This window comes from Pseudoalteromonas sp. P1-8, from assembly GCF_001399985.1.
Taxonomy (GTDB): Bacteria; Pseudomonadota; Gammaproteobacteria; order Enterobacterales; family Alteromonadaceae; genus Pseudoalteromonas.
This window is the reverse complement of record NZ_LJSO01000002.1, coordinates 30267-87937: the sequence shown is the minus strand read 5'-3', so window position 1 is coordinate 87937 and position 57671 is coordinate 30267. Positions and strand designations below refer to the sequence as shown.

Here is a 57671-nt window from a genome sequence, read left to right as displayed (position 1 = left end):
TGTAATTAACTTCTCAAGTAACGCTAACTCGTTTTGAACATCATGCATGTTTGAAGTGATATTTTCGCTTGCTTTGCTCGCTTCTTCAGCAAGCTGACTTTGCGATTCAATTGCATCGGATACCGTATTTGTTTGGCTACTCACATCAGCAATATTCGCTGTTAACGTATCTATATTCGATAACGCTTGTTCACTATTATCACTGACCATTTGCGTTGAGTCAGAGGTATTTTCCATATACACCTGCAACTGCTGAACCTGCTGTTTTATATCATCAAGTACTGAAGATATTTCAGATGTAGAGTCTTGGCTACGTGTAGCTAAACCACGAACCTCATCGGCTACAACAGCAAAGCCACGGCCTTGCTCCCCTGCCCGAGCAGCTTCTATTGCCGCATTCAATGCAAGTAAATTAGTTTGCTCTGCAATGCTCGAAATCGTATCGAGTACAGATTGAATACTGCTTGTTTTAGCACTTAGGGCATCTGATTGTTCATGGGCTTGCTGTATTAACTCTGACAACGAGCTAATACTTGCTTTATTCCTACCAATAATTTGTTTAGTACTTGCAGATAGATCATTCGCCTTTATGGTGTTTTTTGAGCTTTCTTCTGCAGATACTGCTATTTGCTCTATCTGGCTATATAGCCTAGTGAAGTTGTCATGCAATGTTGCGGTCGTTGAATTAATATTTTCAACACGCTCAGATAGCTCTTTAGCAAATGTGATTAATGACCGAACACTGGATTCACTGGTGTTATTAGCTTGCTGAACTTGCCTAATTAAATCGGTAAGCGCATCGACGAGCTCATCAACGCTTCTGGAGATTGCACCAATTTCATCACTCGAATTATCGTTAATTCTCACCGCTAAATCATGGCTGGTAGCGATAGTGCTAATCACATTTCTAACCCTAGTTACTTTTCTCGCCAGCGACTTAATAACGAATAACCCAAAAGCAAAGAACAAACCTATAAGAATAATGGCAAAGCCACTCGTGACATAAACAGTAGTATTTGCACTACTACGACTTTGCTCAATCAGCGACTCTAAAGCTTGCTGCTTATTTAGAATATGCTTACGGACCTTACCTATTAACTCAGTGGACTGAGCAAACCAATCTGCTGGTGTTGGATAGCTTAAAGATAGCTCACCACTTTCTTGATTAAGCTTTTCAACAATGCTTTTTACATCTTGATAAGTTTGTGAGTTGGTCAATTCTGCTAGCCATTTTTTATCAGCATCACCTGTAAGTGTTAAAGAAAGCAAAAACAAGGTCTCTTCAATATTGTGAAAATAGCTACTGACTAAGACTTGATTACTCTCAGAAATCGATTTTGAAGATAAGACACCATTCACTTTACCTCGCACTTGCCCAAGCCTTTCCTTCAATAAAGACATTTCGACTATTGCAAGACCAGAAGCGATTGCCTCACTTTGCTTGACCTGTGAGACTCGCCTGTTGGCAACATCGAGCATAAACTTGTTTGAATCAGAATAGACCACAAACGCTTGTTTACCTTGCTTCTTGTCGACACTTTCTCTCAGCTCAGTGATTTTCTTATGTTTTGCTAATACCGCATTGAATAGTGTTGATGAAACCTTATGCTGCTGAGTGTAACGGGCAAATTTATCAAATGCTTTGTCGACCACTACACGCTGCTGTGCAACACGCTCTTTATTTTGACTATAGCCAGAGCCAATTAGGCCCGCAGTTAAGCCTCGTTCAACAGCCGTTTCGTGAGCTATCTCATCAATCATTAAAGCTTCACGTATATATACGGCATCTTTCTCAACTGTGCTTTTTCTAACAAGCGACTCATTGATCACAGTATAAGACGCTGCAAACATCACAACCAAAGCAAAAGCGATAACCGCTGCAAGCGCCTGTTGAAAACTTATCTTCCTTAAAAGTTGCATAGTTAATAATAAAGTTGTGGAATTAAGGTTCTATAAACTTAGACCAGGTTTTGAATATAGCCAATTCGGCTAACCAACTTGCTTTTAGATTAAGCATTAACTTTCGCACATAAAAAAGCCCCGCTAATGCAGGGCTTCTTAAAAACTAATTACACAGTTTTGTCTTTGTCTAGAACGGTTATCTAAGACAAAATACACAAATTCAGGGTCAGTACAGTAACAAAACTCTTTATTAGCGATGGATTTATCCAAGTGACCCATTATGCTTTTAAACATTAACAATCAATAATGTAGATTAACTTCGCCATTTTCTACCAATTACGGTTAAATTTAAACATTTTTCAACATTTCTGCCTGCAGGATTGTAACTCCCCCAAAAAATGAAACAGTTCATAAGTAGAATTTTCCATTAGCAACGATAGGAAAATTTACGATGAGAAAAAGCAAGTTCACCGAAACCCAAATTGTCAGCATGATTAAAGAGGCAGAGTCTGGCGTTCCCGTCCCTGAAATTTGCCGTAAACATGCTATAGGCCAAAGTACATTTTATAAATGGCGCTCCAAGTATGGTGGTATGGAAGCGTCTGATGTAAAGCGCCTTAAAGAACTTGAAGAAGAAAATCGTAGGCTAAAAGATATGTTTGCAACGCTTAACCTAAAGCACTCAATGCTTGAGGATATCATCGCAAAAAAGCTGTAAAAACAAGTAGGCGCAGAGCTTGGGTTGAGCATTTAAGGGCTCAATTTAACGTCAGCGTCGCATTTGCTTGTGAAGTGGCAGGGCTAAGCCGCTCAGTTTTTTATTACAAACATAAACGGCCATCCGATGATGAAGTTATCGATGCATTGCTGGCGCTAGTTGAGCGGCATCAAAGATGGGGACTACCCAAGCTATTTAAAAGACTTCGCAATAAAGGCAAGTCATGGAATAAGAAGCGTGTTGAGCGAGTTTACAACATGCTAAAGCTTAACTTGAGACGTAAAGGAAAGCGCCGTGTACCAACGAGAACGCCGGAACCATTTAGTGCTCCAAAACAGCATAACGTGTCATGGTCAATGGACTTTATGAGTGATGCATTAAGCTATGGACATCGGTTTAGAACATTGAATGTCCTCGATGACTTAAATCGACAAGCATTAGCCATTGAAGTTGATACCAGTTTAACGACTGAGAGAGTGATTAGGACACTAAGACATATTATTGCTTGGCGCGGTAAACCAAAACAAATTAGAGTAGATAACGGCCCTGAATTTACCTCAACAGCACTTGAAACTTGGGCTATGGAAAACAACATCAGGCTTAAGTTTATAAAGCCTGGCAGCCCTTATCAAAATGGCTTTGTGGAAATATTTAACCGAAGTTACCGTGAAGAAGTGCTCGACTTATACTTGTTTGAATCACTTTAAGAAGTACGTGAAATCACAGATGAATGGCTAGATATTTATAATTATGAGCGGCCTCATGATTCACTTGGCGATATGACACCAATTGGTTATCTAGAGGCAGCATAAATTCTACGAAAGAGTGTACTAAATTGGGTGGAGTTACACAGTAGCTCATAACTATAGCAAGCTTGGATATAGCTTTTCCAGATATCTCCAGCGTTAATTTTGATTGATTTACAAGTTGCGATTCAAATGAACCTGTAATATGTTTTTAATTTAAAACTTCTCTACGGAGGAACCTACGGCCAACTTACTGAACTGTTCTAACTAGTTGTTAATGCTCCAAACTTAACAATTTAATCTTTACTAGCAGATTAAAGTTCAACTAATGCTTTGTAAAAGTCTAAAAATTGAATCATGTGTCATCCATATTTTCTTAATTATATATAAATGACACTGTTTCCTGAAAGTTATGTATAAACAGAATTAATCTTTATTTAAAACACCTCTAACGAGTCTAACATAGCCTGTATAACCTTTGAGTGGCTTCCCTATATCTCCTCCTGCAAGAAAAAGTACATAAGCAGATTCAGAACTCTTTGTTTCAGACGAAGATAAGAATTTACCTCTGTTTGGCGTGTTAACAAAAACACTCGCAATACTATCCTTATAACTAGAGCAACTTCTTCCAGTTTCATTAAAAAAATCAGGCTTACCTGAATGGCAGTAAATCAAAGTACGAAGCTCTTCGATAGTAGGAACCCTCCAATCATCATATTCATTAAAATTACTATTAATATTAATTAAGCCGTCCCAAGTAAAACTTTTAGCTTTCCCATGGCAGCCTCCATTCCGATATTCCTGCCCTAAAGAGCACCTCATCCACTGTAAGCCTGAGACTCTATCACTAACTATAGCCCCTGAAGCTAAAAGCTCATACCTTGCCTCGACTAACTCCACACCTTTTGCTAATAATTCTTGCTCAGCAATTAACCTCAATTTTTCAGCTTTTTCTCTTTGTTGAGCTTTCAATTTTTTTTCAAGTATTTCCTGCTCAGCTTTTTCTTTTTCACGTCTTTTTCGATTTATCTCAGCCCTAGCATAGATTTCATCTTCCAATGCTTTCTTCTCTAGCGCCTTCTGTTTTTCTACCTCTTCTTTTATCCTTAGTCGCTTACCTATAGCTGTTTCTATCTTTTCCATCTCTAATGACACAGTTTGAATTGTACCTTCTTTTATAAAAACTGTTTTTTCTTTAGAGTATGTATAAATATTATTTAATGGTTTTGTAACCTTTATTGTGTAGGTGCCTTCATCTAACTTTATCGCAAATGTTTGGCCAATATTTGATGGTGAATTTCCGACTAACTCACCATCAATAAATATCTTTGCATCTCTCGGTGATGTATTTATTTTGATTATTCCAGAGCCACCACCACAGGCAGTCAATAGGGTTAAAATTAAAATGAAGAAAGTTAGATGCTTTGTCATTACGGTAACCTATATATAAAATTTTAATTGTTTTTGTAGCACTATTAGTTAGTGCTAGTGACCATAGATATATCCGCGTTTTAGATAAATAATAAACCTTTTCCGGTTACTAAATGATGCAGAATTACTTTGAGCTGCTTTGAAAACCTTATAGTTTTGGGATAATCCAGAAGAGTCTCCATCTTTTAAATACTTATAAATTCCAAAATTTCCAGCAAGCCCATCAATGCTATCGGAACTACATAATTGGTATAAAGCATAGTCATTTGATAGACCAGAGCAATCCCCAGTAGAACAGTAGCGATACAAAGCGTGATCTTCGCTAACAGACGCACAATTTAAGCTCCCCCCCATGTTGCCGGATGCATCAAACTGTTTCTGTTTTCTATCTCTGTTTGATTGCTCTATTCTTTGTTGTTCGAGTCGAGCCAACCTTTCTTTCTCCTTCTCCTCACGTAGCCTTTTTTCTAGATTGTATTTTTCTTGGTCGGATTCTATTTTCATTTTAAGATCAGCAATCAGTTCGGGAGCGTACATTTTCGTCTCGGCTTCTGCTAATAGCTTATGTGCTTTCGAAAAATTCCATTTTGACGACTCTATCTCTGCTTGTTTTATTAACTCCTCCTGCTCACTGGCCTCAAGTAAGGCAACCTCAGCTTCGGTGAAACTTGAGTTATCTGTACACGATGCAATAAATACCAATAAGGCAGGTAAAACGTAGAAGCTTAATTTTTTGAATTTATTTTTTGATGACAAACTCATTTAGTGTCTCTATGTAAAATTATGAAAAAGTAAATTTAATCATATAGTTAATTACCAACTCACGCTTTTCATCTTAGCTAAAGCTAATTTACGTATATCAACTGCGCCCTTTTTTCTAAGGCAATAACGAAACAAACGACATCAGATGAATAGAGCTGCGCATCTATTAATAAATGTATAATAGGCCCTCAGAAAACTTTTTCTCAATGGCAGGAAGATTACCGACTCGAGCTGTTACCAAGCAATCCACTTCCATTCTGTCATTGAATCGTTTTCCTATACAGTAGTCAAAGTTAAACTCCTTACGCTCTCCAGGCTCTATCAGCACTTCCCCCTCTGTGAGCATTTCTTTCTCAATTTTTTCTAAATTTTGCTTGTTAGCGCCATAACCACCATCAACAAATTTCTCCTGACCAACGAATTTAACCCTTTCTAGTATAATTCGTTTATGACCTAAATTAGTAATAGGTACCCTTACATTAAAAAAAGAATTATCATCAAGCCTCTCAAAATTGTTTCTTGGTAGCTTACCAGATTTTCTCGCTGGGGTTATTTTTGAATAGGCAGTAAACATAGCAGCATTTGCTTCTTCCCAGCTCTCACGTTCTCGGGCGTTTTTTTCCTCCAACTCTTTAGTTTGAGCAAGTAGTTTTTTGCACTCTAAATTGACTTTACGAATTTTAGACATAGTAAGTAATTTCTCTAGCACAAAACCAATTAGAAATCCGATTATTGTGAATATTCCATTTTCAGAGGTTAGCTGTGTTATTATATCCATTAACATTTCCTTGTATGATGTTTATTAATTTAAAAGTAAGGTTAGAACAAGCCTAAAAGAATACTAGCAGATTTTTATGAAGCTTAAGCTAAACTTATTTATGTACTTTCTGAACTATAGAGCAAGACGTAATAAATATTCACAAAAGAGGAGCTAAGTCCCAACATTGTTAAACATTTTGAAGACTTTTTCGTTTTTCACGACATCACTTGATCAAAATAATTACGCGAACAATTTCTGATGCACTTAGAAACCATAGCAACTTGAACTGACGCTTACCTATTGGGCTTTAGATAGTAGTGTAGCCAAACGGTCAATATAATGTGCAGATAGTCAAAACTCATGCCAAGACCAAATACAGGTATTCTATTTAAAGAACTTAATATAAGAATCACCAACAACCAACACTTGGTTTAATATTACTGAAACTAATTTGGTTTAATTGCCCTTTGCCATTGCTGATTATTAAGTTTCACCTCTAATCAAAGCACTTCTCTATCTCAGACGATCAATGTAACAGTTTTAATTTTTTGCTTGATTTTCATCCCAAACAGATCGAAAAATAGCTAACTATTAGCATTTCAAAGGCTGTAATTAGTCCAATTTTCGTTCATATTTTTCAATTTAAAGAAATGCAGAGCTTATTTTATTCTAAACCTATCTTCTCTTTCATTTCTTGTATTAAAGGTATTGCATTTAAATTATTGAAAACAAAACCACTTCCTTCAAGGCGAGTCATCTCTGTAACAAAAGAAGCAAATGAATCACCATCCCACTCTTCAAAATTAATTTTTTGTTTATCAAACCATGTTGCAACATCCTGATTAGATACAATATTCTCAAATAGAATCAAGATTTCTTGACTTTCCATTGAGTGTTCCAGCTCAACATAATCATCACAGTTTACAATTATACACTTTGCCTCTTGAACAGATGTTTTTGGCAAACCAATGAACTTATTTAGCGCTCTTGATAATTTACGGCAGGAAGGTTTTGGGAGCATTGAAATTAAGCTACCGATCCAAGCTTTATTAGAATAACTGTCCTTATTACTGTCTGATAAATCAGTAAAAAAGCGATTGAGAGCATCACTTAATGACCCACACTTGGTAAATAGCTTATTATTTTTCACATACCATTCTACGATTAACTTAGTTGAACTATCTGGTTTTTCTATTTGTTCTACCCACCAGTCAATATCTGCATCACCACCATTATCAACCAATTCAAGGATCCTACTTCGCCATATATTAGGATTGTCAGTATCCAGTACATCTGACAAGAAAGATTCATCCATGCTCTTCAGTTCGTTTAAGCTAAAATCATAGTGTCCGATCCAACCACCTAAGAAGCTTAATAACTTACCTTTATCAATATTCAATGCCTTTAAATTGCTATACTTTCTGATAACTGCATCTATGCTCAGCCTCATAACTCGATTATTAACAATTAGTATATGCATCGACTCATTAACATACTTACTTAACATTTGGTTTTCTAGGGCAGACAAAACTTTGCCAAAACTACAAGAAACAGCTAAACAGTTTGCCAACTCGTTATGAAATTCATCCGATAGCTCAATATGAGATTCATAAAAATTAATATTTTGAGGTGTATTATGGTAAATAATATTAGCGACCGCTTGAGCCAACCACTTTGTTTTGCTCTCATCTTCTATTAAAGCAAGCCCTTGTTGATAGTAACTTTGTAAACTTGAATGATACCAATCTTCACAATATATGTTTGACTCAAGAATCAATGATCCTTCATTTATTTTTTCAACGGAAGACAAATCTCTAAATACTTCAAGAACCCCTTCCTCTTCATTTAACCATCCAACTTTAAAACAGCTTGAAATCTCTTCAAGTAACTCTTTATGAATATGACTGCCTTTACCAATGACTGAAAATATTTCCTTAATATCACCTTCTGCTAACTTACTAACTTCAATCTGCCAATTCGGAAACGTACTTCGTTTAGGCCACAAATAATATACAAACACCCTAGCATTAAATAATTTTATTATATCCGGGACTTGGTTTGATAAAAGTTGCGAACACCCATACAATACATTGAGAACTTTTTCACCATCATCCAATTCAATGAATTGCTTTGGTTTGTTGTTTATGGATTCATAGTAACTTTTAATTCTGGCTCTATTTATATCAACACCAAAGTTTACCAACTGCTGTATTGATGAAATTAAAATATCGATATCTTTGATATCTAAAGAGTCCTTTTCTATAGCTGAATTTATAAATGGGGACCACTTATCAACCCAAATTGTATATGTTGAATCTTCAGACTTTTTCATTTTCAGCATCAATGAAATAAATTTATCAGTTCCTTCCTCATCTATTAAATCTAATAAAATTTTATCATAAGCGTAAATATTCTGTTTAACTACAAATGGCTCTATATCTCCGCTATTTAATGCTCGGCTCAATGGGGTTTTAAGTATCTCACTTTCAGCAATATTATAACTCGATAAATAATGTATTGAGACGAACTCTTTCGACCAAACTTCAAAGTTAACAGTACGCTCAATAATTGCTTTACTTTCTTTTAATTTATCTTTGACATCACTATTTTTGGATTCTGAAGACAATACTTCAATCGAAGATAAGCTATAGTTTTGAACTGATAACTGATAATAAAATGCGGTTATAGTATGAATAGGCTCGTTATGTGTTGATAGAAGGCTCACAATTGAATTGATCAGCTTTTTCATAAAACGAGGAGTTACTGGGGTATTGTTAAAATATGTCCATAAATCGATTAATGATAAAATACCTTTTAATTCTTCGCCTACAACAGAGATTCCTGTTTCTGCAATCATTTTGGAACAACTCATTTTCCAATCCGCGGAAAGTATTGGAGCAACCCTAAATGATATTGGAATTCTTTTTGAAATAAACTCCATTCCTTCTGCTTCATCAGAGGATAATGAAGATGCAACATGTTTAATTGAATAAGGAATTAGTAGTTGAATTTTAGTTTGCGCTATAGAAGTAAATACTTCGATGTCACTCCACACTTCCCTTAACTTTTCTTTTGTTACACGATCCAAATTATCTAGCACTAAAATAAATCTTTTATGTTCAGGAATCTCAAAAACGAAAGACTCTAAAGCTTCCTGCAATTCATAAGCACCGACCTCTTTATTGATTTCAATAGTTTCTGAAATTGTGTCTTTACTATTTCGTTTGAAAATATCGCCTGTTGTAGGTGGGGTACCAAAGAAATAAAGTATCTTTCTTCTTTTTTGTGCACACCTAACAATATGATAAGGGAACCAAGCTAGAAAAATTGAAATTATAGATAAGCCGCTAACATCAAAATTATTACTAGCAACATCAAATCCATCTGTAGCACATTGACAGACATAAAGGATAAAATTACCTATACCAGATAAAGCATCAGGTAAAAGTCTCACCCCAGCCAGCAAAGCGATCGTAAACCAAATTATCCAGATATTGACATTACTTTTAATATTAGATGTATACTCAAAGTGATTACCTAATGCTACATTTTTAGCTTTTTCAATCTTTGCTTTACCATCAGTTGATGTAACAGAACTTTCTATTGCAGAATAAAGCCTTTCAATTAAAGCTTTTTTTGTAGCGCCATGCTGAAATCTCTCAACATCAAATTCAACAAACTCATATAGCTCTTCTTCGCTCTGGCATTTGATTAGCTCTAAAACAGTGCTTTTTCCAGAGCCAAGATTACCTTCCACACCCACAACATTGATATCATTATCATTTTTTAATGATTTAAAAACTGCATCGGCTGTACGGCTGTGACTTCCACTATCAAATAAATCTTCTTTGGAAGGCTTTTCTACTAAAAAAGTATACTTGTTATTATCATTATCCATATGAGAAGTAACCTAAACCTTGTTTTGTCAATCAGCTTCAAGATAGAAAATTATAAAATCAAGCTAACACAAGAATAACCATCTGTCATTTTACTTGATTGTAAAATAAACAATAGATAGTTTATCAGTTAAGTATTCTATGGGAGCTTAAACTAATGATATGAATCCCTTTATCCACTCTTTTCAGATTCCCAGTAAAAATCCGTATTACAATTCAAACCTGCTCAACTTACCGAATTTTTCAACATCTCAGCTAAAGCTGTTTTACGAGTATCAACTGCCCCTAGTCTATTAACACCATAACGAAAAGCAGCTTCAGTGCCAATAATATGTACTTTATCTTCCGCCCTTGTCACAGCAGTATACAGCCAGCTACGGTCAAGTAATCTTCCTAGCTCAAGCAATACAATCACATTCGGAGCTTGTGAACCCTGCAATTTATGTAAGGTTAAGCAGTACGCAAGGTCGATATATTCAAATAATTGCCAATCCACTTTCAGCACACGTTTGTTACCTTTTTCATCAAGATCTTCAAGCTCAACTACACAAGCATATTCATCTGTAGATTCAGCACACTTTAAGACCCCAAGCGTACCATTCTGAACATCGTGTTTATAACTGGTTAGGGTAATAACAATCGGGTCACCTTCCCTGAAGTCATAACTTCCTTTGAGAATTGGCATATCCGTAAGATCAAGAATCTTGCCATTTGGGTTCGCAACACCTTGCAGCATGATGTTTGCTTTTCTTACCGTATCATTTGTAGGAGCGACTATCATGGCGTTGTCATACTCAGAGTAGGCAGTTACAGCATCTTGCAAAATGTCGCCTGTTGATTCTTGGAACGTAATATCTGCGGTAGTTAATGACTCTGGAGTTATGCCTTGCCGTATAGCATTGGAGTATCTAGGCACACTACTGTCTATTCCCTGTCGTTTTACAACATCAAGTTCCACATGTTTTATTACACCACTTTTAATGACATCATTTAAAATAAATCCCGCATTAATTGGGGGAAGCTGATAAGGGTCACCAACTAACAAAATCCGAGTCTTATCAGAAAACAAAGTAACCAAACGCCACATTGTATATGCATCCAACATGGAAGCTTCATCTACTAGCAATACTGCCTTATTTTCATCAAGGTCTGATTCGCGCAAAAGTTTTGCAATAGTCTTCGTTTCAAAACCGATTGATTGTTGTAGCCTACGAGCTGCCTTTCCTGATAACGCTACAGGGTATATCGTATAGCCTAGCTTTTTATAAGCATCGACAATAAGCTTTGTGGTAAATGTCTTACCTGTTCCAGCACCACCAGTGAGTGCAAATACATTGCTGAGTAAAGCAGTCCTTACTGCACGTTCTTGAGCTTTTTCTAACGTCCATCCATCAGGTATTGAAGACGCATAAGCCTCTTCTAAACTACTTTGCCACGTCTGCTGTATATTAGAAAGTTTACCGAGCCGTTTAGAAATGGTTTTCTCAAATATATAATTGCCAGAAACGAAATATTGGTTGTTTTGTTTAACAAAGCCTACGATATCACCATCTAGTTCACATGCCTTTGCAACTAGCAGCTTGTCATTATCCAACAACCTAGAGACACATGATTTAATATCTTGCCAATCTGCGACGGCATTACCCTGATCACTCCATAATCTCAATGCTTGTTCAACGATGGCTACCAGTCTGATTTCATCATCCCGTGTAATTCCGAAATGCTTTTGGGCAATAGCGTCTACCTTGTGAAATCGCATTCCCAGTGAAAACAATCGGTATGGATTCTGTGTAATAAAATTGATTGCATCCTGATCGGCGAATCTAAAAAGTTGGCGCTGTATAGGTGCTTCTATTTCCCACTTAACGAACTGTGCTGAGTGCTTTAAATTTGAATACTCTTTATAGCCCTCCCATAGCCCATGCACGGCTTTGTCGCTCAGCAGAACTTCCCTGACTACTTGAAAGTTGGTTTTTGATTGGTCTTTTTCGTATGGCAAATATTTATCGCACTCTAGAATGTCGAATATATCGCTTCGAAACTCTAACCAAAGTAGTTGAGCGCTAACCTTACCGATACCTTCAAATGCTTTTTCAGAACTTAAAAAGGCTACGAAGCCAGCACCGTTATCTGGCATCACACATTTCAGTGTAGGCTCCATAAATCGCCAAACATCGACATAACTATCCGTGCTTACTTGCTGCTGTCTAATACTGAAGTTTCGTTCTTTGAGGATTTTCCATTGTTGACCGACTTTTGGATTAATATTCAACTTATTTTGCGTGGTCAGAATCTCAACACGATGCGCACCTGCTTTGTGATTAACAAAAACAGCTCCTAATCGCACATTATCTGGGTGGTACTGGTATATTCTGGTGATCCTTACCAGGTAAGCACTACTCTTCATTTCCACAAGCCCATTTCAATCAATACATCTCTAAACTCTGATAGCTTGGCAACTTCAGCTACTAGTTTTGCATTTTCATTTTGTAGTCTTCGGTTTGCTCTTTTTAAGTCTCTGACTTTAGCTCTATCTTTTATGTCTTCTTCAGTTTCTTTTGATACATCTATGATCTCTTTATCGAGAGATAGACTGGTCTTTCGTTGTTGGTAGACACCTGAAATAGCTAGTTCTATTTTCAAGTCTTGCAACATATTGAATAGCTTTTCATTTCTAGCTTTCTTAAATGCTGAAGGATTAAAGCCAAGCTCATCAGCAATTTTTTTGGGACTTAACGTATCACCATGCCAATAATCCAACCAATTAGGCGACTCTTTCGACTTCATTTCTGCAACCCAATCGAGAAATAAATCTCTGTTACGTTGGCCTCTTTCTTTACTCATCTTAACCTCACTCCATGAAGCCTCTTATCCTAGTTCTACGAACCTTTATGAACTCTAGGAATAAACAGCTAAATCTCCAAAATTTCAACCCCTTATTTTATAATAAACCAGCCAAACTTGGAGTGCTTGTGATGTAATTTGTATCAAAGTAAAATATACGATGTTTATTGATCCTGCTTCAAGAACAGCCGGAAACAGAACTAAACTTTATTAATTCATTAGATAGCTAAGCTGTAGATGTTCTATCGAACGAAAGTTAATTCGATACGTTTGCTCTGCCAATACCTCAGAATTACACTACACCATTCTCTAAAGAGGTTAATACATTATTTAGTGCTTTGACTTTACCCAATAACCTTGCAGAATTATTCTTCGCCCCATCTAATGCTGAGTAAATCAATCGATGATGTTCAGGAAATCGCTCCTGTAAAGCTTTATATTCATCTACTTCTATTAATGAAATTGCAAGTTCAGCCTCAACAATTTTTTTTTCTGTTGACAAAGCTTCAAAGAATGGTGAAGTTTGATTATCTATAGAGCTAGAATTTGCATTCTCTAGCTTAATTTCATCCGATTTCGCCACTACCGTAGTAGTATTAAACAACTCCGTTTTAAAATATTTCTTTGCCCTACCACTTCCCTTTGCTTTTAAGAGCTCTCTCTGCTCAAGGTTAGTCACCTGTCTGTAAACAAACTTACGTGCCTTATATTTATCTTGAAATGAGTTCGTTAAAGCTAATAGCTCTTCTCTAAGTTCAATTATTGTAAATCCATCGCAACTTCTTTCGATCAAAAGACAATAAATGAGTTTGTTTAGTTTGATAATTTGGGACATTTTTTACCCTACAAAAGTCAAAAACTTAGGGTTGCTAAGTATATAGAATAATGCAAAACTTAGAAATACTAAGTTTATTGTTAATAAATCACACCGGAAATAATCAATCAAAACATAACTTAGGACTCCTAAGTGTACAAACCATTATAAAACTTAGACAATCTAAGTAATTAGAGACTAAATAATGATACTTCAGTGTTCCAGAACCCAATCCCAATTAGACTCAAACAAGCCCGTACTAAATCAGGTATTTCTCAAAAACAGCTTGGGATACTTATTGGTATTGATGAAAGCTCTGCGAGTGGTCGCATGAACCACTATGAAAAAGGTCGTCATATTCCTGACTTAACAACCCTTAAAAAGGTTGCTGATGAACTAAATGTTCCATTAAGCTATTTTTTATGTGAAGACGAGACAACAGCAGAGCTAATTATTGAAATATCAAAACTAGATACAGATAAAAAGCTTGAACTAATCAAAGAGCTTAAACGGTTATCTAAATAATTTAAATTGGAGCAATATTTACATACAAGAAAGTTTGAGTGATATTTAAAGAAAACGGGCCAAAGACCCTAAATGAACCTCTGGTAAAATAGGGCTTTGGCGGCGGCAGTTTTGACTGGCTACCCATTCATAGGCAATGATGTATCTAAATTTCAACAGATACACAAAGGCTGTTTGCCATTATTGCTCTATTGAGGTGAGTTAGTGCACCTTCACTCGTCAGGTTTGAGCGACTAGAATTTCTCTAATCAAATAGTCGTATGTGCGCTCTGGAGAGTTATAGAAATTATTACACTCGAAGATTGGTTTATACTGAAACTTCCACAAGAGGAAGGTAAACACGTACATAGAGTATTTTATTTGAGTATCGTGACGTATGATTATTCATTGTAATCACCTTCATCATTGAACATTGAGTCTATTTCTTTGTTTAGCATAGTAAAATCTGTGGTGATTTGAGCTAATCTTGGTCTAGCGATAGTCTCTGTTGCAGGTTTTCCACTTGCTTTGCTATTTGAAGCAAATGGATCATATAGCGAGTCACTTTCTTCAAAGTTAGTAGGCCAAGTCCCGTCAATGTTATTCCATCCGCTTTTACCTTGCGTGATGCTTAGTTCCAAATTTAAAAGTGATAAATATTTAAGAAGGTACTTAATTCCACCATCAAAGATGCCATTTTCCATTTGTGATATTTGTCTACGGCCAATATTAAGAACTCCTGACACTTCGTCTTGAGTAAGTCCTTTAGATTTGCGTGCATTTTTTAATTTCTCACCGTCATACAGTTTCATGGAGTACCTATAACGCTTTTTAACTTGCTACTATATTATAACAAAACATAGGAATGTTACTATATAGTATCATTTAACTATTTTGTTATTAAATAGTAAAGCAGGGCTTTTTGATTTACGTTAAATGTGCGACTTTATCGGTTCGAATAACTAGAAGCTGCTATGGGCGCGAAGAAAAAGTTGCTGTTGGATATTGAGGAACAATTGTTGATGAGTTAAGTAATCCGTACCTCTCATTCCTCATCATTGACGATAAAACGCTTTTGCCCCTTTTCGAGTTAGCAAATTGCATATTTTGCAAATTGGTTTTACCCCAAAATAATTCAGAGCAGGTGCTCTAGAGTCGAATTTGAACTAACTACGAAATGTACCCAAAGTAGAACAGGGGAGCTACTTAAAATCAATGAGTTAACCTACTTAATTGCTCAGGCTAACGACCTCTGTGTGCGTAAAAATATAATTGCTTCTTAAGGCAAATTTAGGTGTAATAGAAGCATAATAAACGCTGAGTAAAGCAGGGATAGCTTAGATGCGATAGGCTCGCCAGTAACGTTGGCTTGATATCGCTTAGGCCAGAAAAAGCAAATTCCCATAGCACACACCGAGCAGGTAGCGGCTCAGTCCAACAAGCGATTATGCAACACAAACTAAGCGTCGCATAAATCCTGAAATGTTATAAGCTCTCGGAGGGTGTCGAAGATAATGGGAAATAAAAAAATTAAATGGCTAATTTACACCGTTTTGGTGGGATTAATTCCGATATTATCAAGGCTAATAGTTTGGCTTGTGACAAAAGAAGGTAGTGTCAATTTACTTTCACCCTCAGATTTTGTGGCTTTCGGTTTGGTTCTTCATATTTCCAACATTAATGAAATAGAGCATTTTTCAGGGATACAAAAGGAATGGAAAACAGCTCAAAATGGCATTTCAATAGCTTTTATAGCCTTTTATAGTGTTTTGTTTGCATTGACATTAATAGGAAAAAGTATTGTCGATGTTAATGCAATAACCATCTGTACAGTGGTCTTGTCTGTCGTTTCATTTCTTATTAGTTATTCTGTCTACGATAAACTTTCAAAGACATTGGCCTGTGAAGGGAGTGTAGTATGACCACTTTCATTGTTTCGGCCACTGTAATATTGACGTTAGCAGGTGTTGCTGTTTCTATATGGTCATTGATAAGCACACGAAATAGTCACTTTAAGGAGTACAAAGATAGGAAGCGCAATGATTAAAAATTTTATATACCTTGATGAAGACAAAATGTATTCCCTTTCTTCACAGTTATTTGAAGGTGTTACTGAGTATGTTTTAAATGAATCATCTTCTGAACAAGGTGAGTCTGAAGAGCAAAAAGGCCCCGTCGGAAGTGGAAGAGTACTAGGCGATATCTTAAGGAATAGTGAGAGGAATACTGAAAAGAAATTCCTTAATGATTACTCATATACCATATTCGAGAAGAAGCTCATAGATGACGAAATGGTGCTAGTTGTTAATAGTAATGAAAGTGAAGAAACTCAAATAGACACTAACAAGTCATTTATAAAAATTACATCCAAAGCTACTTTCAACGACATAAACATAATAAACAATACCCTTAAAAACTTTAACAAAATTGGTAAAGCGTTGGCTCACATAACTAACTTTCAAAATATTTCGGCAGTTAGAGAGCAGTTAAAAAAAGTCAAGGAAAGTACGAAAGACAGGAATCAAACAGCCAAGCTACAGACCCAACTTAAATCTATGACTAATATTAATAAACTGGCCACAGAAGCGGGTTTACAGCAAGAGCAAAGCTTTCTAGATGATCTTTCACTGGTTTTGACTTACGGATTTCAAGATCAACTTGAGATTCAAATGGAGTTTGTTGATTCAATATTTTCTGCCAACTTAAACCGTTCTTATCTTCGGGAGTCAGAAGACTTAGTGATTAGAAAATATTCTAGGAAAACTGAAGTTGAGTTTACTTTGTTTGGAATAATTACCCAGCATCAAAAAGAGAAGCTCGAAGTGTTAGAAGAAAGTGAAGATTATGGAAGTATTAAAGAGGCAATAATGAATCTTGTTTCTCATTTAAGCAATGTTGAGGCTACATTTACCGGTAGGCTAAGTAACGAAATAATAATCGACCCAATCGCTTTATATACCGAAATTTAGGACTTATAACAAGATGCTGCTTGGGAAAATTTACTCGCTGGCGTTCCCAAATTTCCGCAGAGCATAGCGCTGGTAAATTATGGAGAGTTTGGTGAAAATGATTGCTGATGGTTTAGCTATTGAAGAAGCATTTGAATGTGTATTACTTGATTATATTGAATATGAATCTAGCGTATTTCGCTTAAGTCTAGAGGGGTTAATCCGTGGGCACTCTGAACGGAATAGTAACTTCTTTGACAATCGAAGAATGATTAATCGTTCAATATCAAACTTCTTATCTTCTTCAAGAGCTTACACAGATCAAATAGAAAAAATGTCTCTTACATACAAGGGAATAAAAGCTAAAACACTTTCTCATGAGTATGATACTAATAGCGTTTATCCATTTGCCTGTAAATTAAGAAATTATGTTCAACATTATGATGTGGTTATTCACAAAAAGAGACATGGCTCGTTTACTTTATTGGAAGACTTTCATTCGGAGGGGGTGTCTAGACCACATAACTCGTCATTAGAACTAATTATCGATAAAAATAGGTTGATGGAAACGGATGTTTTTTCAAAAAAAGTATTAGAACCAATGCCTGATGAAATATTTATAACAAGAACATTTAGGGACTATCTAGGCTGCTTATTGAGAATTCATAAAACAATAAGAGATGAAATAAAATATTATGAATTATGTGTGGAGTTATCTAAAAGCGAAATTGATGATAAATCCATTGATATGAGAAAGGTTGATGCCTTACTTGGGCTAATAAGAAAAAACTATCCTGTAGATATTATTCAAAACACAAAAATGATTGGCGTTAAGTAATTAATAATAAGCAATTTAAGAGGGCTTGCACATTTAGCCCAAAATAAGTTGCAGTAAATCATCTAATTACACCTTTGTGCGAAGTAGACATTCAAAGTGTTAATACATAAATAATCAATTCTGCTTATGAATTAAATGGGCTTCTCGTTAAAATTCCCATATTTAAGTTACTAATTTCAATTGCTGTTTTTTTATGCTTATTCTCGTAATGTAAATCTATCCATTTTCATGTAATTAAATTCTCAGTTATTGGGAAGTCCAGTATCCAGAACAACTATGATTTCGTCATCTGTTATCAATTTTCGCCTTTTCATAATTAATCCTATAATTTTCACACAGCAATTAATTTAAGATTAACTGTCACCAGACAACATATTTGCTATATCTTTTGAATAAATTTTAGGTAAAGATAAAACTTTTATGCACCAAAAAATGCTACTTTTTAATTCTGTAGGTTATTACCCATTATTAAAGCGTCCGGCTTTTGATGTTATTTCTAATCACAAGCTAACTTCTTAAAACCCATTGGCATTATAAGTTTGGATAACTCAATTTCTTTCGAGCGAGGGATGGCTAATACAAAAAAATCTCTGGCTCTTGTTAGTGCAACATAACCTATTCGTCCTGTTTCAGTAGAAGTCCCCTCAACCATCTTTACCACTTGATCATTAGTTGCAATATACATAGCAGCATCAAGTGTTTCACCTTTCAATTGATGTACTGTGTCAATACGAATTAATCTACGGCTATCATCACTCTTAGCATATTCACTTGGCAAAAGGGCACTATCGGGTAAGTTTGTAGAGGCTAATTTGTTGCCTAATTTACTAACATTATTAAAGCCGTGTAATTCACATATTTTTTTTAGTACCTTAGCAAGGTTTTCTTTCAACTTAGGGTGCCATTCTTTTTTCGCATGTAATTTTGCCGAAGGTAAACCTGCACTTTCCGAGCGAACAAATTGCCAGATAACTTTTTTACTCTCGCTATATTCACGTTTATCTTTTGCAGCACTCAGCACATCAGTAAAGAACTCTTTCGGCGCATCTTCAATCAAGTTTGCAATACAACGCAACACTAATTTAAAAGCTTCAAATGGGTGACCATACAAGTCTCTTTTTATCGCTGCCTGCGCGAAAATGTTTGTTTTTCCTTGTCCACTTTTCCCATTAGATCCAAGGAGAGTTTTCTTTAATTCACTTCCCCTTACAAGAATAGCACTTTTGTTTTTATTAATACTCAAGTCTTTAAGTCTGGACAAAAATGAGTCGATAACCTCTGTATAATTTTTTTCTTTATATGTGCAATAGAATAGGCCAAAGTCATTATTTTCTTTACTTCTAATATGTTGATTCTGAAACCCTGATACTAAACTAGCTGCATCTACGATATCTTTTATCGACCTTCTATTTAAGCTAAGGGGGCATTTTAAAGTACTCGGTTTGTTATTATGAGTATTTAAAAAGGCTCCATCAGCTCCTGCAAATTCATAAATAGCCTGATTAGGATCTCCGATTAAAGACACTTTCGAACCTCCTTTAATCAGCATACTAAGGAAATATGCGTGCATTGAGCCTATATCTTGTGCTTCATCGACAATTATATGCGGATACCTTTTGGCTATGGCTTTAGCTAATGACTTCTGTTCTTTCAATATTTTGCAGGCCCAATACCCTCCAAACTCATGTGTATAGCCACCCGTTTTTCCTAACGTAAGGATTAAATCTCGACCTTCAGCTACTTTGTTCTTATTTAGAAAGCATTCAACGCTAATATCGACTACACGGCATGTAAGCTCAACAACCTTATCCGAACCAATTGTTTTTCGCCCAGTTTGGGTCTCTATCTCAAAGTTAAATTTTCTATTTTTTAAAAATAATTCCCCTCCAGAGAGCAAAAAGGGTACACCAGAGCAGCCCATAACTCTTGAACCATGAGGCCGTATAACGTTTCCTACAATAAAGCTATCTAAGGTCTCAATAACAACTCTATCTGAATAAGGGTGCTTGTTGGTTTGGTTTGAAGCATGCTGCATGAAATCTTTCTTAAAAGTATTCACCGCTACATTAGAAAAGGACAATAGTGCGATATAGCCACGTTCATTATTTAATGAATGCCTAACGTGTGAAAGGCGATGTACCGCTGTTGTAGTCTTCCCACTACCAGCACAAGCAATAACAGAAAGGGGTTTCAAGGGCGAAAAAACGACCTTATGCTGCTCGTCAGAAAGCTTCATCTAAAATGTCCTCTCCTTCGATCACATGCTTGATTGCATCTCTTATATAACCGGGTACAACAAAATTAGCTGAAGTATTAGAGACTTGGTACGCTAGCTCCTGTGCAAACTGCCCTTTTTGAACATTTTTCAATCCATCCCCACGTTCAAACATTCCACAAAATAGTGCCTTTGCCTTTTCTTGATCTGTTGTTTTATCATTTACTTCATCTTTAATTGATTTCGCTATCAGAGGATGTATTTCGGATAGTGCGTCTAACATTACTGAGCGATTATCTTCATACAATGCTAGATCATACTCCAGAGTCTTTACCCCAAAAAACACTTTTACGAGCTCACACTCTTGCCCTTTGAGAACTCTTGTATTATCTGAAGCGATAACATTATCGTTAGCAGACGGATAAAGTGGAACAGTCTTTTTGTTGCCACTACTATCTTCTTTGGTAGGATCAGCATCGGTTATTACTGATACTGGTATTGCCAACTTTTCTTGACCCATTAACGGTAAAAAACAATCGAAGTTCAGACCATCAACACTTATTATACTTACCGCATATTTTTGCAAATCATAATCAAGTTGTTTTGCCAATACCCCTATCAACATTAGTTCTGCCGTACCTTCAACTAGAATCAATTTTCTAGCAAAGAATAATTCGGCTTTTGTTACATCTAAGTAACGCTCCAGTTTTTTTCGCTTTTTTTCAGCTTTAGTTGGAGATGGGTCAAAGGTAGCTTCTCGCGGGTTGAAAACTTTAACAGAGCTGTTTCGATCCACCATACACGTTAAGTTTTCTAAGTTAGCTAAACTAGCAAAATTTGAAGAGTGGGTGGTTACGAAAAGCTGGATGGATTTTTCTACCTTACTTGCAGCAATAGCCTGAAAATAATCTAACAGAACAACCTGTAACTGCGGGTGAAGATGAGCTTCAGGCTCTTCAATTATCAAGCCTCGGTATGCGGCAGAAGGATCCTTTATCATTTCACTTAAGACCACAGCCATGAAAATTAAGTTATTATATCCAAGGCCGTTTGTATCTATTTCCATACCATTTGCTGTAATTGATAATTTGGATGAAAGCTCTTTGAAATCAGCACCACTCAAGCCTAGTGAAAGCTCTTGAGAAAGCTGTTTGCCTAACATGTCTTTGTGTTTTTCAACAATGGAGTTCCCTGTAGAGACTAATGGTGGTTTACGCTTCAAAAGCTTCTCAAAAGCACTTACTAACCCATCCACACTCTGCCTGCCTAGAGTATCTTCTTCTCCAATAAGTCTCATCAATCTTGCTAGTTGGCTATTTCTTCCCGGCTTTAATCCTTTGGATGCATCACGTAATGGCTGAAGATAAACACCTCTTAAGTTTTCTAGCATATCTGAAGTCATCCCGACCTCTTCATGTTCTCCACACCACCTTTTCAACCTCATCCGACCTGAAGCATCAATCAGAGAAAACCGAGCGTGTATATGTGCTTCAAAATTTTCCTTATCAATAGGAACCAAGGCGTGCAGAAAATCAGCTTCATCAGATTCATTCAAATCTGAAAATACAAAGTGAAATGTAATATCACCTGATGCTTCCCTTCCATCTTGAGGTTGAAATATATCATCTTCGGTAATTCTTAAATAAGGATCTTCATGACTTGCCAGAATAACCCTTAAGGCATCAACAAGTGCTGTTTTACCAATGTTGTTTTCACCAACGATTACATTCAATCCATCTACAAAATTAAAAGTAATCTCGTCAAGACGCCTAAAATTTTTAATTGTTAGTTTTGATAGAAACACTCCAACTCCTTCAGAAGATTATTACATCCATAATAAAACCAAATTATTTTTAAAGTACCCTAAAAAAACTGCACAAGAGATTTTAAGGGAAAATGCAATTACTAACACGGCTTAACGAAAAAGCATTGATACTTTCATGTAAGATAAAAAGAGCACTAATTGAACTAACTACGACGTCTCGTACTTCTGCCTGACAACACAGTCAACTTAACTACCTTTAATATAATTCCAGAAGTTGTACATCCACTGACATCTACCTCATAGTTTTGATTATCAGCCCAATATTTTATGTAAATTGTTCCGTTACCTTTGTAGAAATCCAAAAATAAGTATTCCGTGTAGTCGTATATTCCTAAGTCAGCAAAAAGATTTAAAATATTTGTATTATGAACTGTACATGCACCTATATTGCTCTCATAACCACTCATTTCAAATCGAAGCTTTGTACTTTCTACACCATCAAATTTATTAAGGCGTCCCCTTATAAAAGCTTGTAACTCTCTATCTGACATTTTAATAAGGTCGTCTATCCCATTTCTGTTTTGAGTATCCACAATTTTCTCCCCAGTCATTTGATGCATAACGTATGCTTATTTTAAACACGATTAATCACCCCTTAAATATCATTAGTAACTCATCGACCACTAAAAATCTAAGATTATTTAAAAACATTAAATTCTCAGTTCTATTTTTTAGCGTATTTCAGAATACATCTCTACTTTCATGTGTTCAAAATCATTGACGGGAATTAACTAATTATTTCTTACCTAACCAACAGTAATTTTTGGTTTCCATTATGCAATATTTAAACTGGAGTAAAATTCAAAACATTCTAAAGTTATAAACAAAAGAGCTTGGCTCATAAATATGGAATGCTTGAATTTAACTTCGATTCTTTGCAGGTAACCCACTATCGATAGTTACAACAAGCTTATTCAAATCTACACCGTCCATTTTTTGAAGGTTATGTTGCCATCTTGCAAACCGTTCCAACAAAACGTCGTTTTGAGCATTAAGCCTCATATTTTCTGAATGAAGCCTTTCATTCTCATGCTCAAGTTTTTCAACTCGCTTTATAAGTTCAGCAATGGTTGCATCATCATTGTCCAAGCTTTCCAATAGCTGGCTCAATTTATCAGAGCCATTAAATAACGACTTGGCTTCTTCAATTGCAGCAGATTTTTTTAATCTAAGCTCCTCTTTCTTTAGGTCAAATGCATGTTTTATTTCATCATGCTTAGTGTAAGTATGCCTTGATGGAGGACGTTTTAAGCCTAATTCTGATTGAAGCCTTTCTGAAAGAAGAGCATATGTAAGCTTACCGCTCCAACCATCAATGATCGCTAGAATCGTTTCTATATTGTCTGTTACGAAAGCCATTATGACTCCCCAAGATCAGATAATGCCAAGGCTGTAAGGTCGAAGGTTGGTATAACATTTTGCTCATCAATATTGAGTGAGCGCTTAACTGGTGAAGGATCTAACTCATCGGGGATTCTAATAGGTGTGCCATCAGGTTTGTTCGGATCTTCAATCATGGTAATAATGGTTTTGATCTTTGATAATCTGAAACCTAAGGCTGTCACCCAACGATCTGCACCGAAAACTTTATCACCAGCTTTAGCGACAGCATCCTCTAGCTGCTCCTCATAGAGCTTCTCAAGGTTTTTAAGCTCTTCTATGGTATTAGGTAGCCCTTTTAGGCATTCATGATCACTACAGACTGCACAATCGCCATTTTTAACGCATGGACTTTCCGAATAGTTGTGCACGCAATAACCTAGCCCTGTAAACTGAGCAACACCTTGTCTATTAATTCCAAGTGACTTTAGTGAAACTGGTAAACCTAAATCATGCAACACGATTGCAGGAGGAGGAAACTCTGATGTGTATGGCGATAAAAACTGATTAGCCTGAGCAACCGTCATGACACCGTCACCATTTACAACATGGCCTATGCGCTTGGTTAACCGCGATTTCTGCTCTTGCGTTCTTCCATCGTAAGCTTTGTTTTGCTCTATGTCCGCTCTACCTGACCACTTGGCAATCAACCAATCTTCTTCGCCAGCCAGTTTTAACTTAGTATTTAACCAATGTCGAAGTTGGTGAGTATTTAACTTCAATCTGGAACCATCTTCATCAGTAATAGACAATTCCTCGAAAACCGATGTAATAATGGATTTTCCTGAAACACGCGCTGAACCAATTGCGTCACTAACAGCTCCGTGTCCGACCTTTACCCATGAAAAAGGCTTAACTGCAAACTCTTTATGAAACTCATTATCTCTAACTAAGGTAATACAATCCCAAATTTTGATATCACCATAATTAGGAAAGTCTTTTGTTTTATACTTTTGATCAACAACGGAGCGAAGATCTCTATAACTAGGGAACTTAATTATACTCCCTGTTGGTTCTGAGCGGTTTCCTATCAGTATTTCATTGTCCTGAGATAAACAGCCTCCTCTCAATAAGTCTTTTCTCCAATTGGATACTCCGTTAAGTTTATTGATCAAATTACTTAGCCACTTAACCGACCCGTAACTTGACCAGTTTAACTTTGCTCCATTACTACCCCTTCCAACTTTAAACCCCATAGCCTTTGCGAATTGGTTGTAATTTAATGGCTTATCTTGTGGGTAATCAGAAGGCGTAGTGCACTCATGATGTACTAAAAACACATCTGGGTTTTCATGTGCAAATTTTGCAGCAGCTCGTGCTGGCGCTGAAATATAAATAAGCCTATCAAATGCTTGTCGAACTACATCTTCTAAAATTTTAGGAACCCATTTTTTAACAGGATCTCCGCCTTTTGCAGGACTCCACATTAAGTACCAGCGCCCTTTATCACTTTTCTGTAATGAATTGATAGTCAACCCATTTAATTCAACGCTTCTACTTGGTTGACACATCAGCATCACACATAGGCTAGTAAAATATTTTTGACGAGGAGTTATAGCTTTATTAAACGCATCAGCTACTTGTAGCATTTGATAATCTGAAGGGCATTTATCTTCCTCTGCTTTACGACTATTTTTATCAAGTTTAATTTTTGAGTCGGACTGTCGAGGGAAAGGATTTGACCAGTCTTGTAGATCTAGCTTGAATCGCTTGTCCTTAATGAACTTCAATACTTTTTCAAATGACAGACCAATATTGCGCTTTCCTCCAGCACCTAATTTACTGTTCCTAATCTGTTCCTCAACACGATTAATAACTGTGTTATTGAGGTGCATAATATCAACATCAGATCTGTCATTTTGAGCCGCCTTTTCTTTTAGCGCATTATATATCCACATTAAAGATGAAGCCCAAGCGACTGAGTCTTTATGATTTAGTGACTGCTCATAACGTACATAGGCTTTGGCAAAGTCAACAAATGGCGGTTTAAATGGCGTATATTTGGAATGGTTTTCACTGTTACCAAATACAATGGTTAATTTCTTGCCTCTTGCTGTACCCCAGGACCATTTATCGCATTCCCATCCTTTTTGAGTTCCTGTCGGACTTTCAAATTCATGGTCACCAAAAAGCGTCAATTCATTTTTAGCGAATACTATGAAGTCGGCATAGTTTTTCTGGAAATCCAGTTCATGCTTCGGTGTAAATACCAATAAATTAGACATTTAACGCCCCTTCATTCTCCAACTCTTGTTTTCTGACATGACACTGTTGAATAACTACTTTAATCGCATCAATGCTGCGATTATGGCCTTGTAACACAAATTCGCTTGCACCCATTTTACGCTTTCGATCACGTTCAAAAATGACACTTTTCAAGACTTCTGCATGAGGTGCATTCAACCAGGGTTGAAATTTATTGCAGGTGTAACAGTGAATTGTGCCATTTGCACAGAAACCAAACTTTCCACAATTTCCCACTGGGTTACCATCGTTATTATTTATTCGGCTACGAGGGTCATTGGCTCGAATTGCGTCTTTTTCACTATCAATCAAAGTACCCGAAAATGCCTGCGCTAACGGTGTTAAATCTGATGCCAAAGCTTCATCAATTCGGTCCGCCATTTTTTCGTTGAACTCCGTATAGACTTTTACTTGCTGGGTATCTGACTGACCTAACTCTTCTGCAATGGCATAATCGCTTGCCCCCAGCATTGCCATATTCGTTGCATGGGTATAACGGAATCGTCTGGAGTTGATATGCAAATCACCAAACTCGCCTTCAAGCTTGATTCGGGTTGTTTTTAAAGGGCATTGGTGTGAAATCTCTTTTACCCGCATAGATGCAGCAGCAACTGTTGTACAGAGTAAATCAGGTGTTCTCTGTTGTTGTTGCTCGAACTCATTGAAACTAGTGAACTTAGACATTTTTCGTTCATTAAGGAAAATAGGGATTTGCTTTTTTTGATGGGACGTAAGTTTAATACCAAATTGTGTTTCAACAGCTTTGATGGATTGCTTTGCTTGTGCTGTTAGTACCAGCATTAAATCTTCACCAGTATCCTTCTTGGTTTGGAAAGATCCTCTAAAATGCTCATCACGTTTTTTAGCATTCGGGAGTTGTAAATCAAAATGTTCAACACCTTCTTCAACCCTTGTTATCAAATCACCATAATAGAGGTACGTGAGTTGAACAGGACGAGCACCCGTTTGCTGTAATGCCATGATGAACGCATAATCAGTCAACGAGATCAGCTTTTCAGTAAAGGCATCGACGTACCAGTTGATAAAGGCCGTTTGTTCTTCAAATGAATATGCACCGCTAAAAGGGCACCCTAGGGCAACGGCTTTTCCTTTTTCATTGCCAGAAAGTTTCAGTGAGTTAAGCAACTCAACCGTCTTCTTATCTACTCCTTTGATCTCTTTGTCTCGCCAATCTAATAAGAATGCTCGGATGTAACCAAGCTTATACTCTGTACTTTTAGTCAGAGTCGCTTTGAAATTTACTATATGCTCCTCTCGAATAGCATCACTCACGCCAATTGCAAAAAGCAATCGACTATACATGAATATATTCAACGCATAAGAAGACGAAAATTCTGAAGCATAGTCAGCCAAAGCCAGTTTGAAGTTAATTTCGAACTTTGGATCTAAATTTAGTGGGGAGAGCAACTCAAAATTCAGTGACTTATTTGCATCTAATTGCCAAAGATCGTCATACACATCAAATTCATAGTTAGCTTTGCTGTATCGCTTATCCGACTTCGTTCTAGCTCTTATTGAACCCTGAAACTTGTTTGCTTTAACCACCATGATTACGTCCTTCTACTTTGTGTTTCATCTTCGCCTGCATTTTTTTACGTACCTTTTGAGCCTGTTTTCTTGCAGTACGTTTTAGATAAATCTCACCTGAATCCAGAGATGAATGCCCATTTAGCTCTGCTCTAATCTCCAGTTCACGCTGCTTAGTAATCTTATTTTCATCTGCATATTGTTTTGCCGCTTGATGTAACCCAGCCTGCTCCAATCGTTTGACTTCTTTCCTGACAGCTCTTTTTTCTTCATCAATGCTGTCTGACAGTTGATCATTAAAGTAGTGTCGATAAGAGTGAGGTGTAATGCCCCAGAACCGCTCTGGGTTAACACTTTTTATTCGATTAAATAGTTCGTTAATTGTTTGCTGAATGATCGGTTGCCCCGACTGGTAATGACCCTCTTTATCTTTGTGTGAAACAAATATGAATGGGTGTGTTTTCGCCACTTTTGTTTCAGCGCGATGAATCTTGATATACGTGTTTAGCAAATCTCTAAGCTCTTTTGTGATAGAAACGGGTCGGCCAAGAGTCTTTGCCGTTGGCTCTTTTATACGAGGATCATCTTTACTGTCATGTCTTCGAACAACTGACAATGTTGGATTATCAGTATCCGTTCCAATATCGCTGATCCGAAGTGCTAATAACTCAGCACACCGAAATCCTGTCTCATACAAAACTTGAACAATTAGATAGTTTCTAAACTTAATAACTGGGTTTTTAAACGGGTTGTATTCTGAATATGGCTTAGCTACTTCTACAAAGTCTTCAAATACATCATCTGGAATACCAGATTTATCTAAGGAAACTTTCTTCGCTTTTCCTTTTGGCTTACCACTCTTAAATCGAGTTTTCATCTTATCCAGCGCTTCAAAAAGTTCTGCGGCTGATGGCTTATGCTTGACTCTCTCTTGCCCTATAAAGTGAAGAAACTCTGCAATGTGAGCTATACGGGATATATATTGAGATTTACCAATAGTTGGTTTGTCTTGTGATTTTGATAAATGAAACTTTCCCATATCGACCACATTACTTGCAGGTTTATCTTTAACCACTTTAGCCTGATATGAGCAGTGCTCTTTAAGTTTATTAATATCATCAAGGTTAGGTACTTTACCGTTATATATTTCCTCAAGAAGATCTCTACCGTTAATCTCCTCCCAACGTTTCAAATGTTTAATGTCTTTTAGGTATTGCTCAATTGATGTTGCTGCTTTAGTCATTCGCAACTTTTGAGTAACAAAGTGAGTTACCCAAAAATCGGGAACTCCATCTTCTCCTAATAAAAAGACATAGCGTTCTCCACTTTTAAATTTCTTTACAGCAATTTTCATGAACACCAAATAATAAACATTTTACTTTGTTATAAAGTAATATAGTGTATATCAGGCAGTTTTCAACATTATTATTTCTAACAAAACTAAAAAGCCGCTTAATAGCGGCTTTTAATAATATTTTTCAACATTTATATTTTTGTTGGAGGTTAGAACGGGATATCGTCATCAAAGTCGATTGGTGGTTCCATTGGGTTTGATGCGCCGCCTTGTGGTGCATTTTGTGGCTTAGGAGCAAAACCGCCTTGTTGAGGTGCGCTGCTTTGCTGCTGACCATAACCGCCACCATATTGGTTATTACTTTGTTGTTGTGGTGCAGATTGCTGTTGTGGACGCTGTTGCTGCTGTGCTGGCGCAGACTGTTGCTGTGGAGCATAGCTATTATTGCTTTGTGATTGCTGTGCACCACCGCCGTAACCGCCACCTTGTTGTTGACCACCTTGGTAACCGCCTTGTGATTGACCACCTTGATAGCCTCCACCTTGCTGTTCACCACGACCGCCTAACATTTGCATTTGACCGCCCATGTCTACCACGATTTCTGTAGTGTATTTTTCTTGGCCTGATTGGTCAGTCCATTTACGCGTTTGTAAACGACCTTCAATGTACACTTGTGAACCTTTACGAAGGTACTCACCAGCAACTTCTGCTAGTTTGCCAAATAACACGACACGGTGCCATTCAGTACGCTCTTGCATTTGCCCTGTGTTTTTATCTTTCCAGCTATCTGTCGTAGCAATGCTGATATTCGCTACGCCATTGCCATTAGGCATATAACGTACTTCTGGATCTTGGCCTAAATTACCAACCAAGATAACTTTGTTCACACCGCGTGCCATGGAACTTCTCCTATAAAACGTTAGATTAAACCAGCCACTTTGCGTGCTTGGTCTAGGTCAAATTCTTTATCATTAATCTTTAAATAGCTGCGATTTTCATCACAGACAACCGTTGCTTCAATTACGCCCGGTAAAGCAACAAGACGAGAAGCAAGCGCTTGTGCCTGCTGCTCTGAACTTAATTCAGTCATTAAGCTAATTATTTTACTTCTTGGTGGGACTTGCATATTCCAAGCAAGGATAAGCCATATTACCCCAACAAGTGCCGCCGCCGCAAACACTGCTTGCGCACTTAATGCTTGAGCAACGTAACCCCCTAATAAACCACCTAAAAAGGCACCAAAAAACTGCGTAGATGAAAATACTCCCATCGCAGAACCTTTCTGGTTTGCAGGAGCAATACGCGAAACAAGTGCTGGCATGGTTGCTTCTAAAAAGTTAAAAGCAATAAAGTAAACCAACATACAAATACCGATGCCAATCACCGAATCAACCCATAACGACATAGCGAGCATGCTTAAAACAAGCAGTGCGATTGAGCCAATAAAGGCTTGTTTTTCTTTTTCTTTACGGATCGCCACAATCATCATTGGTGCCATCAAGAAAAACGCTAAAAACAGTACAGGTATATATAAATACCAATGGTGGTCTGCAACTAAGCCATCTTTTATAAGCTGGCCTGGTAAGGCTACAAATACGGTAGTTAATGTAAGATGAAGCAGCATCACACCAAAATCAAGGCGTGCTAATTGTGGATGTTTAATTAGTTGCTTAATATCATCAAGGGTAGCAAGTGTGTCACCTTTTGGCGCCTTATTGACAGCATTTGGCACCAAAAACAACACTATTAAAATACCTAAAATGGCCAGTCCTGCGGTAAGCCAAAATACCCCAGCAACCCCCCATGATGCAGCAACAATTGGCCCTAGTAGCATAGCAACGGCAAAGCTCATACCAATACACATACCAATCACGGCCATAACTTTCGGACGTTGTTCATCACGGCTTAAATCAGAAGCAAGCGCCAATAAAGCACTGGCAATCGCCCCCATGCCTTGTAGTGCACGCCCAAGCGTAACCATTTGCACAGACTCAGCGGTTGCAGCAATAACAGAGCCAAGTGCAAACACACAAAGGCCACCAATAATCACTTTTTTACGACCAATTTTATCAGACAACCAACCCATAGGGATTTGCAGCACGGCTTGCGTTAAACCATAAGCACCAATAGCAAAGCCAATCCAAAGCGGCGAAAACCCTTCTAATTGCTGACCATAAATCGCCAATACTGGCATCAGCATAAATAGGCCAAGCATACGGAATGCAAAGACGCTCGCCAACGAAACGGCAGCGCGTTTTTCTCGAGAGTTGAGTGAAGATGCTGTCATGAATTACTGATCTTGCTGTCTATTAAAATTTGAGCGTGGATTCTACCACAAGCGAAAACTAAATAATCACCTGTAAGTGATGATTTTTTCTTTGATCAAGGATTAATCTTATCGCGTATTATGAGATACTGAAAAAATAATTAGGTAATAAAACGAGATAGCATGGAAAACATTGAAGTCCGAGGCGCCCGTACGCACAATTTAAAAGACATCAGCCTAACCATTCCCCGTGATAAGCTGATAGTTATCACTGGCCTATCTGGTTCAGGGAAATCGTCTTTAGCGTTTGATACTTTATATGCAGAAGGGCAACGTCGTTATGTTGAATCACTGTCAGCGTATGCAAGACAGTTCTTATCACTAATGGAAAAACCCGATGTTGATCACATCGAAGGTTTATCGCCAGCTATCTCTATCGAACAGAAATCAACGTCACATAACCCGCGTTCAACGGTCGGTACTATTACCGAGATTTACGATTACCTTCGTTTATTATTTGCCCGTGTAGGTGAGCCACGCTGCCCTACTCACGACTTGCCACTTGCCGCACAAACTATCAGCCAAATGGTCGATACGGTTTTAGCCTTACCAGAAGGTAGCAAGCTAATGCTATTAGCACCGGTGGTAAAAGACCGTAAAGGTGAGCACGTTAAACTGCTTGAGCAACTCGCAAGCCAAGGTTTTATTCGCGCCCGTATCGATGGCGAAGTATGTGACTTATCAGATCCACCAACTCTTGAGCTTCATAAAAAGCATACGATTGAGGTCGTGGTTGACCGCTTTAAAGTAAAAGATGGCCAACAACAGCGTTTAGCAGAGTCATTTGAAACAGCCCTTGAGCTATCAGGTGGTATTGCCCATGTAGCGGCAATGGACGACTCACTCAGCGAAGACATGCTGTTTTCTGCTAATTTTGCCTGCCCTACTTGTGGTTATGCCATGAGTGAACTTGAGCCACGTTTATTCTCGTTCAATAACCCAGCGGGTGCGTGTCAAAGCTGTGATGGTTTAGGTGTGCGCCAGTATTTTGATCCAAACCGTGTTGTGCAAAATCCTGAACTAAGCTTATCGGGCGGTGCAATCAAAGGCTGGGACAAACGTAGCTTTTATTACTTCCAAATGCTGCAAGCTGTCGCAGAGCATTATCAGTTTGACCTAGAAGTGCCTTTCCAAGAACTTGGTAAAGATGCGCAAAAGGTGATTCTTGAAGGTTCAGGTAAAACTAAAATTGCCTTTAATTACCGTAACGACCGTGGTGATTTAATTACACGTAACCATGAGTTTGAAGGCGTATTAAATAATATGAATCGCCGCTACCGTGAAACCGAGTCAAACTCAGTTCGCGAAGAGCTTGCTAAATACCAAACAAGCCAAGCGTGTCCGAGCTGTCATGGCTCGCGACTTCGTGAAGAAGCTCGCCACGTATTTATTGGCCAAACAAACCTGCCAGCTATCACCACAATGAGTATTGGTGAAAGCATGGCATTTTTTGATGGTTTGAATCTCACCGGTCAGCGCGCCCAAATTGCCGAAAAAATCCTTAATGAAATTCGCGACCGTTTATCTTTCTTAATTAATGTAGGCCTTAATTATTTATCACTTGAGCGAAGTGCCGACACCCTGTCAGGTGGTGAAGCGCAGCGTATTCGTTTAGCAAGTCAGATTGGTGCAGGTCTTGTTGGTGTTATGTACGTACTGGATGAGCCTTCAATTGGTTTGCACCAACGCGATAACGACCGCCTACTAAAAACCCTTATTCACTTACGCGATTTAGGCAACACCGTCATTGTGGTTGAGCATGACGAAGATGCTATTCGCGCTGCAGACCATATTATCGATATCGGCCCAGGTGCCGGTGTTCATGGCGGCCATGTTATTGCACAAGGTACCCATGACGATATTCTAGCCAGTAAAGATTCAATCACAGGTCAGTACCTCTCTGGCGAAAAGAAAATCGAAGTACCGGAGGCTCGTCATCAAACTACCGACAAATGGCTTGAGCTATTTGGTGCCACAGGTAACAACTTAAAGAACGTTGATTTACGTATTCCATTTGGCTTAATGACCTGTATCACCGGCGTATCAGGCTCAGGTAAATCGACGCTTATCAACGACACTTTATTTAAACTGGCTCATACCGAGTTAAATGGCGCAACGACCGCTGAAGCGGCTCCGTACAAGTCAATCAAGGGCCTAGATCATTTTGATAAAGTGATTGATATTGACCAAAGCCCGATTGGCCGTACTCCGCGCTCAAACCCTGCCACTTACACCGGCATTTTTACTGGTATTCGTGAGCTATTTGCGGGTACTCAAGAAGCCCGTTCGCGTGGCTATAAGGTCGGTCGCTTTAGCTTTAACGTTAAAGGTGGTCGTTGTGAGGCTTGCCAAGGTGATGGCGTGATCAAGGTAGAAATGCACTTTTTACCTGATGTATATGTACCTTGTGATGTATGTAAAGGTCAGCGCTACAACCGTGAAACCCTCGAAGTACAGTACAAAGGTAAAAACATTCACCAAGTACTCGAAATGACCGTAGAAGATGCCCGTGACTATTTTGATAAAATTCCGGCTATTGCACGTAAACTGCAAACCTTAATGGATGTAGGCTTGTCGTATATTCGCTTAGGTCAAGCTGCTACTACCCTCTCCGGTGGTGAAGCGCAGCGTGTGAAACTGGCTCGTGAACTTTCAAAACGCGATACCGGTAAAACCTTATATATCCTTGATGAACCAACTACGGGTTTACACTTTGCTGATATTCAGCAATTATTAGTAGTACTTCACCGCTTACGCGATCACGGTAATACCATTGTTGTTATTGAGCATAACCTTGATGTGATCAAAACCGCAGACTGGATTGTCGACTTAGGCCCAGAAGGTGGCTCTGGCGGTGGTGAAATTTTAATTTCTGGTACACCTGAAGACGTTGCCGAGTGTGAGCGTTCACACACAGGAAGGTACTTAAAACCACTACTATAAAAAAGGATATTGCGTGCGTAGGTATTTAAAAATTGCAAAATGGCGCGCTAATAAACAGTTTCAACAACAGCAACGTAGCTGGCAGCCTCATAAAACGAGGCTGGTTGAACGATTACAAGCCATTTGGTTTAACTTAAGTACCGCACAAAAGCTCTATCTTTTAGCATTAAGCAGCCTGATTGTTCTGCAATCGGGCTGGTTAAGTGCCACCATCACCATTATTGCGCTTGTTATTGAATTTTGGCCCAAGTTTAACCAACTTTGGCACTCGCTTGCCGGCAAAGCACTGATTTTAATCTTCTATGCCAGTATCGCTAATTTTGTGTTGGCCGGTGCGAGCGGCATAGTTAATGATGTAACTCATGTCTCAGCTAGTCACTTTAATTACACCCACAACTTTGCCACCCTGTTATATTTACCACCTTGGGCAATGGGAATAACCCTAGGTACTTTATTGTTATTTCAACTTTTTTTACCTTTCTATATCTTTGTTTTATTACTAATAAAGCCATTTGGCTCTGAGCGAATTAAATTTATAAGCCAAAGCTACTCACCGCTGTTAACCGCCATCGTGCGCTTTGTTTTAGCATCAGTGGTATTTATTAACCTGATTTCGTTTATCGACGATCAGCCACCTGAAGAAGTACTCGATAATATGGTTAGCACCTTTTTAGATAGCAAAGTTATTGCTAAAGAATCAGGTGAAGAGCAGCAAATAGCAGTCGAACAACTAGGTGAAAAACTCGAACAACAACTTCCTGAAAGTACACAAAACTCAACCCCTAACCAAGATGTCAATATAGAAGGTGACAGCGAAACCGCCGAAAACCTTCGTCAGTTTTTAGATACCAAAGGTTACTTTGAGCGTAGCAAACGTTTAATTGCGATGTTTGCTTACAGCTTTGAAGCCGACAGCTATTCACGCTGTTTAAAAGCAGAAAACAGTAAAGCCGTTGAGCTGAATGATTACGAAATAGTGCAAGTAACCCCTGATCACCATGCTGAATATGGCTATCGATTTGAAGTCATTGCTTGTGACTCGCCAGGCGTTACCCCAGTAGAAAAATAGCGCAGCAATCAATATTACTCGCTTGGCTTGCTGCGTTTTTCTCTTATGAAATGAAATATCGAAAGCCCAATAAAACCAAAGCAAACTAAGGCGATTACTAAATTAGGTATAAAAATAAGTAACATAGTAGCATCATAGCCGATCTTAGCGAATGCAGCACAAAGGCTACCAATGATAAGCTCAGTTAAGATTAGCTCCCATTCTAATGAGCTATTCGCAGGTACAGTTTTAGCCGCATAATGTTTTACTTTAAAACCCATATCAAAACCTCCAAGTTCCTATTTGCTACATTCAAATTATCATCAATAGGCAAAACACAAAAATAAAATGATTTAAAACCTTATTTCCCCTCATAAGAATTAAACTTAAACCATTGAAACTATTAGAATTAACATTTTAAAACCTTATATATAAATCCCTTAGAACTAGATAAGCGACTCTATGTAAATTCCTCGCTATTGTAGTTTCCATCAACGGGCCACCAACCAACTTTGCTTCGCTGATAAAACTAATCAACCAATTAAGAGAATAAAGTTATGAGCAACTCAGCTTTAAAAATAGTGTCGATACTCGCAGTAAGCACGCTTGTTGTTACACTGCCAACCCCCTTATTTAATAGCCAAGATACTCAAAAATTAGAACAACATCTTGAGATATCTATCGAGGTTTCTATCGAGCAAATGAACAAAAAAGTTGACCATCAAATTGAGTTAAAACTCAATAAGTAATGCCCTGCTTGCCCAGAACATTGGGCAAGCTTTTTCAATTAACAGGCTAAAAGAATGAAACAACTAACTCAATTACTGCTCTCAACAATTGCTGCATCATGCTTGTTAACAACGAGTATTTGTACTGCAAAAAGTGCCGTTTGGCAGGTAAGTAAAGGTGATGAATTTATATACATTGCGGGTTCAATTCATGTTTTACCGCCCAAGGAACTACCGCTACCAGCTGAATTTAATCAAGCATATAAACAAGCCGATACCCTAGTACTTGAAGCCGATATGCCAGCGCCAAGTAATAGCTCAGCACAACTTACTATGCTTAAAGCACTAAGTTACGAAACTGGTGAAACATTAAGTAGTAAGCTCTCTGCAAAAGTAAAAAAACAATTAGAAGCACAGCTTACTCAATACGATATGCAACTTAGCGAACTCGACAGCTTTCGCCCTTTTATGGTGAGCTTGCTGATGATGTCGCTAGAACTACAAAAACAACAGCTTTTCGGTGAAGGTGTTGATAGCTATTTCGCAAAGCGAGCCCAACAAGACAGCAAAGAATTAGCTTACCTCGAAACCTTGGCATTCCAATTACACCTTTTTAAGCAATTAGGCAGCCAAGACGAAGATGCCTATATTCAGTCACAGTTAGCGCAAGTATCAAGTTACCAAGCGCTTTACAGTGCAATGCTTGATGCATGGCGCAATGGCGATATGCACGCAATGAATGAGCTAACTATCATGCCATTAAAACAACATGATCCCCTCACCTACCAAATACTCATTAAGCAACGTAATTTGAATTGGCTTAATCATATTGAGCATTACTTTACTGATCGGCAAAAAGAGTTGGTACTTGTTGGTGCTGCTCATTTGGCCGGTGAAGATAGCCTATTGGCCTTGTTAGAAAGTAAAGGCTACGTGATTGCACAGTTGAACGCTGATGAGGATTAAGAAAATGGAAAAAACAGACAAAACCGCTGCCGCACTTATCTGCTTGTTTACTGTTTTAATTGTGCTGAGCTTTTAATAAAAAAATACCGCTTTATAGCGGTATTTTTATCTCTATAATTTGCTGAAAGCTTACGGGCGAGGAATAAAACCTACCGCATCGTAGACTGCTTTTAATGTTTTTTCAGCGCGAATACTCGCCTTTTCAGCACCTGACTTCATAATGCTATCAAGTAGTGACTGATCTTCGCGAATTTCTTTAAAGCGCGCTTGAATTGGCTCAATCATATTAACAACCGCTGCTGCAGTGTCTTTTTTCAGGTGACCATACATTTTATCTTCATATTCAGGCACTAAGTCTTCAATTGAGCGCTTAGTTGCAACTGATAATAAAGTAAGTAGGTTAGATACACCTGGTTTTTCTTCACGATCAAAGTAGATACGAGCTTGCTCGTCTGAATCAGTTACTGCTTTTTTCAGTTTCTTTTCAATCTTCTTCGGCTCATCTAATAACATGATGTAACCGTTTGGATTTTCATCTGATTTAGACATTTTCTTGAGCGGATCTTGTAAGCTCATTACACGCGCGCCAAACTCAGGAATGTATGGTTCAGGTAGTTTGAACACGTCACCGTATAGGTTGTTAAAACGTGTTGCGATATCACGTGTCAATTCAAGGTGTTGCTTTTGATCTTCACCCACTGGCACTTGATCTGCTTGGTATAACAAGATGTCTGCAGCTTGCAGTACAGGGTAAGAGAACAAACCCACATTCACGTTATTAGCATGCTTAGAAGACTTATCTTTAAACTGCGTCATACGGTTAAGCTCACCCATTTGAGCGTAACAGTTTAAAACCCAACTAAGCTGTGCATGTTCTGGCACTTGAGATTGTACGAATAACGCAGCTTTTTCTGGGTCGATACCACATGCAGCATAAAGCGCAATACCGTCCAGCACGCGCGAGCGTAGCTGCTCAGGATCTTGGCGTACAGTAATGGCGTGTAAATCTACTAACATAAAGAAACTTTCGTGGTCTTCCTGTAGCTTAAGCCACTGGTTAATAGCGCCAACATAGTTGCCTATTGTCATACCACCGGTTGGCTGAATGCCACTTAACACTACTGGTTTACTCATGATGTTCCTTTATATTTTTACTAAACTAAAAAGACGAAATTAAAATGCACTTACCTTTGGGTAAGAACGGGTATTATATCTAAGAAATTCTCGCAGAGGTACTCTGGATTGAAATCAGCGAGGTTTTCACCTTGGTTATAGCCATAACCGAGTGCGACAACGTCAACCTTAGCAGCTTTTGCTGCCAAGATATCACTTTTTGAGTCGCCTATCATAACCGCTTTAGCTGGGCTGACATCTAATTGCTGACAAGCAAATAGTAAAGGCTCAGGTGATGGTTTCTTTGCCATATCATCACCACATACAATCAACTGAAAATGACTAGTCAGTGAAAGCTTATCAAGTAACTTTTCGGTAAAACGACGTGCCTTATTGGTGATCACCACTTTAGGAATACCAGCAAGTGCAGCAAGCCCAGTTTCTACATGTTGATAAAGCGCACTGTAGTCACCTACAACTTGGTCATAGTGCTGATAGAACAAATTAATTGCACGCTCAGTAAGGGCTTCATCTAAATGCTCACTGATTTGCATATCGCCACTCAAACCACGCTTTACAAGTGTTTCTATGCCATTACCTACCCAGCTCTCAACTAGCTTTTGTGTAACAACCGGAAATGCGAGGTCAGTTAGAGTCAGATTCATCGCAATGTATAAATCATAAACACTGTCGACTAAGGTGCCATCTAAATCGAAAAATGCCGCATCGTATTTCATGACTCAACCTTTGCAAGCTCGCTGCGCATCGCATCGATAACAGCTTTGTAATCTGGTTGATTGAAAATCGCTGAGCCTGAAACAAACATATCAGCGCCCGCTTCTGCAATTTCAGCAATGTTATCAACACCAACGCCACCATCAACTTCTAAACGAATATTGCGACCCGAGTCATCAATAATTTTACGCGCTTGGCGAAGCTTTTCGAGGGTATGAGGAATAAAGCTTTGGCCGCCAAAGCCAGGGTTAACCGACATTAATAGTACTACATCAACTTTATCGAGCACATGCTCAAGGTAGCTAAGGCTGGTTGCAGGATTAAATACAAGCCCAGCTTGGCAACCGCTGTCTTTTATAAGCTGTAAGGTACGGTCAATATGCTCACTTGCTTCAGGGTGAAAGCTAATAATAGAAGCGCCCGCTTCAGCAAAGTCGGGAATTAGGCGATCGACAGGTTTCACCATAAGATGCACATCAATCGGGGCTGTAATACCGTAATCGCGCAGTGCTTTACAAATCATTGGGCCAAAGGTTAGGTTTGGCACATAATGGTTATCCATTACATCAAAATGTACAACATCTGCCCCACTTGCGAGTACACGATCAACATCTTCACCTAAACGGGCAAAATCAGCTGATAAAATAGAAGGGGCTATTAAATACTTTTGTAATGTTTCCAACATGAGAGATTCCATCATAATTTGCGACTGCAAGAAGAGCGCATAATGTAACCCAATCGACAGCTGATTAAAACACCACAGCTAACTGTTAAAACGCTATTGCTCAAGGCCAATCCTTTTAGCTTATTGAATTAATGTAAATTTAATCAAAAATTGAACAATCGTTCTATTCAACTGCTTGCATAAATGCATTTAAATGAAACAAAATATAAACATAAAATTTACTTTAAAAGGCTAATTTTATTAAATTTTTATTTAATTCAGCCGTAATTAAGTTTGTTATTTGAGCAATTGTTATGTATGCTTGTCTAAATAACACAAACAAGGGTTATTCTCATGCGTGCTTTTAAAATAGGGATCTTAATCGCGTCCGCACTTACGGTTGCTGCGTTTGTATCTTTCTCATCTGCTGATGAAGACGACTTTTTAGCAGCGGCGTCTGGCTGCTCATGCAATACGCTTAACGCATCATCATCTTCTGCTCAATGTATGAAAGCAGAACAAGAAACAGGATGGTTTTCTTGGTTAACGGGTGATAGCCGCAGCGCTCAGTTCCATTATCTTGATTTACTTGAGTTATTAACAAGTAGTGAAGAGTCTAAGAAAGTTAGCGGTTTAGGTTCTAAGTTCTAAATCGCATGAACAAATTCATTAGTGCATTACAAAGTGTCTTTGCGGCATTTTTTGGTGTGCAATCAGAAAATAAGCGTCAAGCTGACTTTAAAGAGCACTCGCTCAGTACTATTATCGTCATTGCCCTCGTTTTATTCAGCCTGTTTGTAGCAGCGATTTATTTCACCGTTTCTTTGGTGCTAAATACATAGCCATTAGCTCATTCACTTTATTACGTGAACCGCCCTTCGGGCTAATCGTGCGTTTTACCTGAATTTCATCCAGTGATGCTTGGCTGTAGATCTTACGAGTCCACACCGTATCGTGGTTAGAAATAAGTACCGGCGTGTTATTTTCGAATGCTGCTTGCTCAGCTAAATTCGCCAAGTTTGCTTGATCATCTAAATTGAAACCGCCTTTAGCGTAAGAAGTAAATGATGCTGTTTTACTCAACGGCACATAAGGTGGGTCGCAATACACAACCGCATTATTAGGAATGAGCTTAAAGACCTCGTCATAACCTAAACACGTAAAGGTGGCTTGCTGAGCTTTTTCAGCAAAGAAGTGCATTTCTTTTTCAGGAAAATACGGGCGCTTATATTTACCAAAAGGAACGTTAAAAATACCTTTAAGATTGTAGCGACACAGACCGTTATAACCATGACGATTCATGTATAAGAATAAAATTGCGCGCTCATACACATCGCTGCTCTGATTAAACTGAACACGGTACTCATAATAGGCTTCAGGATGGTTATTGAGCTCTACAAATAGTTTTTTTGCATCGCTGATAAACTCGTCAGGCGTGCGCTTTAGCTCAGTGTACAGGTTGATCAGATCCGCATTAATATCATTTAAAATATAATGCTTAAAATCAGTATTGAGAAATACAGAGCCAGCACCAACGAAAGGTTCAACTAAGGTGTCAGCATCCATACTCGCTTGCTTCAAGCGGGTACGAATATCTTCAACTAGGCTGTATTTTCCACCCGCCCATTTAAGGAAGGCTCTGGTCTTTTGCTGCATCTGCTCTTAACTTCAATTCGGTGTTGCGCGATTTTACACTAATCAGTTTTAATTTACTGATTTAGTGAAGCGATTTCTTGTTTAATTTTACTTATTTTTTTATAAAACGGCTGATTTTTACGCACATTATCAGAAAGTGTTGTTACGCCCTTCTTAGCATCATTCAGTGTGGCATAACTGCCATAAGTTACAATCCACCACGGCTTACCGCTCCGTAAGCTTTGGTAAGTATTTACCTGCCCTTGCAAGCCATTTTCATTAATAAACTTATCACTGATCTCTTGCTTAGTGACCGCTAGTAATTGGATTACAAAATTGTCGTCTGGCTGAGACAAATACCACGCATTCCCTGCTAATGGCTGCTCTGGCTCAATTGCAGACTCGGCTTGCTCAGCATCGCTGATAATAGCTGCTACAACTTCATCTGTCGTTGGTTGCTCAGTCTCTTGTGTAACTGGCTCTACTGGCAAAAGGCTATCAACAATCGCAGCCACGTTATTGTTATGACTTTCATTGTCATGGTTTTTACTGTCAGAGCCATCAACTGGCATCTCGGCAGCCTGAGTCGTGTTGCCATCATCATTAGTAGCAACTGGCTGCTGGGCTGGAGGCTCATCTTGAGCTTGTTCTGTAACGAGCTCTTTACTCTCTACAGAGCCATTAACTACTGCTTCTGCAGGTAATGCAGTTGCCACAGAGCTTGTTGTATCTTGTTGGTAATGTGCTTTCCACCACTCGGTCATATCAGCTTTATATAAAAAGCCAATGATCAGCAGCATGGTTGTGATTAAGAGCAAAATGATATAAAGCAGTTTATAGCTTTTCTCGGGTGCGCGAATATCCGCAGTTTGCTGTTCAGGCTGCCAAGCTAGCAATAAGGCAGGGTTACCATGCGCTTCTTGTAAAAATGTGCGAAAAACTGGGTCTTCTTCAACAGGGAGGTTATCGAAAAACCAACGCATAAGTTGCTTACTTTCGCTCAAGTTAAGCGCTTCAAGGTGAATTTCGACCGCTTGGCTAAACTGGCCGACCGATTGTGATGCAATCAATATGTATAACGTGCTCGGGCCTTGCTTGGCAAGAATTTCTAATTGCTGAATTAACTCTTCAGATAAATGACGCCCTCCATCAATCACCCATAAACAATCACCACAAGGCTGTTGCTTATAGAGTTGATAGAAGTTTTCAGACAAACTCAAAGAGTGATCAATTAGCGGGTTGCTAAAGCTTTGTTCTAACAGTTCAGTCATAAACTGTTGGTCGGTCATTTTTCCAGACAACTGAACAAACGCTTTATTAAAGTCGAGGTATTTATCAGTAATGAAGGTTTCTAATAAATAGCTTTTACCAAGGCCTGACGGGCCAAGTAAGCAAATTAGATTTTGCCCATATTCAAACTGCAGAGCGATTCGATCAACTAGCGCAGCACGGCTAGGCAATATTTGCGATTGCATTAGCGCGCTATTAAATCACAAACCTGCTGATCAGTAACATCACTTACCAGCGCACATTGACCAAATTGGGTAGGAAGAATAAAGCGAATAGTGCCTTTTTTGTTTTTCTTATCTTTACGCATATGCGTTAAAAACTGCTCGCTTGTCATTTCTGCAGGAATATCGACTGGTAAATCATACTCAGCAATCAATTTAACAATGCGTTCAACTTCTGTAGCAGTTAAGTCATCACGGGTATGTGCAAGGCGTGCTGCCAGCACCATACCTGCGGCAACGGCTTCGCCGTGTAGCCAATTACCGTAACCCATTTGTGCTTCGATAGCATGTCCAAAGGTGTGCCCTAGGTTAAGTAAGGCGCGTAACCCTGCTTCTTTTTCATCTTGTGCAACAATCAAGGCTTTGATTTCACAACAACGGTAAATCACATGCTGCAATGTTTGCTCATCAAGTGATTTAAGGTTAGCGATATTTTGCTCTAGGTAAGCAAATAATTCAGTGTCGTAAATAAGGCCGTATTTAATGACTTCTGCCATACCGGCTGCGAATTCACGCTCAGGTAAAGTATGAAGTGATTGCGTATCGATAAACACGGCTTGTGGTTGGTAAAACGCACCAATCATGTTTTTACCAAGTGGATGGTTTACTGCCGTTTTGCCTCCAACCGATGAATCCACTTGCGAAAGCAAGGTAGTTGGTACTTGAATAAAAGGCACGCCACGTTGATAACATGCAGCAACAAAACCCGTTAGATCACCTACAACACCGCCACCTAAGGCAATAAGGCATGTATCTCGACCACAGTTATGTTCAAGTAAGAACGCCGATATCTTTTCAAACCACTCAAGTGATTTGTATTGTTCGCCATCAGGGATGGTAAAAGATAACGGGTTAAGATCAACCAACGACGTCATTACATCATCAAGATATAAAGGTGCAATGGTGTCGTTGGTGATAATGATAGGTCGACAATCGCCGATGTGCTCGCGTAGTCGACCAGTCTCTTTAAGAGCAGATTGACCAATATAAATAGGATAACTTCGCTCGTCCAAATTAACTGTTAATTCAAGCATAGCTAGTTTCCTTTTTATTATTGGTTTTTAAAAATCTAATTTCTCGATGATTTGATTAGCAACAACTTTCGCGCTTTGCTCATCAGTGCGGACAACAAAATCAGCAACTTCTTTGTATAACGGTTCGCGTTCTTCAGCTAAGCGTTCTAATACATCACGCGGTGCTTCTTCTGTTTGCAATAATGGGCGACGCTTGTCGCGCTGCGTGCGTGCAACTTGCTTTTCGATTGGTGTCTCTAGGTATACAACGATACCGCGAGCAGATAGCTTGTTACGCACTTCTTTACTGATCACAGAACCACCACCAGTTGCAAGAACAATACCTTGCATCTCAGTTAGGTCTGAAATTACAGTTTCTTCACGAAGTCGAAAGCCCTCTTCACCCTCAAGATCGAATACCCAAGCAATGTCTGCTCCAGTACGACGCTCGATCTCTTGATCTGAATCGAAAAATTCAAGGTGTAATTGGTCAGCAATGTGACGACCAATTGTGCTTTTGCCAGCCCCCATAGGGCCCACTAGAAATATATTACGTTTCTCAGCCATATCTTTTTAGTACAAACGAACTCTAAAATTTGAAATAAAACCCCGCCTAACGACCTGGCCCCAAAATTAAGGAGGGGATTATCTCAGTAATTGCTTGGGTATTTCAAGTCAATTAGCATAAAAAGCTAGATAACGAGCAATTAAACATGCTAATTGCTCGTTGCTTAAGAAAAAATCACTTAATCGATTTGAATTTTTGGTGTTACAAAGATTAACAGCTCTTTCTTCTCGTTAAATTCACTCGTACTTTTGAACAATACGCCTAAGTAAGGAATATCGCCTAACAGAGGTACTTTCTTAGTTGAGTTAACGATTTGCTGTTGGAAGATACCACCAAGCACCACAGTTTGGCCGTTTTCTACTAATACCTGAGTTTGAATTTCTTGGGTATTAATTGCTACAGCAGAACCTGTTGGTGTTTGTACTGTATCACCACGCGTGTCTTGCGTGATAACGAGATCTAAAATCACTTTGTTATCAGGGGTGATATGTGGCGTTACTTCTAAGCTCAATACTGCTTTTTTGAAGGTTACTGTCGTTGCACCACTTGATGCTGCTTCAACGTAAGGGATCTCAGTACCTTGCTCAATACGGGCTTTTTGTTGGTTAGCCGTCGTAATACGAGGACTTGCGATAATCTCACCACGGTTTTCTTCTTCAAGAGCACTTAGCTCTAAATCTAATATAGTGCCGTTAGCTAATTTAGCTACTTGAACACCAATACTACCCGCAGGGCTAGAAACCGGTAAGTTAACATTTAAGCGGTCAGAAATACTTGGGATATTATCGTAAGAGCCAGCACCAAACATACCACCAGCGCCCTCTAATGTGCCAGAGATAGCACCGTCGCTTCCTACATCGCTGATACCCCAGCGCACACCTAAGTCTTCTTGCACATTATCATTCACTGTTACCATACGTGATTCAATCACCACTTGCTTAACAGGAATATCTAAAGTTTCCACCATACGGCGCACGCTTTCGATGCTTTTCGCTGTATCTTTGATAAGTAAGGTATTAGTACGTTTATCAACAGACACACTGCCTCGCGCAGAAATAATGCTGTTGGTGTCTGTTTTCAATAAGTCAGCAAACTCTTCTGCTTTAGCATAGTTAAGGCGGATATATTCACTGTAAAGTGGCTCTAAATCCTCAACTTGCTGTTTTGCCTTAAGCTCTTTTGCTTCACGTGCGGCAAGTTCTTCTGATGGTGCAACCATCAAAATAGTACCGTCCATGCGCTTATCAAGACCTTTAATTTTAAGCACAACATCAAGTGCCTGATCCCAAGGAACTCCATCTAAACGCAATGTGATATTACCTGTAACTGAGTCACTGGTTACTAAGTTAAACTCGTTATAGCCTGCAATAATCTGTAACACAGAGCGAATTGGAATATCTTGGAAATTAAGGCTCATTGGGCGACCTTGATATTCAATACCGCCTTCGAGGTAGGCACGCTGTGTATCATCTTTTTCAACAGTTAGCGTAAAGATATTTTCAATTTGTTGGTGAGTAAACTTAAACGCTGCATTTGGCTCAACCACAATGCGCGTCATATTACCTTCTTTGAAGGTTTCGATGTTACTTACAACCGTACCAAAATCCATCACATCTAATTGATACAATAAGTCGTCTAAAATATCAGTGTGGTGGAACTCAGCAATAATTTTGCCGCCACTCTCATGAACATCAATTGCTGCTTGCGTATCTTGTAAAAAAACTAACAGGCGAGCTTCGCCTTTCTCACCACGGCGAAAATCAATCGACTGTACTGTATTAATAAAGTTGCTAGACGCTGTCAGTCCATCCGCTGAATCATCCGTTGCGATTGGGTTATCTGAAACATGCAAAGTAACGATATTGTCTTTCGCCATTGTTTTATAAATTTTTAGCTTATCTAACGTTACAACAACTTTTAAACCGTCTGCGGTCAAGGTGCTGGTTACATGCTGGATACCTGCTTGGTTAACTGGCACATCACGCACTTCATTATCAACACCAACATTGCTGAAAAGCATTTCAATACGAGCTGGGGCGTTATATACCTGAACTTTTGGTTCAAATGTTAGCGCTTCATCAAATACTAGCTGTAATTGTGTTTCGCCTTTCATTAGCGGGTTATAACGTACGTCATACAGTAAAGGGGCAGCGATTGCTGTCTGCGTCAAAATTAAGGCTAATGCAGCTAACATGAATTTATGCATGTGTTTTAACCAAGCCATTCCTTTATGCATCTTCTTTTTACCTTTCATAAGATTAACTTGCACCATTTGTTTCCGCCTCTAACATTTCTAGCTTAGTCAGGCGCTCTTTCCAACAACCAGCCCCATCCGGGATTAATTCTAATAATTCTATATAATTGTCGTGCACTTGTTTAATTTCACCGTGATACAAACCAATATAATTACCTACAGTAACTCGATAAAGCGTATCGTCTGCAGCTTTTATCAGTGCCCACGTATTACCAACACGGCCAATAGTTCCTTGCATAACAAGGTTATCTAGCGGGTACTTTTCAAGTGGTTGACGAACACGATCAGGATCTGGGTGTAAGCAGTTTTTAACTTGCACTAAATTGCTCTGAATAATTTCCGGTTTAGGCGCCACAAATGGACTACGTAATTTTCCGGCATTATAAGCAAAGTGCTCGAACTTAGTGATCTCAGGAATCGGCTCAACTTTAGGTGTTGTACTTGCTTTAACCTGATCAATAAACTCTTTTTGTTCTGAAGTATCATCATTACACGCGCTAAGTACAAGTGTCATCGCAATAATTAAGGGAAGCTTTTTCATTTTTTAGTGCCCCCTTCATAACGATAAGTCTTAGCAACAACACTAAAAGTGAGTTCATTATTGCCGAGAGTTTGAATAGTAAAGTCATGCAAACTTACAATTCGCGGTAACTGAGCAACTTTACCAACAAATTCACCAAATTCATGGTACGTCCCGACGACTTCTATTTTAATTGGCAGCTCTGTATAAAACTCTTTTTCAACTTCAGGTAACCAGCCAATTTTCAAAAACGTCAAACCACTAGTAGTACCAACGTAAGATAAGTCATCTAACAAACCAGGTGTCTCGTTTGAGGTTGGTAAGCGTTTTAAAAGCTGCGAGAACTTATCTTCCATCTCAACCATTTGCTGGCGATAAATCTCTAAATTACTTGCAATAGCATATTTTGCTTTGTATGTTTGGCGTAGCTCGGTTTCTTTGGCTACGGCACTGTGATAACTGGCGATTTCGTCAGAAACTAATAAGCTGTAACTAAAGTATAAAACCAGCGCAGCCACAAACGCACAGCACAGAGCTTTAACAGCAATAGGCCAATCGCCCATGTTTTCAAGCTCAATTTCATTCCAATCTATGTCTGTTAACGCTTTGATATCAAGGTTCATTGCGTGCCTCACCTATCTGATCAAATGGTTTAACGTAAAAATCCATATTAAAGTCACTCAATAATCTTGAGGTTTGTTCACCTGCGACAATACCTTGCATAATAGGTCGTTCTAATAAATATGAGCTCTGAACTTGACGCAGCATGGTAGATAAACGGTTATTTGATTCACTGCGGCCAATTACATGAATGCGGTCATCACGACGTTCAAGTTTCGTTAAATAAACCCCAGCAGGAACAATCTTGGCGACTTCATCCATGATTTGTGTACCTAGGTTACGGTTACTTTGTAGCTCTTCGATTAGACGCATACGCTGTTGTAAGTTTTCTTTTTTCTTATCAAGTTCGTTAATTTCACGGATACGTTGGTTCAATAAAGCTATTTCTGTATTCAAAAAGTTATTTTTTACATTTTGCCCATCGCGTAATCCGCCATAAAAAGAGCTTAGTAAATACATACTTAAGAAGCTAACGACAACAACGCCGAATAACACAGTAACGAACTTATTTTGTGAGTCTTTTCTTTGTTGTTCGCGCCAAGGCAGCAGATTTATATGTGGCATGATGAAAAGCTCCTTAATGCCAATCCTGTGGCTATCGCAAATTGAGTGCGGTGACGCTGCAACATATTGCGATCAATCTTTGGCGAAATTTCAATGTTAGCAAATGGCTCTGCAACAACAGTGTGAATGCCTAGCTCTTCAATTAGGAGCCTATCTAAGCCTTCGATCATAGCAGTGCCGCCAGTCAGGACAATGTAATCAACTTGATCTTTACCACTGGTTGTTAAGAACATCTGCACTGCACGACGAACTTGTTGCAATAATGAAGTTTGGAATGGGGCTAAAACTTCGAAGGTATAATTTGGTGGTAAGTCACCCGTTGTTTTACCAATTTCAGCTTCATCAAAGCTTTTGTTGTAATACGCAACAATGCTATTGGTATACTGGTCGCCACCAAATACTTGGTCACGGGTGTAAATTGTTTCACCTTCTTGTACAACGCTAACAAGCATCAGCACAGCACCAATATCAACCACAGCGACACATTTATTGTATGCATCACTAGGTAATTGTTGATAATACACATCCATTGCTCTACTTAGCGCATAAGTTTCTACATCGACAACCGCAGCTTTTAAGTTGGCTGTTTCAAGAGCACCAACTCGCGCTTGCACACTTTCAGTTCGCGCAGCAGAGAGAAGAACATTCACTTTACTTGGATCAGCTTCATTGATGGCAAGTTTTTCAAAATCGATATTTACTTCATCAAGTGGATATGGGATTAAACTATCAGCTTCGATGGCAATTTGTGACTCTAATTCAGCATCTGTTAATGATACATCCATAAAAATCACTTTCGTAATTACAGTTTGACCTGAAACAGCTACTGCTGCGGTTTGCACTGATTTAGGAATTTTTCTTTTTAGTTTAGCGATAACATTACCTATCGCTTCTATGTCTTGAATAGAACGCTCAGACATAGCGCCTTTAGGCATAGGTTCAATAGCTAACGCTTCAAGCCGCAAACCTGCGTCTGTCTCTTGCAACAACACTGCTTTTATACAGTGCGATCCGATGTCGATTCCTACCATCATAGATGAAGGCTTTTTAAATAGCTGACTTAGCATGTTTGCAACTTGGCCTTTGTTTTAATAATAAACAAGTTATAATTTTTATCTGAAAAAATATTATTCATTTTTTAATCAATATATACTAGCAGTCTCCGATTCTAATTGGGAGTCCATTTAGGGAAAATATAAGTGATTTTATTAAAGCGAACTTTACAATTTATTATCATCTGCTCATTTTTAGGACTAATCACTTTAGTTGGTCTATACTATTACGTTAAACCTGATATTCCTAGCGTACAGGTTCTAAAAGACGTTCAATTACAGACACCTATGCAGGTATTCTCACGTGATGGATTATTGATTAACCAATTCGGTGAAAAACGCCGCATTCCCGTTACAATAGATCAAATCCCCCAACCGTTAATCGATGCAATTTTAGCAACAGAAGATAACCGTTTTTACGAGCATATTGGTATCGATCCAATTGGTATCGTCCGTTCAGCCATTGTACTCATATCTACAGGCGAAAAGAAACAAGGCGCAAGTACTATAACCATGCAGCTTGCCCGTAACTTCTTCTTAACTAGAGAAAAAGCATACATTCGTAAGGTCAAAGAGATCTTCATCGCTTTACATATTGAAAGTATATTAAGTAAAGACGAAATCCTCGAATTATATTTAAATAAAATTGAATTAGGTAACCGCGCTTTTGGTATTGGTGCAGCAGCACAAGTTTACTACGGCAAAGACCTCAATGAGCTTACTTTAGCGCAAATGGCGATGATCGCTGGTTTACCTAAGGCTCCTTCAGCCCTTAACCCTATTCGCAACCCTGTACGCGCAAAGGCTCGTCGCAACGTTGTACTAGGCCGTATGTATACCGAAAAGTATATTACACAGAGTGAATACGAAGAGGCTATCAATGCGCCAATTACAGCTAAATTCCATGGTGCAGAAATTGAAGTGTACGCCCCTTATATCTCTGAGATGGTGCGTGCTGAAATGGTTGAACGCTATGGTCATGAGCGTGCTTACAATACTGGTTTTAAAGTTTACACCAGTGTTGATTCAAATATTCAGCAAGCTGCACAAGATGCCATTGTTGATAATCTACACGCTTACGACATGCGTCATGGCTACCGTGGTGCGACGGCTCAGTTATGGGACAGTGAAAACGAAAGTCCACTTAGCCAAGAAGAGATCTTATCTAAATTAAAAGATGTCAAAGAGTTTGGCCCACTATTAGCTGGTGTTGTAACTAATGTCGCTGAGCAATCAATTGATGTGCTATTAAAAAGCGGCGAACAAGTGAAGGTTGAGTGGGATGGTCTAAAATGGGCACGCAAATATATTACCCGTTACCGTCAAAGTTTCGCACCAAAAACGGCTACTGAAATTTTATCAGCGGGAGCGCAAATTTGGCTGCGTAAAAATGCAGATGAAAGCTACATCCTTAGCCAAGTACCAGAAGCATCGAGCGCACTTGTTTCACTTGACCCACAAGATGGTCGTATTAAAGCCATTGTCGGTGGTTATAGCTTTGAACAAAGCCAATACAATCGCGCAGTTCAAGCAAAACGCCAGGTTGGTTCAAACATCAAGCCATTTATTTATTCAGCAGCACTTGAAAACGGCTACACACTCGCTTCAATTCTTAACGATGCACCAATTAATCAATGGGATAAAAGCCAAGGTGTAGCATGGCGCCCTAAGAATAGCCCGGCGGTTTATAATGGCCCTATCCGAATACGCCGTGCACTCGCTCAATCTAAAAACGTAATTTCTGTCCGTTTACTACGTGGTGTAGGTCTTGAACGTACAGCAGATCACTTACTTAAGTTTGGTTTTTTAAATAGTGATATTAATCGTAGCGAGTCATTGGCCCTGGGTAGTGCCTCAATCACTCCTCTTGAACTAGCTCGCGGAATGAGTACTTTCGCCAATGGCGGCCACTTAATTACCCCTTACTTTATTTCTGAAATTCAGGATTCTGCTGGTAATGTGTTATTCAAAACAGAGCCAGAACTTGCCTGTGATGAACCTGAGCAGGTTGTTACACCAGAGTTTGCATCATTAGATGATAATCAATTGGATCAGGCACAAAGTGTGAGCACTCCGCGTTGTGCTCCGCGTATCATTTCAAAGCAAAATGCATTCTTAATTTCGCAAGCTATGCACAGCGCAATTTGGGGTGGTGGTAGCTGGACTCACAAAACCGGCTGGAGTGGTACAGGCTGGCGTGCACAAGCACTTGATCGTCGCGATTTAGCAGGAAAAACAGGTACTACCAATGACTCGGTTGATACATGGTTCAGTGGCTTTAACCGCAATGTGATGACCTCGGTATGGGTTGGTTTTGATAACCCTGGAAAAGCCCTTGGCCGCTCGACCTACAATAGTAACCTTGATAAGTCACAAATATCTGGTGCAGAATCGGGTGCAAAAACCGCACAACCTGCATGGGTCGACTTTATGCGTGCAGCTCTTGATGGCATGCCAGAAGCACCTATTGAGTTTCCTGAAGGTTTGGTATCGGTTCGTATCGACTTAGCAACAGGTCTTTTAAGCCATAAGAATGACTATACCAGTCGTTTTGAATACTTCATTAAAGGCACAGCACCAACCAAGTACGTACTTGATCAACCAACAGACGTATTTGAAGAAAAGCTCAGCACAGAGGAAGAGTTGTTTTAAATAAGTGAATTGCTATTTTGAAACAATAAAAAAGCGCCCTTGGGGCGCTTTTTGCTTAGCTATTTAAACTAAGATCAGCAAAATTATTTTAGGTTATTTACCAGCCAATATAGGTCTGAGTGCACCCCAGCGGCAGTGACTTCTTTACCCGCTCCAGGGCCTTGGATCACTAATGCATTGTCTGTATACCACTGTGAATTGATCACAAAGATGTTATCGCCCGGTTTAAGGCTTGCTAATACATCATCTTTGCCAACATTAACTAAATCAACTTGCGCCTGAACCTTGCCATCAACGAGTGTGATAGCACCGGTGTAGCGCACCACTTTGTCTTCTGCCGCAGCTTGCGCTGCTTTTTCTGTCATAAATTCATCGAGCAGCTGTTTGTTTGCAAGAAAATCTTGCCAGCTTCCTGCTGCAAGCTGTTCAGGCATCAGAGGTGTTAAAGCAATGTCATCTAGCTCTAAATCTAGGCCTAAGTCACGCGCTAAAATTAGTAGTTTACGCTGCATATCTCGGCCAGATAAGTCTTCACGAGGATCTGGCTCTGTATAGCCCATTTGCTGAGCTTGAAGCACTAAATCTGAAAACGGCACGCTACCATCGTAACTGCTACATAACCACGATAAAGTACCCGAGAATACCCCTTCAATACGGTTAATACTGTCACCGCTATTTTGTAAATCAGCTAAAGCAAAGTTAATCGGTAAACCTGCGCCTACACTGGTGTTGTAGCGCCATAGTAGATTTCGCTCAGCTAAATTAGTACGTAAGTTTTGATACCAACTATGCGCGGCAGTACCCGCATATTTGTTTGCACTGATCAAATGACAGTTAAGCTCTACAAAATCAGGATACAACTGACTAAAAGCCTCACTGGCAGTGATATCAATCACTACTTTGTGCTCATAATCTAGCTCATTGATACGTGCTAATAACTCAGCTTTATCGTAGCTTTGCGCTTCATTGTGCCACTGCTCTTGCCATGTTTCGGTATTTAAACCACTGGCACTAAAAAGCATTTGTTTAGAGCGTAAAAGAGCTACTACTTTTACTTTGTACTGAGCAGATAAACGAGCAAACTGAGCTTGTAGTTGCGATAAGAATACTTCGCCTACATTACCAAGGCCAGCAACAATAATAGCCAACTCTTGACCTTTGTTTACCAGCTTGTCATGTAGAAGGGTTAAAACATCACTATCAATTGCCTGATCGTTTAAGATCAACACATAGTTATCGTCTTGTTGTACAAAACGAGGATGAATACTTTGCTCTTTTAAAAGCGCTGTTGCTTGCTCTGTCAGCGCAATTACATCAGCTGTTGGTGCAACCACTGCACAACCACTTAAATTAGACTCGACAATATTGGCACGGCCCGCTAAATGGCTGACAACTTGGTGAGTACTTTGACCAGGTACTAACAAGTAAGTATCGCCATCTTTAGTAAAGTGGTGCAGGCTGTGTTGAATTAACTGACTAAGCTCACCGACTTCACCACTGCTTAGTTTATCAACCCTTAATAAATCGATGTTATCTAAGGTAGTAATAAAACGCTTTGCTTTACTATAACCCTCTTTTACTACCTCGGTTGGCGTTGCATCACAATCAAAGCTACTTCTTACCACCAATTTAATTTCTGTGTCTTTTAACGGCGACAAGGTTTTTGCATGCAATACTGGGTTACCTAAACGCGCTAATAGGTTAGCTTGGTCGCGGCATACCTTGGCGTACTTAACCGCATTTTTAACTTTACGGGGGTCAGTACTAAATACCCCTTGTGTGTCTGTCCATATAGACACTTGCTTGGCAAAAGTATAACTCGCTAACAAGGTGGCACTGTAATCACTGCCATTACGGCCTAATGTCACCGTATTACCTTGGCAATCTGCTGCTATAAAACCCGTTACTACGTTGATATGTGTTCTGCTAATCGCATCACTGCACTGCTGTTGGTTTTTTTGATGTAAAAGCTGACCATCATTTAGAGTAAATAACTGCCTTGCATCAACATCTTGCGCATCAACACCTAACTGATTTAGGTAAGCGGCCAATAACCGCGCCGACCACACTTCACCATGAGCAAGTAAAGGTGCTTCAAGTAGCTGCTGTTGACTAATTAATTCATTTAATACGGCAAGTTCATCTTTTAACTGTGCCAAGGCCTGTTGTTTATTCTGACCTATAAGTAACTGCTCAATTAAAGCCCGTTGATTATTATCAATAAGCAATAGAATATCGCTAACAGCTTGACTATCTTGCTGCTGGTAACTTTGCCAAAGCTTTACCAGGGTATCGGTTGTTTTACCCGATGCCGACACAACCACGCAATCGCCCTGCTCTGTATTAGCAAGAACAATGTTCGCTACCGCATGATAACGATCTGCCGAGCTTAAGCTTGAGCCACCAAATTTATGAACAATATTTACCATTTCTTCTACCACAATGCCGTATGTGCTGGCGTTAACTTAAATGACGCGTTTTGCTGTGTATCTTGCTGTGTTAGCTTAGCTTCAGCTTTTTTAACTTGTTGGCCTTGACCTGGTTTTACTAAATTGAAAACACGGTCTAAATCTGCAATGAGATCTTTTACGTCTTCAATACCTACAGAAATACGGATCAGCGTATCGCCTACACCGGCTTCAAGGCGCGCTTTAGGCTCCATACCTGCGTGGGTCATTGTTGCAGGGTGACAAATCAAGCTTTCTACCCCACCTAGCGACTCAGCAAGGCTAAAGTCTTTTAGGCTTGTTAAAAACGCTGCTGCATCGTTGATATCGCCTTTAATATCAAAGCTCACCATGCCACCAAAGCCACGTTGCTGTGCTTTAGCAAGCTCATGTTGTGGGTGAGAAGCAAGGCCTGGGTAATAAACTTGGCTTACATAAGGTGAGCTTTCTAAATACTCAGCAATGGCAAAGGCATTTTCTTGGTGCTGCTTTAGGCGTACATTTAAAGTACGTAAACCACGAAGCGTTAAGTAGCTGTCAAATGGTGCACCAGTAATACCGATATTATTCGCCCACCAAGCAAGCTCGTCGCCTAGCTCTTGCGTTGCAGCAATCACTGCACCGCCCACTACATCAGAGTGACCATTGATGTATTTAGTTGTTGAGTGCACAACAATATCAACACCAAACTCAATTGGGTTTTGTAATGCAGGTGATAAGAAGGTGTTGTCAGCCGCAACCAAAGCACCACACTGCTTAGCAATACTAGTAATTGCTTTAATATCTGTTAAACGCAAGATTGGGTTACTTGGCGTTTCAATCCAAATCAACTTGGGTTTAATCGCTAAAATTTCTTGGAGATTTTCAGTTTTAGTTAAATCCAAAACTTTTAGTTTTAACAGGCCACGTTTTTCAAGCGAGGTGAATAAACGGTAACTACCGCCATAACAGTCATGTGGGATCACTAACGTATCGTCACTGTTTAATAGCTGAGTGGCTAAATGCACTGCAGACATACCTGTTGCAGTTATAATACCTCTAGCACCACCTTCAAGCTCTGCTAAGGTTTCAGCTAAGATATCGCGATTTGGATTACCGCTGCGACCATAGTCATACTGGCGCTTAGTATCAAAATCAGCAAACGAATAGGTGGTTGATAAGTAAATTGGTGGTACAACCGCACCATGATGTTTATCGGCTTCGATGCCGTGACGAACAGCAATCGTCGCTTTATTTTTTTCGCTCATTTCATCACCTACTCTTAAATTGGATGTTTAGACGTCTAAAAGGTTAGATGATCAAATATGAGAAGTCAAAGCATTTATGGCTTACACATAGAAGTTTATACACTTACACCACTAGATGGCTAAATAACTAGTATTTGACTATCTTTTTTAAAGAGATAGAATTTCCGCATCTTGCGCTGTGAATAAGGCGTAAATCACTGACAACCGAGGCAACGAAACAACTTATGGCTAAATGGAACGGTGAATACATTCACCCATATGCAGAACACGGTAAAAAATCAGAACAAGTAAAAAAGATTACCGTATCGATCCCACTCAACGTATTAAAAGTATTAACTGACGAGCGTACACGCCGCCAGATCAATAACCTGCGTCATGCGACGAACAGTGAGTTATTGTGTGAAGCTTTCTTACATGCTTTTACAGGTCAACCATTACCAAATGATGACGACCTACGTAAAGACAACCCTGAAAAGGTACCTGAAGAAGTTAAAAAAATTATGCAAGAAATGGGATTAGATATCCCAGTGCTTGATTCAGAATAAGTATTTCGGCCATCGGATCACCGCCGATAATCGCAGATATAAAAAAACTCAGCCTAGGCTGAGTTTTTTATTGCGCGATATACCTAATAGCTAATTAAGCTTAACGCATGTAATCTTCTGGCATGTCGATTTGCGCCACGCCCGACTCTACTGCTGCTTCAGCAACAGCACGTGCAATACGTGGTAATAAACGCGGGTCCATTGGCTTAGGAATGATGTACTCAGCACCAAACTCAAGTGACTCAACACCAGCCGCTTTTAATACTTCACTTGGTACAGGCTCTTTCGCGATACCACGAATCGCGTGAACTGCAGCAATTTTCATTTCATCATTAATTGCCGTTGCACGAACATCTAACGCACCACGGAAAATAAATGGGAAACAAAGCACGTTATTTACTTGGTTAGGGAAATCTGAACGACCCGTTGCCATAATTAAATCGTTACGCGCACTGTGTGCAACTTCTGGAGCAATCTCAGGATCTGGGTTTGAGCATGCAAACACGACTGGCTTATCAGCCATCAGCTTAAGATCATCTGCTGTTAACAGGTTAGGACCTGATACACCAACGAATACGTCAGCATCAGCAATAACATCTTGTAATGTACGCTTATCGGTATTGTTAGCAAATAATTGCTTATACTCGTTTAAGTCATCACGACGTGTATGGATCACACCTTTACGGTCAAGCATATAAATGTGTTCACGTAGTGCGCCACACTTAATTAAAAGCTCCATACAAGCCACAGCAGCAGCACCGGCACCTAAACATACGATGATGGCATCTTCGATGTCTTTACCTTGCACTTCAAGGGCGTTAAGCATACCAGCAGCAGTTACAATAGCTGTACCATGTTGGTCATCGTGGAAAACTGGAATATCACAGCGCTCGATAAGTGCTTTTTCGATTTCAAAACACTCAGGCGCTTTAATATCTTCAAGGTTGATACCACCAAACGTATCAGCGATGTTAGCAACCGTATTAATGAAATCTTCTGTTGTGCGATGTTTAACTTCAATATCAATTGAGTCAAGGCCAGCAAAACGTTTGAATAGTAACGCTTTACCTTCCATTACAGGTTTTGATGCAAGCGGACCTAAGTTACCTAAACCTAAAATTGCGGTACCGTTTGAAATAACCGCAACCATGTTACCTTTGCCTGTATATTTATAGGCATTTGCTGGATCAGCAGCAATTTCACGGACTGGTTCAGCCACACCTGGGCTATAAGCTAAAGCGAGATCGTTAACCGTTTCGGCTGGCTTGGTTAGTTCAACACTAATTTTACCTGGAACGGGGTGAGCGTGGTAATGTAATGCTTGTTCACGAAAATCTGACATAACGCGATAGTATCCTGCAAAAAGTTAAAAAGTGAGAGAGCTTGCATCAGTACGATACCTGTAATGTATAAAAATTCCAAGTATTATCAGGTCTATCCTGTTATATGCTATATCGCTTAATTTTAAAGGATTTCCCAACAATTTCTGCGCATAGTTGCGATTAATCAGACATAAAAATTCACCTATTTATGACCTTTTAAGCACGTGTTTTTGTATTTTATACGCACGTACACTGCAATTAGCCGAAGTTAGCCCAAAATATCCATTTCAACGAAGTTCACAGCATTTACTCACAAAGTTATTTAAATTTATTATTTTTAATAACTTTTATGAAAGTTTATACAAACAAGAATATAGCCAAGGGGTGGCACTTTGTCTGCAAAATTAGCGACATAATGGGCATAACAGCCAGAAATAGTTATGCAAGATACATAAGTGAAGATGATAAGTAGTGGCAGCGTTATACCAATTCGCTTAATTAAGTGATCTATTTTGAGGCAATAAAACC

At 38.9% G+C, this 57671-nt stretch carries 46 protein-coding genes and 1 pseudogene (1 of these 47 only partly in view); 13 read left to right on the top strand and 34 right to left on the bottom strand.

Annotated features, from left to right (window positions below; all coding sequences use genetic code 11):
• Window positions 1-1920, bottom strand: partial view of a methyl-accepting chemotaxis protein gene (locus AN213_RS03950; protein WP_055197557.1) — the 5' portion only. It extends 60 nt beyond the left edge of the window; only the first 1920 of its 1980 coding nucleotides appear in the window; its start codon is at window positions 1918-1920; its stop codon lies off the left edge, out of view.
• 433 nt (window positions 1921-2353) lie between these two features.
• Between AN213_RS03950 and AN213_RS03940 the strand changes: the two are divergent.
• Window positions 2354-3432, top strand: a pseudogene (locus AN213_RS03940) (IS3 family transposase).
• Between the two features lie 360 nt (window positions 3433-3792).
• On the opposite strand, the gene AN213_RS03935 reads toward AN213_RS03940, so the two are convergent.
• The 7 genes from AN213_RS03935 to AN213_RS03905 all read right to left on the bottom strand — a co-directional run bounded on the left by AN213_RS03935 (window position 3793) and on the right by AN213_RS03905 (window position 13894).
• Entirely contained in the window at window positions 3793-4797 is a 1005-nt protein-coding gene (locus AN213_RS03935) for a DUF1566 domain-containing protein (protein ID WP_055197554.1), read from the bottom strand.
• 54 nt (window positions 4798-4851) lie between these two features.
• Entirely contained in the window at window positions 4852-5559 is a 708-nt protein-coding gene (locus tag AN213_RS03930) for a hypothetical protein (protein WP_055197552.1), read from the bottom strand.
• A gap of 166 nt (window positions 5560-5725) precedes the next feature.
• Window positions 5726-6337 (bottom strand): hypothetical protein, encoded by a 612-nt coding sequence (locus AN213_RS03925; RefSeq protein WP_055197550.1) that lies wholly within the window; start codon window positions 6335-6337, stop codon window positions 5726-5728.
• Between the two features lie 646 nt (window positions 6338-6983).
• Window positions 6984-10217, bottom strand: a complete 3234-nt coding sequence (locus AN213_RS03920; protein WP_055197548.1) for a P-loop NTPase fold protein — start codon at window positions 10215-10217, stop codon at window positions 6984-6986.
• A gap of 224 nt (window positions 10218-10441) precedes the next feature.
• Entirely contained in the window at window positions 10442-12622 is a 2181-nt protein-coding gene (locus AN213_RS03915) for an ATP-dependent RecD-like DNA helicase (RefSeq protein WP_055197547.1), read from the bottom strand.
• On the bottom strand, window positions 12619-13059 hold the full coding sequence (locus AN213_RS03910; protein WP_055197545.1) for a hypothetical protein: 441 nt from the start codon (window positions 13057-13059) through the stop codon (window positions 12619-12621). Before AN213_RS03910 ends, AN213_RS03915 begins: the two co-directional genes overlap by 4 nt.
• Window positions 13060-13351: 292 nt before the next feature.
• On the bottom strand, window positions 13352-13894 hold the full coding sequence (locus tag AN213_RS03905) for a hypothetical protein (RefSeq protein ID WP_055197543.1): 543 nt from the start codon (window positions 13892-13894) through the stop codon (window positions 13352-13354).
• A 195-nt stretch (window positions 13895-14089) separates the two neighbouring features.
• Between AN213_RS03905 and AN213_RS03900 the strand changes: the two genes are divergently transcribed.
• Window positions 14090-14398 carry a helix-turn-helix domain-containing protein gene (locus AN213_RS03900; RefSeq protein WP_055197541.1) on the top strand — a complete coding sequence of 103 codons (309 nt, stop codon included), beginning with the start codon at window positions 14090-14092 and terminating at the stop codon, window positions 14396-14398.
• 380 nt (window positions 14399-14778) lie between these two features.
• Here AN213_RS03900 and AN213_RS03895 read toward each other — a convergent pair whose 3' ends face one another.
• On the bottom strand, window positions 14779-15189 hold the full coding sequence (locus tag AN213_RS03895) for a RodZ family helix-turn-helix domain-containing protein (RefSeq protein ID WP_055197539.1): 411 nt from the start codon (window positions 15187-15189) through the stop codon (window positions 14779-14781).
• A gap of 702 nt (window positions 15190-15891) precedes the next feature.
• On the opposite strand from AN213_RS03895, the gene AN213_RS03890 reads away from it, so the two are divergent.
• From AN213_RS03890 to AN213_RS03880, 3 genes are all read left to right on the top strand, one after another.
• Window positions 15892-16299, top strand: a complete 408-nt coding sequence (locus AN213_RS03890) for a hypothetical protein (RefSeq protein WP_055197538.1) — start codon at window positions 15892-15894, stop codon at window positions 16297-16299.
• A 117-nt stretch (window positions 16300-16416) separates the two neighbouring features.
• Entirely contained in the window at window positions 16417-17346 is a 930-nt protein-coding gene (locus AN213_RS03885; RefSeq protein WP_055197536.1) for a hypothetical protein, read from the top strand.
• 91 nt (window positions 17347-17437) lie between these two features.
• Complete coding sequence (locus AN213_RS03880; RefSeq protein WP_055197534.1) at window positions 17438-18163, top strand: hypothetical protein; 726 nt, start codon at window positions 17438-17440, stop codon at window positions 18161-18163.
• A 496-nt stretch (window positions 18164-18659) separates the two neighbouring features.
• Here AN213_RS03880 and AN213_RS03875 read toward each other — a convergent pair whose 3' ends face one another.
• From AN213_RS03875 to AN213_RS03835, 9 genes are all read right to left on the bottom strand, one after another.
• Window positions 18660-20399, bottom strand: coding sequence for a UvrD-helicase domain-containing protein (locus AN213_RS03875; protein ID WP_055197532.1), 1740 nt, complete (start codon window positions 20397-20399; stop codon window positions 18660-18662).
• Window positions 20386-22182 carry an ATP-dependent endonuclease gene (locus AN213_RS03870; protein WP_055197530.1) on the bottom strand — a complete coding sequence of 599 codons (1797 nt, stop codon included), beginning with the start codon at window positions 22180-22182 and terminating at the stop codon, window positions 20386-20388. The genes AN213_RS03875 and AN213_RS03870 overlap by 14 nt, the downstream gene beginning before the upstream one ends.
• Before the next feature lie 164 nt (window positions 22183-22346).
• The gene (locus AN213_RS03865; RefSeq protein ID WP_055197528.1) at window positions 22347-22763 is read right to left on the bottom strand and encodes a hypothetical protein; all 417 of its coding nucleotides are present in this window, start codon (window positions 22761-22763) and stop codon (window positions 22347-22349) included.
• Between the two features lie 301 nt (window positions 22764-23064).
• A complete protein-coding gene (locus AN213_RS03860) occupies window positions 23065-23562 on the bottom strand; it encodes a hypothetical protein (RefSeq protein WP_055197527.1) in 498 nt (165 codons plus the stop codon).
• A complete protein-coding gene (locus AN213_RS03855; protein WP_055197525.1) occupies window positions 23562-25808 on the bottom strand; it encodes a hypothetical protein in 2247 nt (748 codons plus the stop codon). The genes AN213_RS03860 and AN213_RS03855 overlap by 1 nt, the downstream gene beginning before the upstream one ends.
• Window positions 25801-27396: a site-specific integrase gene (locus AN213_RS03850; RefSeq protein WP_055197523.1), complete on the bottom strand. Its 1596-nt coding sequence runs from the start codon at window positions 27394-27396 to the stop codon at window positions 25801-25803. The genes AN213_RS03855 and AN213_RS03850 overlap by 8 nt, the downstream gene beginning before the upstream one ends.
• On the bottom strand, window positions 27386-28729 hold the full coding sequence (locus AN213_RS03845; RefSeq protein ID WP_055197521.1) for a site-specific integrase: 1344 nt from the start codon (window positions 28727-28729) through the stop codon (window positions 27386-27388). Before AN213_RS03845 ends, AN213_RS03850 begins: the two co-directional genes overlap by 11 nt.
• 149 nt (window positions 28730-28878) lie before the next feature.
• Entirely contained in the window at window positions 28879-29568 is a 690-nt protein-coding gene (gene ssb / locus AN213_RS03840; RefSeq protein WP_054563349.1) for a single-stranded DNA-binding protein, read from the bottom strand.
• A 20-nt stretch (window positions 29569-29588) separates the two neighbouring features.
• Window positions 29589-30956: an MFS transporter gene (locus tag AN213_RS03835; RefSeq protein ID WP_054552792.1), complete on the bottom strand. Its 1368-nt coding sequence runs from the start codon at window positions 30954-30956 to the stop codon at window positions 29589-29591.
• Window positions 30957-31118: 162 nt separating this feature from the next.
• Here AN213_RS03835 and uvrA point away from each other — a divergent pair, with 162 nt between their 5' ends.
• Complete coding sequence (uvrA, locus tag AN213_RS03830; RefSeq protein ID WP_055197519.1) at window positions 31119-33938, top strand: excinuclease ABC subunit UvrA; 2820 nt, start codon at window positions 31119-31121, stop codon at window positions 33936-33938.
• A 13-nt stretch (window positions 33939-33951) separates the two neighbouring features.
• On the top strand, window positions 33952-35007 hold the full coding sequence (locus tag AN213_RS03825) for a hypothetical protein (RefSeq protein WP_055197517.1): 1056 nt from the start codon (window positions 33952-33954) through the stop codon (window positions 35005-35007).
• Window positions 35008-35021: 14 nt separating this feature from the next.
• On the opposite strand, the gene AN213_RS03820 is transcribed toward AN213_RS03825, so the two are convergent.
• Window positions 35022-35267, bottom strand: coding sequence for a hypothetical protein (locus AN213_RS03820; RefSeq protein WP_055197515.1), 246 nt, complete (start codon window positions 35265-35267; stop codon window positions 35022-35024).
• 276 nt (window positions 35268-35543) lie between these two features.
• On the opposite strand from AN213_RS03820, the gene AN213_RS03815 reads away from it, so the two are divergent.
• Complete coding sequence (locus AN213_RS03815; RefSeq protein WP_055197513.1) at window positions 35544-35735, top strand: hypothetical protein; 192 nt, start codon at window positions 35544-35546, stop codon at window positions 35733-35735.
• A gap of 54 nt (window positions 35736-35789) precedes the next feature.
• Entirely contained in the window at window positions 35790-36680 is an 891-nt protein-coding gene (locus AN213_RS03810; protein WP_055197511.1) for a TraB/GumN family protein, read from the top strand.
• A gap of 129 nt (window positions 36681-36809) precedes the next feature.
• Here AN213_RS03810 and trpS read toward each other — a convergent pair whose 3' ends face one another.
• From trpS to rpe, 3 genes are read right to left on the bottom strand one after another with little or no spacing between them, the layout of a single operon-like run.
• Window positions 36810-37814, bottom strand: coding sequence for a tryptophan--tRNA ligase (gene trpS / locus AN213_RS03805; RefSeq protein WP_054552798.1), 1005 nt, complete (start codon window positions 37812-37814; stop codon window positions 36810-36812).
• Window positions 37815-37864: 50 nt separating this feature from the next.
• A complete protein-coding gene (locus AN213_RS03800; RefSeq protein ID WP_054563343.1) occupies window positions 37865-38530 on the bottom strand; it encodes a phosphoglycolate phosphatase in 666 nt (221 codons plus the stop codon).
• The gene (gene rpe / locus AN213_RS03795; RefSeq protein WP_054563342.1) at window positions 38527-39213 is read right to left on the bottom strand and encodes a ribulose-phosphate 3-epimerase; all 687 of its coding nucleotides are present in this window, start codon (window positions 39211-39213) and stop codon (window positions 38527-38529) included. The genes AN213_RS03800 and rpe overlap by 4 nt, the downstream gene beginning before the upstream one ends.
• Before the next feature lie 333 nt (window positions 39214-39546).
• Here rpe and AN213_RS03790 point away from each other — a divergent pair, with 333 nt between their 5' ends.
• Both AN213_RS03790 and AN213_RS03785 read left to right on the top strand, forming a co-directional pair.
• Window positions 39547-39843, top strand: a complete 297-nt coding sequence (locus tag AN213_RS03790; protein WP_054552801.1) for a hypothetical protein — start codon at window positions 39547-39549, stop codon at window positions 39841-39843.
• Window positions 39844-39848: 5 nt separating this feature from the next.
• On the top strand, window positions 39849-40034 hold the full coding sequence (locus AN213_RS03785; RefSeq protein WP_054563341.1) for a DUF2970 domain-containing protein: 186 nt from the start codon (window positions 39849-39851) through the stop codon (window positions 40032-40034).
• Here AN213_RS03785 and AN213_RS03780 read toward each other — a convergent pair.
• From AN213_RS03780 to AN213_RS03740, 9 genes are all read right to left on the bottom strand, one after another.
• Window positions 40006-40848: a Dam family site-specific DNA-(adenine-N6)-methyltransferase gene (locus AN213_RS03780; RefSeq protein WP_054563340.1), complete on the bottom strand. Its 843-nt coding sequence runs from the start codon at window positions 40846-40848 to the stop codon at window positions 40006-40008. The genes AN213_RS03785 and AN213_RS03780 overlap by 29 nt on opposite strands.
• 53 nt (window positions 40849-40901) lie before the next feature.
• Window positions 40902-42302: an AAA family ATPase gene (locus AN213_RS03775; protein WP_055197509.1), complete on the bottom strand. Its 1401-nt coding sequence runs from the start codon at window positions 42300-42302 to the stop codon at window positions 40902-40904.
• Complete coding sequence (aroB, locus tag AN213_RS03770) at window positions 42302-43372, bottom strand: 3-dehydroquinate synthase (RefSeq protein ID WP_055197507.1); 1071 nt, start codon at window positions 43370-43372, stop codon at window positions 42302-42304. Before aroB ends, AN213_RS03775 begins: the two co-directional genes overlap by 1 nt.
• 27 nt (window positions 43373-43399) lie before the next feature.
• On the bottom strand, window positions 43400-43918 hold the full coding sequence (gene aroK, locus AN213_RS03765; protein WP_036973192.1) for a shikimate kinase AroK: 519 nt from the start codon (window positions 43916-43918) through the stop codon (window positions 43400-43402).
• 179 nt (window positions 43919-44097) lie between these two features.
• Window positions 44098-46191, bottom strand: a complete 2094-nt coding sequence (locus AN213_RS03760; protein ID WP_082401713.1) for a type IV pilus secretin PilQ — start codon at window positions 46189-46191, stop codon at window positions 44098-44100.
• Window positions 46178-46714 carry a pilus assembly protein PilP gene (locus AN213_RS03755; RefSeq protein ID WP_054563337.1) on the bottom strand — a complete coding sequence of 179 codons (537 nt, stop codon included), beginning with the start codon at window positions 46712-46714 and terminating at the stop codon, window positions 46178-46180. The genes AN213_RS03760 and AN213_RS03755 overlap by 14 nt, the downstream gene beginning before the upstream one ends.
• Window positions 46711-47316, bottom strand: coding sequence for a type 4a pilus biogenesis protein PilO (locus AN213_RS03750; RefSeq protein WP_054563336.1), 606 nt, complete (start codon window positions 47314-47316; stop codon window positions 46711-46713). Before AN213_RS03750 ends, AN213_RS03755 begins: the two co-directional genes overlap by 4 nt.
• Entirely contained in the window at window positions 47306-47878 is a 573-nt protein-coding gene (locus AN213_RS03745; protein WP_055197505.1) for a PilN domain-containing protein, read from the bottom strand. The genes AN213_RS03750 and AN213_RS03745 overlap by 11 nt, the downstream gene beginning before the upstream one ends.
• The gene (locus AN213_RS03740; protein ID WP_054563334.1) at window positions 47866-48945 is read right to left on the bottom strand and encodes a pilus assembly protein PilM; all 1080 of its coding nucleotides are present in this window, start codon (window positions 48943-48945) and stop codon (window positions 47866-47868) included. Before AN213_RS03740 ends, AN213_RS03745 begins: the two co-directional genes overlap by 13 nt.
• A 132-nt stretch (window positions 48946-49077) precedes the next feature.
• Between AN213_RS03740 and AN213_RS03735 the strand changes: the two genes are divergently transcribed.
• A complete protein-coding gene (locus AN213_RS03735) occupies window positions 49078-51582 on the top strand; it encodes a penicillin-binding protein 1A (protein WP_055197503.1) in 2505 nt (834 codons plus the stop codon).
• Between the two features lie 83 nt (window positions 51583-51665).
• On the opposite strand, the gene metL is transcribed toward AN213_RS03735, so the two are convergent.
• Window positions 51666-54011: a bifunctional aspartate kinase/homoserine dehydrogenase II gene (metL, locus tag AN213_RS03730; protein WP_055197500.1), complete on the bottom strand. Its 2346-nt coding sequence runs from the start codon at window positions 54009-54011 to the stop codon at window positions 51666-51668.
• Window positions 54012-54016: 5 nt separating this feature from the next.
• Window positions 54017-55276 carry a cystathionine gamma-synthase gene (gene metB / locus AN213_RS03725; protein WP_055197497.1) on the bottom strand — a complete coding sequence of 420 codons (1260 nt, stop codon included), beginning with the start codon at window positions 55274-55276 and terminating at the stop codon, window positions 54017-54019.
• Window positions 55277-55500: 224 nt separating this feature from the next.
• Here metB and metJ point away from each other — a divergent pair, with 224 nt between their 5' ends.
• A complete protein-coding gene (gene metJ / locus AN213_RS03720) occupies window positions 55501-55821 on the top strand; it encodes a met regulon transcriptional regulator MetJ (RefSeq protein WP_054563330.1) in 321 nt (106 codons plus the stop codon).
• A gap of 100 nt (window positions 55822-55921) precedes the next feature.
• Here the strand turns inward: metJ and AN213_RS03715 are convergent, their stop codons facing one another.
• On the bottom strand, window positions 55922-57163 hold the full coding sequence (locus AN213_RS03715; protein ID WP_054552813.1) for a malic enzyme-like NAD(P)-binding protein: 1242 nt from the start codon (window positions 57161-57163) through the stop codon (window positions 55922-55924).
• Between the last annotated feature and the right edge of the window lie 508 nt (window positions 57164-57671).

Coding starts and splice junctions, on each gene's coding strand:
- AN213_RS03800 (WP_054563343.1), bottom strand. CDS start 38,530: ATGAAATACGATGCGGCATTTTTCGATTTAGATGGCACCTTAGTCGAC.
- AN213_RS03820 (WP_055197515.1), bottom strand. CDS start 35,267: ATGGGTTTTAAAGTAAAACATTATGCGGCTAAAACTGTACCTGCGAAT.
- AN213_RS03930 (WP_055197552.1), bottom strand. CDS start 5,559: ATGAGTTTGTCATCAAAAAATAAATTCAAAAAATTAAGCTTCTACGTT.
- AN213_RS03755 (WP_054563337.1), bottom strand. CDS start 46,714: ATGAAAAAGCTTCCCTTAATTATTGCGATGACACTTGTACTTAGCGCG.
- AN213_RS03905 (WP_055197543.1), bottom strand. CDS start 13,894: ATGTCCCAAATTATCAAACTAAACAAACTCATTTATTGTCTTTTGATC.
- AN213_RS03715 (WP_054552813.1), bottom strand. CDS start 57,163: ATGTCAGATTTTCGTGAACAAGCATTACATTACCACGCTCACCCCGTT.
- ssb (WP_054563349.1), bottom strand. CDS start 29,568: ATGGCACGCGGTGTGAACAAAGTTATCTTGGTTGGTAATTTAGGCCAA.
- AN213_RS03835 (WP_054552792.1), bottom strand. CDS start 30,956: ATGACAGCATCTTCACTCAACTCTCGAGAAAAACGCGCTGCCGTTTCG.
- AN213_RS03815 (WP_055197513.1), top strand. CDS start 35,544: ATGAGCAACTCAGCTTTAAAAATAGTGTCGATACTCGCAGTAAGCACG.
- AN213_RS03810 (WP_055197511.1), top strand. CDS start 35,790: ATGAAACAACTAACTCAATTACTGCTCTCAACAATTGCTGCATCATGC.
- AN213_RS03885 (WP_055197536.1), top strand. CDS start 16,417: ATGATTAAAAATTTTATATACCTTGATGAAGACAAAATGTATTCCCTT.
- trpS (WP_054552798.1), bottom strand. CDS start 37,814: ATGAGTAAACCAGTAGTGTTAAGTGGCATTCAGCCAACCGGTGGTATG.
- AN213_RS03860 (WP_055197527.1), bottom strand. CDS start 23,562: ATGGCTTTCGTAACAGACAATATAGAAACGATTCTAGCGATCATTGAT.
- AN213_RS03845 (WP_055197521.1), bottom strand. CDS start 28,729: ATGAAAATTGCTGTAAAGAAATTTAAAAGTGGAGAACGCTATGTCTTT.
- AN213_RS03915 (WP_055197547.1), bottom strand. CDS start 12,622: ATGAAGAGTAGTGCTTACCTGGTAAGGATCACCAGAATATACCAGTAC.
- AN213_RS03790 (WP_054552801.1), top strand. CDS start 39,547: ATGCGTGCTTTTAAAATAGGGATCTTAATCGCGTCCGCACTTACGGTT.
- AN213_RS03760 (WP_082401713.1), bottom strand. CDS start 46,191: ATGGTGCAAGTTAATCTTATGAAAGGTAAAAAGAAGATGCATAAAGGA.
- AN213_RS03750 (WP_054563336.1), bottom strand. CDS start 47,316: ATGAACCTTGATATCAAAGCGTTAACAGACATAGATTGGAATGAAATT.
- AN213_RS03740 (WP_054563334.1), bottom strand. CDS start 48,945: ATGCTAAGTCAGCTATTTAAAAAGCCTTCATCTATGATGGTAGGAATC.
- AN213_RS03935 (WP_055197554.1), bottom strand. CDS start 4,797: ATGACAAAGCATCTAACTTTCTTCATTTTAATTTTAACCCTATTGACT.
- AN213_RS03865 (WP_055197528.1), bottom strand. CDS start 22,763: ATGCATCAAATGACTGGGGAGAAAATTGTGGATACTCAAAACAGAAAT.
- aroB (WP_055197507.1), bottom strand. CDS start 43,372: ATGCTTGAATTAACAGTTAATTTGGACGAGCGAAGTTATCCTATTTAT.
- AN213_RS03780 (WP_054563340.1), bottom strand. CDS start 40,848: ATGCAGCAAAAGACCAGAGCCTTCCTTAAATGGGCGGGTGGAAAATAC.
- rpe (WP_054563342.1), bottom strand. CDS start 39,213: ATGTTGGAAACATTACAAAAGTATTTAATAGCCCCTTCTATTTTATCA.
- AN213_RS03855 (WP_055197525.1), bottom strand. CDS start 25,808: ATGTCTAATTTATTGGTATTTACACCGAAGCATGAACTGGATTTCCAG.
- aroK (WP_036973192.1), bottom strand. CDS start 43,918: ATGGCTGAGAAACGTAATATATTTCTAGTGGGCCCTATGGGGGCTGGC.
- AN213_RS03920 (WP_055197548.1), bottom strand. CDS start 10,217: ATGGATAATGATAATAACAAGTATACTTTTTTAGTAGAAAAGCCTTCC.
- AN213_RS03875 (WP_055197532.1), bottom strand. CDS start 20,399: ATGAAGCTTTCTGACGAGCAGCATAAGGTCGTTTTTTCGCCCTTGAAA.
- AN213_RS03775 (WP_055197509.1), bottom strand. CDS start 42,302: ATGCAATCGCAAATATTGCCTAGCCGTGCTGCGCTAGTTGATCGAATC.
- uvrA (WP_055197519.1), top strand. CDS start 31,119: ATGGAAAACATTGAAGTCCGAGGCGCCCGTACGCACAATTTAAAAGAC.
- AN213_RS03745 (WP_055197505.1), bottom strand. CDS start 47,878: ATGCCACATATAAATCTGCTGCCTTGGCGCGAACAACAAAGAAAAGAC.
- AN213_RS03925 (WP_055197550.1), bottom strand. CDS start 6,337: ATGGATATAATAACACAGCTAACCTCTGAAAATGGAATATTCACAATA.
- metB (WP_055197497.1), bottom strand. CDS start 55,276: ATGAGCGAAAAAAATAAAGCGACGATTGCTGTTCGTCACGGCATCGAA.
- AN213_RS03910 (WP_055197545.1), bottom strand. CDS start 13,059: ATGAGTAAAGAAAGAGGCCAACGTAACAGAGATTTATTTCTCGATTGG.
- AN213_RS03850 (WP_055197523.1), bottom strand. CDS start 27,396: ATGGTGGTTAAAGCAAACAAGTTTCAGGGTTCAATAAGAGCTAGAACG.
- metJ (WP_054563330.1), top strand. CDS start 55,501: ATGGCTAAATGGAACGGTGAATACATTCACCCATATGCAGAACACGGT.
- metL (WP_055197500.1), bottom strand. CDS start 54,011: ATGGTAAATATTGTTCATAAATTTGGTGGCTCAAGCTTAAGCTCGGCA.
- AN213_RS03890 (WP_055197538.1), top strand. CDS start 15,892: ATGGGAAATAAAAAAATTAAATGGCTAATTTACACCGTTTTGGTGGGA.
- AN213_RS03785 (WP_054563341.1), top strand. CDS start 39,849: ATGAACAAATTCATTAGTGCATTACAAAGTGTCTTTGCGGCATTTTTT.
- AN213_RS03895 (WP_055197539.1), bottom strand. CDS start 15,189: ATGAAACTGTATGACGGTGAGAAATTAAAAAATGCACGCAAATCTAAA.